General features: G+C 68.8%; 40 protein-coding genes. 24 read left to right on the forward strand and 16 right to left on the reverse strand.

Translation table 11 applies throughout. The features are described 5' to 3' along the window. The coding region (locus KBI44_03975) for a hypothetical protein (GenBank protein ID MBP9143620.1) at positions 1-713 on the reverse strand (713 nt) is incomplete at its 3' end. After that, positions 704-1,600 carry a thioredoxin family protein gene (locus KBI44_03980; GenBank protein ID MBP9143621.1) on the reverse strand — a complete coding sequence of 299 codons (897 nt, stop codon included), beginning with the start codon at positions 1,598-1,600 and terminating at the stop codon, positions 704-706. The genes KBI44_03975 and KBI44_03980, both read right to left, overlap by 10 nt. Before the next feature lie 51 nt (positions 1,601-1,651). On the opposite strand from KBI44_03980, the gene KBI44_03985 reads away from it, so the two are divergent. From KBI44_03985 to KBI44_04000, 4 genes are all read left to right on the forward strand, one after another. Then, positions 1,652-2,848, forward strand: a complete 1,197-nt coding sequence (locus KBI44_03985) for a pyridoxal phosphate-dependent aminotransferase (protein MBP9143622.1) — start codon at positions 1,652-1,654, stop codon at positions 2,846-2,848. Positions 2,849-2,902: 54 nt separating this feature from the next. Next, positions 2,903-4,756: a M2 family metallopeptidase gene (locus tag KBI44_03990; GenBank protein ID MBP9143623.1), complete on the forward strand. Its 1,854-nt coding sequence runs from the start codon at positions 2,903-2,905 to the stop codon at positions 4,754-4,756. Between the two features lie 48 nt (positions 4,757-4,804). Next, entirely contained in the window at positions 4,805-5,920 is a 1,116-nt protein-coding gene (locus tag KBI44_03995; GenBank protein ID MBP9143624.1) for a site-2 protease family protein, read from the forward strand. Positions 5,921-6,058: 138 nt separating this feature from the next. Beyond that, positions 6,059-6,733 carry a transposase gene (locus KBI44_04000; protein ID MBP9143625.1) on the forward strand — a complete coding sequence of 225 codons (675 nt, stop codon included), beginning with the start codon at positions 6,059-6,061 and terminating at the stop codon, positions 6,731-6,733. Positions 6,734-6,904: 171 nt separating this feature from the next. On the opposite strand, the gene KBI44_04005 is transcribed toward KBI44_04000, so the two are convergent. The 3 genes from KBI44_04005 to KBI44_04015 are packed head-to-tail and all read right to left on the reverse strand — an operon-like array spanning position 6,905 to position 10,660. Further along, positions 6,905-7,489 carry a sigma-70 family RNA polymerase sigma factor gene (locus KBI44_04005; GenBank protein ID MBP9143626.1) on the reverse strand — a complete coding sequence of 195 codons (585 nt, stop codon included), beginning with the start codon at positions 7,487-7,489 and terminating at the stop codon, positions 6,905-6,907. Then, the gene (locus KBI44_04010; GenBank protein ID MBP9143627.1) at positions 7,486-9,927 is read right to left on the reverse strand and encodes a serine/threonine protein kinase; all 2,442 of its coding nucleotides are present in this window, start codon (positions 9,925-9,927) and stop codon (positions 7,486-7,488) included. Before KBI44_04010 ends, KBI44_04005 begins: the two co-directional genes overlap by 4 nt. Positions 9,928-9,973: 46 nt before the next feature. Beyond that, on the reverse strand, positions 9,974-10,660 hold the full coding sequence (locus tag KBI44_04015) for an SOS response-associated peptidase (protein ID MBP9143628.1): 687 nt from the start codon (positions 10,658-10,660) through the stop codon (positions 9,974-9,976). A gap of 242 nt (positions 10,661-10,902) precedes the next feature. Between KBI44_04015 and KBI44_04020 the strand changes: the two genes are divergently transcribed. Then, positions 10,903-13,179: a PD40 domain-containing protein gene (locus KBI44_04020; GenBank protein ID MBP9143629.1), complete on the forward strand. Its 2,277-nt coding sequence runs from the start codon at positions 10,903-10,905 to the stop codon at positions 13,177-13,179. A 7-nt stretch (positions 13,180-13,186) separates the two neighbouring features. On the opposite strand, the gene KBI44_04025 is transcribed toward KBI44_04020, so the two are convergent. Continuing rightward, positions 13,187-13,930 carry a glycosyltransferase gene (locus tag KBI44_04025; protein ID MBP9143630.1) on the reverse strand — a complete coding sequence of 248 codons (744 nt, stop codon included), beginning with the start codon at positions 13,928-13,930 and terminating at the stop codon, positions 13,187-13,189. A 211-nt stretch (positions 13,931-14,141) separates the two neighbouring features. On the opposite strand from KBI44_04025, the gene KBI44_04030 reads away from it, so the two are divergent. From KBI44_04030 to KBI44_04040, 3 genes are all read left to right on the forward strand, one after another. Further along, a complete protein-coding gene (locus tag KBI44_04030; protein MBP9143631.1) occupies positions 14,142-16,145 on the forward strand; it encodes an aconitate hydratase in 2,004 nt (667 codons plus the stop codon). A 71-nt stretch (positions 16,146-16,216) separates the two neighbouring features. Next, a complete protein-coding gene (locus tag KBI44_04035; protein ID MBP9143632.1) occupies positions 16,217-17,653 on the forward strand; it encodes a PQQ-dependent sugar dehydrogenase in 1,437 nt (478 codons plus the stop codon). Further along, positions 17,653-18,939, forward strand: coding sequence for a right-handed parallel beta-helix repeat-containing protein (locus tag KBI44_04040; GenBank protein ID MBP9143633.1), 1,287 nt, complete (start codon positions 17,653-17,655; stop codon positions 18,937-18,939). Before KBI44_04035 ends, KBI44_04040 begins: the two co-directional genes overlap by 1 nt. A gap of 156 nt (positions 18,940-19,095) precedes the next feature. Here KBI44_04040 and KBI44_04045 read toward each other — a convergent pair whose 3' ends face one another. Further along, positions 19,096-20,376, reverse strand: coding sequence for an outer membrane protein transport protein (locus tag KBI44_04045; GenBank protein ID MBP9143634.1), 1,281 nt, complete (start codon positions 20,374-20,376; stop codon positions 19,096-19,098). Positions 20,377-20,422: 46 nt separating this feature from the next. Here KBI44_04045 and KBI44_04050 point away from each other — a divergent pair, with 46 nt between their 5' ends. From KBI44_04050 to KBI44_04080, 7 genes are all read left to right on the forward strand, one after another. Then, entirely contained in the window at positions 20,423-21,406 is a 984-nt protein-coding gene (locus KBI44_04050; GenBank protein MBP9143635.1) for a mechanosensitive ion channel, read from the forward strand. 58 nt (positions 21,407-21,464) lie between these two features. Further along, a complete protein-coding gene (locus tag KBI44_04055; protein ID MBP9143636.1) occupies positions 21,465-21,806 on the forward strand; it encodes an STAS domain-containing protein in 342 nt (113 codons plus the stop codon). Next, positions 21,790-22,890 carry an asparaginase gene (locus tag KBI44_04060; protein MBP9143637.1) on the forward strand — a complete coding sequence of 367 codons (1,101 nt, stop codon included), beginning with the start codon at positions 21,790-21,792 and terminating at the stop codon, positions 22,888-22,890. The genes KBI44_04055 and KBI44_04060 overlap by 17 nt, the downstream gene beginning before the upstream one ends. Positions 22,891-22,928: 38 nt before the next feature. Continuing rightward, positions 22,929-24,383, forward strand: coding sequence for an FAD-binding protein (locus KBI44_04065; protein ID MBP9143638.1), 1,455 nt, complete (start codon positions 22,929-22,931; stop codon positions 24,381-24,383). 69 nt (positions 24,384-24,452) lie between these two features. After that, positions 24,453-25,454: a D-alanine--D-alanine ligase gene (locus KBI44_04070; protein MBP9143639.1), complete on the forward strand. Its 1,002-nt coding sequence runs from the start codon at positions 24,453-24,455 to the stop codon at positions 25,452-25,454. A gap of 139 nt (positions 25,455-25,593) precedes the next feature. Next, positions 25,594-26,784 carry a DUF3142 domain-containing protein gene (locus tag KBI44_04075; protein MBP9143640.1) on the forward strand — a complete coding sequence of 397 codons (1,191 nt, stop codon included), beginning with the start codon at positions 25,594-25,596 and terminating at the stop codon, positions 26,782-26,784. Positions 26,785-27,146: 362 nt separating this feature from the next. Continuing rightward, complete coding sequence (locus KBI44_04080; GenBank protein MBP9143641.1) at positions 27,147-28,847, forward strand: hypothetical protein; 1,701 nt, start codon at positions 27,147-27,149, stop codon at positions 28,845-28,847. A gap of 77 nt (positions 28,848-28,924) precedes the next feature. Here KBI44_04080 and KBI44_04085 read toward each other — a convergent pair whose 3' ends face one another. Next, positions 28,925-30,310, reverse strand: a complete 1,386-nt coding sequence (locus tag KBI44_04085) for a hypothetical protein (protein ID MBP9143642.1) — start codon at positions 30,308-30,310, stop codon at positions 28,925-28,927. A 186-nt stretch (positions 30,311-30,496) separates the two neighbouring features. On the opposite strand from KBI44_04085, the gene KBI44_04090 reads away from it, so the two are divergent. Continuing rightward, complete coding sequence (locus KBI44_04090; GenBank protein ID MBP9143643.1) at positions 30,497-31,342, forward strand: ABC transporter substrate-binding protein; 846 nt, start codon at positions 30,497-30,499, stop codon at positions 31,340-31,342. A gap of 43 nt (positions 31,343-31,385) precedes the next feature. After that, on the forward strand, positions 31,386-32,045 hold the full coding sequence (locus tag KBI44_04095; protein MBP9143644.1) for an HAD hydrolase-like protein: 660 nt from the start codon (positions 31,386-31,388) through the stop codon (positions 32,043-32,045). Here KBI44_04095 and KBI44_04100 read toward each other — a convergent pair. Together KBI44_04100 and cdd are read right to left on the reverse strand one after the other, a co-directional pair. After that, positions 32,039-34,672 (reverse strand): M1 family metallopeptidase, encoded by a 2,634-nt coding sequence (locus KBI44_04100; protein MBP9143645.1) that lies wholly within the window; start codon positions 34,670-34,672, stop codon positions 32,039-32,041. The genes KBI44_04095 and KBI44_04100 overlap by 7 nt on opposite strands. A 57-nt stretch (positions 34,673-34,729) precedes the next feature. Further along, positions 34,730-35,137: a cytidine deaminase gene (gene cdd / locus KBI44_04105; protein MBP9143646.1), complete on the reverse strand. Its 408-nt coding sequence runs from the start codon at positions 35,135-35,137 to the stop codon at positions 34,730-34,732. Between the two features lie 144 nt (positions 35,138-35,281). Between cdd and KBI44_04110 the strand changes: the two genes are divergently transcribed. From KBI44_04110 to KBI44_04140, 7 genes are all read left to right on the forward strand, one after another. Next, positions 35,282-37,693 (forward strand): SpoIIE family protein phosphatase, encoded by a 2,412-nt coding sequence (locus KBI44_04110; GenBank protein MBP9143647.1) that lies wholly within the window; start codon positions 35,282-35,284, stop codon positions 37,691-37,693. Between the two features lie 80 nt (positions 37,694-37,773). Next, a complete protein-coding gene (gene sucC, locus KBI44_04115) occupies positions 37,774-38,943 on the forward strand; it encodes an ADP-forming succinate--CoA ligase subunit beta (protein MBP9143648.1) in 1,170 nt (389 codons plus the stop codon). After that, positions 38,943-39,821: a succinate--CoA ligase subunit alpha gene (gene sucD / locus KBI44_04120; GenBank protein MBP9143649.1), complete on the forward strand. Its 879-nt coding sequence runs from the start codon at positions 38,943-38,945 to the stop codon at positions 39,819-39,821. Before sucC ends, sucD begins: the two co-directional genes overlap by 1 nt. A gap of 34 nt (positions 39,822-39,855) precedes the next feature. After that, on the forward strand, positions 39,856-40,539 hold the full coding sequence (locus KBI44_04125; GenBank protein MBP9143650.1) for a Type 1 glutamine amidotransferase-like domain-containing protein: 684 nt from the start codon (positions 39,856-39,858) through the stop codon (positions 40,537-40,539). A gap of 79 nt (positions 40,540-40,618) precedes the next feature. After that, positions 40,619-41,161, forward strand: coding sequence for a peroxiredoxin (locus tag KBI44_04130; protein ID MBP9143651.1), 543 nt, complete (start codon positions 40,619-40,621; stop codon positions 41,159-41,161). Between the two features lie 67 nt (positions 41,162-41,228). After that, the gene (ndk, locus tag KBI44_04135; GenBank protein ID MBP9143652.1) at positions 41,229-41,660 is read left to right on the forward strand and encodes a nucleoside-diphosphate kinase; all 432 of its coding nucleotides are present in this window, start codon (positions 41,229-41,231) and stop codon (positions 41,658-41,660) included. A gap of 59 nt (positions 41,661-41,719) precedes the next feature. Further along, positions 41,720-42,001, forward strand: coding sequence for a hypothetical protein (locus KBI44_04140; GenBank protein ID MBP9143653.1), 282 nt, complete (start codon positions 41,720-41,722; stop codon positions 41,999-42,001). A 33-nt stretch (positions 42,002-42,034) separates the two neighbouring features. On the opposite strand, the gene KBI44_04145 is transcribed toward KBI44_04140, so the two are convergent. The 6 genes from KBI44_04145 to KBI44_04170 form a co-directional block, all read right to left on the reverse strand. Next, a complete protein-coding gene (locus tag KBI44_04145; protein ID MBP9143654.1) occupies positions 42,035-42,400 on the reverse strand; it encodes a hypothetical protein in 366 nt (121 codons plus the stop codon). After that, a complete protein-coding gene (locus KBI44_04150; GenBank protein ID MBP9143655.1) occupies positions 42,397-42,924 on the reverse strand; it encodes a hypothetical protein in 528 nt (175 codons plus the stop codon). The genes KBI44_04145 and KBI44_04150 overlap by 4 nt, the downstream gene beginning before the upstream one ends. A 213-nt stretch (positions 42,925-43,137) precedes the next feature. Beyond that, complete coding sequence (locus KBI44_04155; GenBank protein ID MBP9143656.1) at positions 43,138-44,475, reverse strand: NAD(P)-binding domain-containing protein; 1,338 nt, start codon at positions 44,473-44,475, stop codon at positions 43,138-43,140. Further along, on the reverse strand, positions 44,472-46,235 hold the full coding sequence (locus KBI44_04160) for a hypothetical protein (GenBank protein MBP9143657.1): 1,764 nt from the start codon (positions 46,233-46,235) through the stop codon (positions 44,472-44,474). The genes KBI44_04155 and KBI44_04160 overlap by 4 nt, the downstream gene beginning before the upstream one ends. Positions 46,236-46,288: 53 nt before the next feature. Further along, on the reverse strand, positions 46,289-47,158 hold the full coding sequence (locus KBI44_04165) for a hypothetical protein (GenBank protein ID MBP9143658.1): 870 nt from the start codon (positions 47,156-47,158) through the stop codon (positions 46,289-46,291). Further along, positions 47,155-47,510, reverse strand: a 356-nt coding sequence (locus KBI44_04170) for a hypothetical protein (protein ID MBP9143659.1), incomplete at its 5' end; no start/stop codon positions are given. The genes KBI44_04165 and KBI44_04170, both read right to left, overlap by 4 nt.

Here is a 47,510-nt window from a genome sequence, read left to right on the forward strand (position 1 = left end):
GCCGGGGCCGGGGTCGTGGGGTTCCTCGGGGGGGGCGGGGAGTCCCCTGCGCTCGCGGGGGGGGCGGCCGTCGCCGCATTCGCGGCGGTCCCGGGCGCTTTCGCCCCGGACGCCTCTGAAGAACGCGTGGCCGCCGGTTCAGCGAAGTACTCGGCAGCTGCCGCCACGCCGCCGGGCCCGATCTGCAGGTCGACCGGGACGGAGGTTTCCACCGGCGCCAGGCACTGGCGGTCGTCGCAGGCCTGGTAACGCAGGTGCAGGACGAGCCGCACCGGGCCAGCGGCGGCGGACTGCGGCACCGTCAGCCGCGCCAGGACGCGCTCGCGCCCCTCGAGCACGTCGAGCTCCTCCTCGGCGAAAGCGAACCTGTACTTGCGTGGTGCTGGATAGTCGATCTCGACCTCGACGGCCGGCCAGCCCGCGGGCGTCTCGACCGAGAGCGTCGTCGGAATCAGGTAGTCGTAAGTCGGCACGTGGGCCTGGAGGTGCCAGCCAGCGGCGATCTCCAGACGGGCCGCCACCCGGATCGGCTCTCCCGGCAGATAGGCCGTGCGGTCCGCGGCGCCCGACAGGACGACTTTTTCGAGCCGGGCCGGGCCGCCGTCGGCGGAGAACTGGGCGTGGCCTGTGCCGGCGCCCACCATCGCCGCCAGGGCGAAGAGAGCGAGCGGCGCGAACCCGCCGAGGTGCCTCGCCGTGCGCTTCAGGAGCACAGCGCCGTCGAGTCGGACTTCAGGGCCGAGTAGGCGCGCCGCGCGTCGGGCAGATAGGGGCTGCGCGGATGGCCGCGCTCGAAGGTGGCGAGGGCGAAGGCGGCGCCGGCGCAGTCGCGCTCGCCACCGGCGATGAAGACCAGCAGCAGGTCGACGCGCTCGACGATCCCCTGGGCACCTTGGGTCTGCTCCGACTTCGGCTGCGCGGCGAGTGCGTTGCGCAGCTCCGAGGCGGTCTTCTTCGCCTCGGCGAAGCGGCCGTCCATGCGGTAAGCGTCGGCGAGCTGCAGGCGTGTCCAGGCGAGCTCGTCGCCGGTGAGCTTGCCGTCCCGCACCAGGCGTTCGAAGAGGACGGCGGACCGGCCGCCGTCGCCCCGCGCATGGAGCTCGCGGGCGCGGCTCCGCCAGAGGAGCGGATCCGAGCTCGCGAGAGCGACATCGTAGGCCGCCAGGAAGGCGTCGTAGGTGGCGAGCTCGCCGTCGAGGCGGGCGATGAGTCGGTCGGTCTCGAGAAAGCCTTCGATCTTGCCGAGCAGGCTCTGCTTCGGATCGAGCAGCAGCAGGGTCGGCAGCGACCCGGCACGGAAGCGCCGCTGGAGCTCGCTTCCGGCGGCGCCGTCTTCGACGTCGACCCGCAGCAGCACGAAACGTTCGGCGTAGGTCTGGAACCGGGGCTGGGTGAAGACCTCACGTTCCATTGTCTTGCACCAGCCGCACCAGTCGGCGTAGAGATCGACGAGCACGGGCCTGCCGCTCTTCCTCGCCTCAGCGAACGCCTTCTCGGTGCTGTCGTGCCAGACGGAAGCGGCGCGGGCGGGGCCCGGCGAGACCATCGCCGCGAGGCCGCAGAGGACCAGGGCAGGGGCTGCGAAGAGCTGTCTTTTCATCGGGTTGGATGGCCTCTGTCGCGGTCAAAATGGCCCGCTGGCGATGATAACATGCAAGCCATGGACCTATCGGCCCGCGTGCGACGGATCGGCGAGTCGGCGACCCTCAGAGTCACCCGGCGTGCCATGCAGATGAAGGCACAGGGAATCGACGTCGTGGACTTCGGCGCTGGCGAGCCCGACTTCGCCTCGCCGGCGGTCGCGGTCGAAGCGGCACGCCAGGCGCTCGCCGACGGCTTCACCAAGTACACCCAGAACCAGGGGATTCCGGCCCTGCGGCAGGCACTCGCGAAGCGCTACGCGGCACGCTACGGCGCCCCCTGGACGGCCGACCAGACCCTCATCACGGTGGGCGGCAAGGGGGCGCTCTTCGAGGTCGCGCTGGCGCTCTTCGAAGCGGGGCAGGAGGTCGTCCTCCATACGCCGGCCTGGGTCAGCATCCCGGAGCAGATCCGCTTCGCCGGCGCCGCGGTCGTCGAGGTCCCGACCTCGGGCGACGACGGCTTCGCCGTCGATCCCGAGGCGATGCTCGCGGCGATCACCCCGCGCACCCGCGCCGTCATCGTCAACTCACCGTGCAATCCGACTGGTGGCCGGATCTCGCCCGAGGCGCTCACCGCGATCATCGAGGGCTGCGCCGCGCGCGGCGTGCTGGTGATCTCCGACGAGACCTACGAGCGCTTCGTCTACGACGGTGCGGTGCCGTTTTCGGCCGCCGCGCTCGCTGAGCGCTTTCCCGAGACCGTCGTGGTCGTCGGTTCGTTCTCGAAGACCTATGCCATGACCGGCTGGCGGCTCGGCTACCTGATGGGACCGCGGGAGCTCGTCGACGCGGCGGCGACGATCCAGAGCCACGCGACCTCGAACGCGACCTCGTTTGCCATGGTCGGTGCCCTCGCGGCGCTCGAGCACGCCGAGCCCGAGGTCGAGAAAATGATCGTCGAGTACGAGGCGCGCCGCGACCTGCTCATTCCGCACTTGAACGCCCTGCCCGGCTTCCACTGCCTCCCTCCGGCCGGCGCCTTCTACGCCTTCCCGGACGTCTCTGCCTGTTTCCGCACCGACGACGGCGGCGAGCCCGAGGGCTCGACCCGGTTCGCCGAGCGCCTGCTCGAAGAGGCCCACGTCGCGGTCGTGGCGGGGGCTGCCTTCGGCGGCGACAACTACATCCGGATCTCGTTCGCCTGTTCGCGCGAGACCCTCAAGAAGGGTTTCGCACGGATCCAGGAGTTCCTCGCCCGGGGCTAGAGGACCGGCCCGGGCGGCGCGGGTGCCGCAGAGGTCAGCGTCACCTTCACAGACATGGAGAAATCGATGCCCACATACAGACTGTCCTTTTTCCGCGCGGCCGCTCTCGGCCTTCTGCTGGCCCTCGTCGCCGTCGCCTCTCCCGTCACCGCTGGCGCCGAGGCGCCGGCCAAACCGACCGTGGCCGAGGCCGAGCAGTTCATGGCCGAGGCGGAGGCCCGTCTGCTGAAGCTCTACATCGCGCGCGACCGCGCCCAGTGGGTCGCCGCGACCTACATCACCGGCGACACCGAGACGCTCGCCGCCCAGGCCAACGAGCTGGTGATCGCTGCGGCGATGGAGCTGGCGCAGAAGGCGACGCGCTTCGCCGGCGTCAAGCTGCCGGCCGAGCTCGAGCGCAAGATGGGACTGCTCAAGTCGAGCCAGGTGCTGCCGGCGCCTTCCGACGCCGCGAAGCGCGAGGAGCTCACCCAGCTCGCCGCCGAGCTCGAAGGGATGTACGGCCGCGGCAAGTACTGCCCGCCGGCGAAGCCCGGCGAGTGCATGGACATCGGCCAGCTCTCGACCGTCCTCACCACCAGCCGCGACCCGAAAGAGCTCGAGACGGCCTGGGCTGGCTGGCATTCGATATCCCGGCCGATGCGCGGCAAATATCAGCGCTTCGTCGAGCTCGCGAACGAGGGCGCCAAAGAGCTCGGCTACGCCAACCTCGGCGAGCTCTGGCGCTCGAAGTACGACATGCAGCCCGACGCCTTCGCGGCCGAACTCGACCGGCTCTGGGGTCAGGTCAAGCCGCTCTACGATTCGCTGCATTGCTACGTGCGCGCGCGCCTCACCGCGACCTACGGCAAAGAGGTCGTGCCGCCGGGAGCGCCGATTCCGGCGCATCTGCTCGGCAACATGTGGGCCCAGCAGTGGGGGGGGATCTACGACCTCGTGAAGCCGGCGAACGCCGTGCTGCCGGGTTTCGACCTCACCACGCAGCTCAAGGCGAAGGGCGTCGACGAGCTCGGGATGGTGCGCTATGGCGAGGGCTTCTTCAGCTCGCTCGGCTTCGAGAAGCTGCCGGCGACCTTCTGGGAGCGCTCGATGTTCACCAAGCCGCGCGACCGCGACGTCGTCTGCCACGCCTCCGCCTGGGACATCGACCAGAAGGACGACCTGCGCATCAAGATGTGCATCGAGATCAACGAAGAGGACTTCTCGACCATCCATCACGAGCTCGGGCACAACTACTACCAGCGGGCTTACAACGGGAAGTCGACCCTCTTCCTCGACAGCGCCAACGACGGCTTCCACGAGGCCCTGGGCGACACCGTGGCGCTGTCGGTGACGCCGGCCTACTTGAAGTCCCTGGGTCTCATCGACAAGGAACCGCCGGCAGAGGCCGACATCGCTCTCCTGCTGCAGACGGCACTCGACAAAGTGGCTTTCCTGCCGTTCGGACTGACCATCGACAAGTGGCGCTGGGAGGTCTTCTCGGGCAAGATCCCGCCGGCGCAGTACAACCAGGCCTGGTGGGAGCTCAAGCGCAAGTATCAGGGCGTCGCCCCTCCAGCGGCGCGCAGCGAGGCCGACTTCGATCCCGGCGCGAAGTTCCATGTCCCCGGCAACACGCCCTACATGCGCTACTTCCTCGCCGACGTCCTGCAGTTCCAGTTCCACCGCGCGCTCTGCGAGACCGCCGGGCAGAAGGGACCGCTCCATCGCTGCTCGATCTACGACAGCAAGGCGGCGGGCGAGAAGCTGGGCGCGATGATGGAGATGGGCTCCTCCAGGCCCTGGCCCGAAGCGATGGCGGCCCTCACCGGCGAGCGCGCCATGGACGCCTCGGCGATCCTCGACTACTTCGCTCCGCTCCAGACCTGGCTCACCGAGCAGAACAAGGGCCAGGTCTGCGGTTGGTGACGGCCGAACGGTGGTTGAAGTGATGCCTCCGCCTGCGGAGACGAAGCGGTGAGCGAGAGTCGCGCCACCGGCGGGGCGTTCCGGGTCGGCACGGCGCTGGGCATTCCGATCCGGATCCATTTCACCTTCCTGTTGATCCTGGTCTGGTTCGGAATGGCCTCGGCCGCCTCCGGAGAGGGCTTCTTCTCCGGAGTGGTCTTCATTCTGCTGCTCTTCGGGTGCGTCGTGCTGCACGAGTTGGGACACGCCGCGATGGCGCGCCGTTTCGGTGTCGAGACCCGCGAGATCGTGCTCTATCCGATCGGCGGCGTGGCCCGGCTCGACCGGATTCCGTCGGGCAAGGCCGAACTGTTGATCGCCCTCGCCGGGCCGCTGGTGAATCTGGTCCTGGCGGGGATGCTCGTCGCCTGGCTGGTGGTGCAGCAGGTGCAGGTGTCGTTCTCCCCGGAGGACCTGCTGGCGGGTGGCGCGCCGGTCGTCTGGCAGCTCCTGACTGCGAACCTGACCCTCTTCTTCTTCAACCTGGTGCCGGCCTTCCCGATGGACGGCGGTCGGATCCTGCGGGCGATCCTGTCGATGTACGCCGGGCAGGAGAGAGCGACCCGCATCGCGGCCCGGGTGGGACAGGGCTTCGCTCTGCTGTTCGCGCTCTGGGCGATCGTGCCGCCGTTGAAGCCGGTCTTCCTGCTGATCGCCTTCTTCGTCTTCGTCGGCGCCGGGCAGGAGGCCGCCTACGAGCGCAGCCGGTCGGCGGTGGCGGGGCTCACCGCCCGCAACGCGATGATCACGCGCTACGAGACGATCGCGCCGCAGGAGTCTCTGGGTCGCGCAGCCGAGATGCTGCTTTCCTCCCACCAGCAGGACTTTCCGGTGGTCGATGCCTGGGGGAGAGTGGCGGGGCTCCTGCCGCGCGGCGCGTTGCTCGCGGCGCTCGCGACCCCCGGCGGCCGCGAACGCGCGGTGCTCGAAGTGATGGACCGCGAGCCCCAGACTGTTTCGGTCGACATGCCGCTCGAAGCGGTGCTGCGACATCTGCAGAGCCGCCCGCTGCAGCCGATCCTGGTCATCGGCCAGGAGGCCGGCGCCACGGGCCTCGTCGGCATGATCACCCTCGACAACCTCGGCGAGCTGATCCAGATCTCCCAGACCATGAAGCAGGCCTGACCCGACCCTCCCGAAAAACAGGGACAGGCACGGTTTTCGGAAAAGAGGGACAGGCACGGATTTCGAAACCCGTGCCTGTCCCTCTTTTTCTTCTTCTTTCTGCCAGATTGCGGCGGCCAGTTCCGTCCTTACCTGGTAATGCCACGAACAGCGCGAATCGTCGTCCCCGGCCTACCTCACCATGTTACCCATCGCGGCAACCGCAGGGGAGAGATCTTCTTCTCAGATGCGGATCGCGATGACTATCTCCGTCGTCTGGCCCGCGCCGGCCAGCGGCACGGGCTGGAGCTCTGGACCTACTGCCTCATGACCAATCACGTGCATCTCGTGGTGTGCCCGCACGGGCACGAATCCCTGGCGCGCACAATTAGGGAGGTCCATGGGAACTACGCCCGTGTCCTTCACCGCGCGAACGGCTGGGAGGGTCACCTCTGGGCCAACCGCTACTACTCTTCGCCGCTCGACTTGGCTCACCTCTGGGCCGCCGTGCGCTATGTCGAGCGCAATCCGGTCCGCGCTGGCCTGGTCGAGACTGCGGAGCGCTATCCCTGGTCAAGCGCCGCTGCGCACTGCGGTCTGGCCCCCGATGGTCCGCTCTCTCCCCAGCGGCCTTTTCCGGGAACCATCTCCAACTGGCAGTCTTGGCTCTCCGGCGATTGTGACGAGTCCGTAGACCGCTCGATCCGCTCGTGCACCGCCACGGGTCGGCCTACAGGGAGTCCCGAGTTCGTCGCTGAACTCGAGCAGATTCTCGGCCGCGATCTCAGTACTCGACCGCAAGGACGGCCGCGGAAGAGAGCCAGAAGCGATTGAAAGCAGCTGTTGACGGGGCTGGGGGCAACGCTTCGGAAGTCGTCCCCGTCCCCCTCCCGGAAACTCGTATGGAAACCCGTGCCTGTCCCTGTTTATCGAAACGCGTGCCTGTCCCTGTTTTTTGGTCCGGCGCTTCTGGATGGTGGACGCGGAAAGCCGACAGAGGCGGGGTCAGGCGTCGAGGGAAGGGCTCTCCTGAGGGCCGATCTCGGCGCGGAGCCAGGCGCGGGCGGCGAGCCAGTCGCGTTGCACGGTTTTGGTGGAGAGCGCGAGGGCTGCGGCGGTCTCTTCGAGCGACAGCCCGGCGAAGAAGCGGAGCTCGACGACCTGGTGGGCTCGCGGGCTCGCGGACCGGAGCGTTTCCAGCGCGGCGTCGAGCGCCACCAGTTCGGCGTCGGCCTCGGGCGCGGCAATACTCATGGAGAGCTCGTCCAGGGGCTCGACCGGCGCGCCGCCGCCGCGCTTCTCGGCGAGGCGCCGGCGCGCGGCGTCGACCAGCAGGCGCCGCATCGTCACTGCCGCGACTCCGAGAAAGGCTGCCCGGTCGCCGGGCGCGAGGCGGCGCGCTTCGAGCAGGCGCAGATAGGTCTCGTTGACGAGCGCAGTGGTCGAGAGGGTGTGGCCCGGGCGCTCGCCGCGCAGCAGGCGGCGCGCCACCCCGCGCAGCTCGTCGTAGAGCAGCGGCACCAGCTGGTCGAGCGCCGCTTCGTCCCCCTCGCCGAGGCGGCGCAGCCAGAGCGTGACCGCGCCGCTCATCGCGCCTCCGCGACTGCGGGCTTCGCTGGCGCTGACGCCCGCTTGCCGAGCCGGTCGAGACAGTCGTCGAGTGCCGTCTGCGCCTCGGCAGCCTCCTTCGCCCCTGCGGCTCCGGTGGCGCGGAACGCGGCGAGCGCCCAGCGCAGCTCGACTGCGGCGTCGGCCGGGCGTTCGGCGGCGAGCAGGAGCTTGCCGAGCTCGAGCCGGTCGGTCGCGAGGTAAGGGTGACCGGGGGGCAGCCGGCGCTCGTCGATCGCCAGGGAGGCGCGCAGGGCCTCCTCGGCGCCGCGCAGGTCGCCGCTGTCTTCGAGCGCCTTGGAGAGGCCATAGAGACCGGTGGCGACGCGCGGATGATCGGCGCCGAGGCTGGCCGTCCAGGCGCGGATCGCCTCCCGGAAGAGCGGGATCGCCTCGCTCTCGCGGCCGAGGTCGTCGAGCAGGTTGGCGAGATTGTTCTCGGAGTTGGCGACCGTCGGGTGGTCTTTCCCCAGCCGTCGCCGGCGCCCCTCGAGGACCTCCTGGAGATGGACCTCGGCCTCGGCGAGGTCTTCGGGTCGACCGCGCTTCATCAGAAACACTGCGAAGTTGTTGCGACTCTGGAGGGTTTCGAGATGGTCTTCGCCGAAGAGCTGACGTCGCAGTGCCAGGCCGCGGCGCTCCAGCTTTTCGGTCTCTCCGGCCTGGGCCGGATCGTCGCGCTCGACGAGCACGATCGCGAGGTTGTTGACGCTCTCGGCAACGTCGGCGTGAAGCTCCGGATAAAGCGCTTCGCGTAGCGCCAGCGCTTCGCGGAAGAGGGCTTCGGCTGCAGCGAGCTCTCCCTGATCCTGGAGTACCGTGGCGAGAGTGTTGGCGCTCTCGGCGACATCGGCGCGCCGGTCGCCGGGCAGCGCCCGCCGGAGATCCAGGGACTCCTCCGCCAGCGCGCGTGCGCGGTCGAGCCGGCCGAGGTTGCCGTGCAGTCGGGCGAGCCGCGAGAGCAGCGCTGCCTTGAGCTCCGTCCGGTCGACGAGCTCGCGGCGCACGGAGGCTTCGCTCCGATCGAGAAATTCTCCCAGGGTCGTGGTGTCGCGCAGAGCCCCGTCGTCGGCGTAGGGGTCGGCGCCGAAGAGGTCGATCAGGAAGGTCGAGAGCTCGCGCGCCTTGTCGCGCTCGGCGCGCGCCGTGTCGCGTTCGCGCGCGACCAGCGCCGATTGCCGCACGGCGAAGAGGGCAAAGACGGCGAGCAGGAGACCGATCGCCGCTCCGGCGCCGACGGCGACGCGATGCCGGCCGGCGAACTTGCGCAGCCGGTAGGCGGCGCTCTCGGGCCGGGCACGGATCGGCCGTCCAGCGCGAAAGAGCGCGACATCCTCGGCGAGGCGCTCCACGGAGGCGTAGCGGCGCTCGGGCTCCTTGCGCAGTGCTGTGGAGACGATGGTGTCGAGGTCGCCGCGCAACGCGCGGGCGAGGGCGCCGGGGCTCGAATGCCGGGCGGCAGCGGCCGACGCGTCGCCTTCAGCCGCGACCGTCTCGCTCGGCCGGCGGGGTTCGATGGTCCGGACGGCGCGCTCGAGCCCGGTCAGCGAACCTTCGTGCTCGTGGAATGGCCGACTGCCGGTCAGCAGCTCGAAGAGCAGCAGGCCGAGCGCGTAGACATCGGTCGCTGTCGTGACCGGCTCGCCGGCGAGCTGCTCGGGGCTGGCGTACTCGGGCGTCGCGAGGAGCTGTGCCGTGCGGGTCTCTCCGGCTCCGCCGAGGCCGGCCGCTTCGGGGTCGAGGAGCTTGGCGATTCCGAAGTCGAGCAGCCGTACCTCGCCGCTTTCGGTCAGCAGGATGTTGGACGGCTTCAGATCGCGATGGACGACGAGGTGGACATGGGCGTAGTGCACCGCCTCGCAGACCTGCTCGAACAGGCCCAGGCGCTGGTCGAGACCGAGTCGCCTCTCGTCGGCGGCGACGGTGAGCGGTCGGCCGTCGACATATTCGAGGGCAAGGTAGGGGATGCCGGCCTCGTCGATGCCGCCGTCGAAGAGCTGGGCGATGCCGCGGTGGGAGAGGCGGGCGAGAGCTTCGCGCTCGATCCCGAAGCGGCGCCGGAGCTCGCTGCCCTCGAGCCCCCGACGAATCCGTTTCAGCGCGACCTGGCGGCGAAAGCCGGGCTCGTCGCGCTCGGCGAGCCAGACCTCGCCCATGCCGCCCTCGCCGAGCAGACGCCCGAGGCGGTAGGGCCCGATCCACCGCGGCACGGGTGCGGGGTCGCCGGCGACCCGCTCCTCGAGCGCCAGCGGCCGGCCCGCGTGGTGCGCCTGAAGCATGCGTTCGAGCTCGCGCAGGAGATCTGCGCCGAGCTCGCGGGCGAGCACCGGGTCCGCAAGGCGCGCCCGCTGGTCGGCGTCGTTGGCCTCGACCAGGTCGCCGAAGAGCTCGGAGAGGCGCGCCCACTGCTCGGTGTTCATGAGCGGCGGAGTCTAGCAAGGCCACGCTGCGGCGGGCCTGCTCCGCTTACATCTGGACGGGTTCGATGAGGTCCGGTCCTTCGTTGGCCGGGCTGTTGACGCGCCTGCTGACCGGGAGAGCCTCCATCTGTGCCGCCGGGTAGGAAATCAAGAGCTCGGTAAAGGGAGTGCCCGGCGGGGCGTCGTCGAGCCAGCGCCTCCAGGTGGTCGCCGGGAGAATCACCGGCATACGGTCGTGGACGGTGGCGGTGAGCTCGTTCGGGGTCGTGGTGAGAATGGCGCAGGTTTCCAGGGTCGCGCCGCCCTCCGGATTCTTCCACTGCGACCAGAGTCCGGCGAAGGCAAACGTCTGCGCACCTTTCATGCGCAGCAACCAGGGCTGTTTCCCTTTGCCGAGCTTCTGCCATTCGTAGAAACCGTCGGCCGGGATGAGACATCGGCGGCGCTTCATGGCGTCGCGGAAGGAGGGCTTTTCGGCGGCGGTTTCGGCGCGGGCATTGATGAGCTGGTTGCCGATCTTGGGGTCTTTGGCCCAATGAGGGACAAGACCCCACTGCACGAGCGCGAGCTCCCGCGCCCCGCCGGCCGGCTGGCGGACGATCGGCACCGCCTGCGTCGGCGAGATGTTGTAGCGCGGCACGATGGCTTCGAGGAGTTCCTCCGGCGGTGGGGTGGTCTCGAAGACCTGCGCCAGCACCTCGCCGGGGGTGGTCAGGACGTAGCGGCCGCACATCCGCCAGACGATATGAGAAAAGAGGGACAGGCACGAGTTTTGGAAAAGAGGGACAGGCACGAGTTTTCGCGAAGGGCGCGAGAACCCGTGCCTGTCCCTCTTTTCGTGTCCCTCTTTTCGAGGGGGATGTGGCACAGGCGGGCGTGTTTCAGCGTTCTTCCTGGTGTGCAGGAGTCCATTGGCCGGCCTCCCTCCGGATCCGAGAATCCTGCTTCGATCTGTACCCTCTGGAGGACGCTTCAATGCGCAAGTCGATCTTCGCCCTGCTCTTCCTCTGCGGCAGCATCGTGGAGGCGCAGCGCCTCCATCCGATCCTCTTCGTCACCCAGACGCCGATTCCGTACGACTTCACGGCCATCGGCTCGGTCTTCGGCAACCATCGCGCCGACCTGCAGAGTACCGGGCGCGGCGGCGACCTCTATGTGCTCTACCCGAACGGCACGCTGAAGAACCTCACCCAGCTCGGCGGCTACGGCGTGGCGAGCGGATTCCAGGGGGCGACCTCGATCGCGGTGCGCGAACCGGCGGTGCACTGGAACGGCACCAAGGCGGTCTTTTCGATGGTCATCGGCGCGCCGATCCAGCAGTACGCCTGGGGGACCTATTACTGGCAGCTCTACGAGGTGACCGGGCTCGGGACCGGAGATCCGGTGACGATCACCAAAGTGCCGAACCAGCCGCTTCTCGCCAACAACGTCAGCCCGGTCTACGCGCCGGACGGGCGGATCCTGTTCACCTCGGACCGGCCGCGCGACGGCCGCGCCCACCTCTACCCGCAGCTCGACGAGTACGAGGAGGCGCCGGTCGTCACGGGACTCTGGAGCCTCGACGCGGCGACCGGCGACCTGAAGCTCCTCGATCACGCGCCTTCCGGGGACTTCAAGCCGACGGTCGACAGCTTCGGCCGCGTCGTCTTCACTCGCTGGGACCACCTGCAGCGCGACCAGCAGGCCGACAGCGACTACTACGATGTCGTCGCCGGCAATCCGCCGACCTACGGCACGTTCAACTGGTCGAGCGAACGTTCCGACGCGGTCGCGCTCGCCACCCGGGACGAGCAGTTCCCGGAGCCCCGCGCCGGCCGCGTCGACCTGCTGCAGCCGCATGAGGAAGGGCACAGCTTCAACCACTTCTTCCCCTGGATGGTGAATCCGGACGGGACCGGCCTCGAGACGCTGAACCACATCGGCCGCCACGAGCTGCATACCTACTTCAACCGGTCCTTCAACAACGACGGCAATCTCGACGAGTTCATCTGCGGCGACAACGCCTGCGATCGCTTCAACGACCGCGAGATCTTCAACATGCTAGAGATCCGCGAGAGCGCGATGGTTCCCGGGCTCTACTACGCGATCGATGCGCCCGAGTTCTACACCCACGCCGCCGGCATGCTCTTCTCCCTGAACGGCGCACCGACCGACCATGCGAGCGAGATGGGAGTGACCTGGATCTCCCACCCCGACACCGCGGGCTTCACCGCGAGCCCCGGACCCTGCCATTCGGGGTTCTACCGCAACCCGCTGCCGCTCACGACGACGACGGGCCCGGGGACGCTGATCGCCGTGCACGCCGGGGAACGAAGCGCCGGCGTGCCCGAGACCCGGCAGGCCGCGAACGACGGTTCGACTGCCGCTCCGGTGGCGCGCTACAAGTTCCGGCTGCGCAATCTGGTGGCGGCGACGGCGCCCTGCGCCGGCTACCAGAAGTACGGAGCAACCCTCACGCCGGGGATCACCAAGACGCTCTGGTACTGGGACCCCGATACGATGGTCACCTACACCAACGTCACCCTGTGGGAGCTCGACCCGGTCGAGGTGCGGCCGCGCACGCCGCCCATCCCGGCAGTGCCGCCGCTCGAGACGCCGGAAGCGTCGGTGTTCAGCGACGAGCAGGTCGATGTCGCCGACTTCCGCGAGTTCCTCGAGAGTCGCGACCTCGCCCTGATCGTGAGCCGCGACGTCACGACTCGCGACCGCGCCGATCGCCAGCAGCCGTTCAACCTCCGCGTGCCCGGTGGCACCGCCCAGACGACCGGCGCCGGTGGAGCGATCTATGACGTGACGCACATGCAGCTGTTCCAGGCCGACCTGATCCGGGGCACGGGTGGCACGGCGAGTCCGCGTCCCGGGCGCCGGGTCCTGGCGCAGCGCATGCACGACCCGCGGGCGTTGAATCCCCCCCTGCCGCAGGGAGCGCCGGCCGCGAGCGTCGAGCTCGGCGACGATGGCTCCATGGCGGCGCTCGTGCCGGCCGAGCGCGCCCTCACCTGGCATCTGACCAACGGCACGGGATCGCCCGTGGTGCGCGAGCGCTACTGGCTGACCTTCCAGCCGGGTGAAATCCGTGTCTGCACCTCCTGCCACGGCCTCAACACGCTCGATCAGAGCGACCCGGGGAGCGCCGCGCCGCAGAACCCGCCGGAGGCACTGCGGACCCTGCTGCAGTGGTGGAAGGGCCTGATCTTTGCCGCCCACTTCGAGGACGGCAACACCTCGGAGTGGTCGAGCGCCGCGCCGTAACTCGCGCTCAGCGCTCCGGGTGGTACCAGTACTCGCGCGCGAAATCGGCCACCGAGCCGGGATCGCGCAACAGCCTCCAGCCCACCGCCGGCATGCGGGTGAAGAAGTGCCAGTCGCCCCAGCGGTCGAACTTGCGCGTCGACACGATGGTGCGCGCACCCCAGGGGCGGGCGAGCCGCCGGCCGGTCGACTTGCCGTGGCGGCGCAGCGCGAGGAGAAAGGCGACGTCCTCAGCGTAGAGCAGGCTCTCGTCGTAGCCGCCGATGGCTTCGAAATCGGCGCGCCGGGTGTAGACGACCCCGACGTCGAAACCGGTCGCGAGGGCGAGCGGTGCAAACAGCACGAAGGTCGCGACCAGACCGGGCGACCAGCGCTCGAAGTGGCCGCCGGTCGCCCCGGCGACGATGCGGCCCGAGGCCACCGCGGCGTCGAGAGCGAGAAAGGTCCGCGGGTGGATCCGTCCATCGGCATCGGTGAAGGCGACGATCTCGCCGCGCGCCGCGGCGGCCCCGCCGTTCCGGGCGGCGGCGATCGACCGCTTCTCGACCCGGGCGACCCGGCAGCCGCGCTGCAGTGCGATCTCCGCCGTCTCGTCGGTCGACGCGTTGTCGGCGACGATGACCTCGACCGTTCCGCCGTACGCCGCCCGCGCGGTATCGACGCTGTCGAGCAGTCGGGGGAGGAGTTCCGCCTCGTTGTAGGCCGGAATGATCAGGCTGATGCGCGGTGTTTCCACCTCGAGGGGCTGCACGGCATCAGTGTAGCGCTGTGGCGAGCTCCCCCGGGACGCCGGTGGCGGGGCACTCCGGCACTCGGGAATCCAGGGCGGGCTCCTATTTGAAGCGTGGTCGCCCACCCTGGATTCCCGAGCGCCGGCGCGCCCTTGGCAACGTCAGAGTGGGCTAAATTGGGGACAGTCCCCAATTCTTTTCAGGTGGGAGGGGAGGGGTAGAATCCCCGCCATGAAACCGCCGTCGATCGTTCGCTTGACGCCCGGGAAACGGGTCCTCTTCCTGACCAAGGATGCCGAGCTCATCCGCCGCCAGTTGCGCGGCGAGCTCGACCTGCAGATGTCCGATGTCGACCCGGCCGACCTGCTCGATGACATCAATACCGACGTCATGACCCCCGCCTGGGTCTGTTTCAACTGGCAGCCGGAGGAGATCGCCCGCGAGGCCTACGCCGGCCTGATCGTCGACGGCCAGCGGCTCTTCGAGCGCGACGCCCTCGCCAACGGCAATTTCGAGGTCATCGTCTCCGGGCTGCGCAAGGGCACCGGGAGCTCGCGCGAGACCGCCGCCCAGTGCGAGAAGTACGCCGGGATCAAGATCGCGATCGCCGCCTCCTTTGCTCCGATCCACGCCCGCAACAACCTCAACCTCGGCACGCTCATGGGCGGCTACGACGTGCTCGCCCGCCTGCAGAGCGGCGAAGGTGTGCCGCTCGCCGAGTTCACCGAGGGCTACGATCCGATCACCCGGCAGATCATCGAGTGGGGAGGCCTGTTCCCCTACTCGAAGGCGCTCGCCGAGGGGGCCGTCGAGCCTCCGTCCGTCGCCACGCCGCGCCGGCCGATGACCATGGCCGAGAAGATCCTGGCGCGCCATGTCGTCGGCACGCAGAAGGGCGCCGAGGTCTACGTGCAACCGGGTGACGCCGTGGTGGTCTCGGTGGACGGCGGCTACACGCACGAGTTCACCACCGCGCAGGTGCACGCTTTCCTGGTCGAGGAGTACGGCGAGGACTACCGGATTCAGGACCCCGAGCGCTTCGCGGTCTTCGAGGATCATCTGATCTACGCCGACGAGGTCGCGCGCATGCGCCCCTTCCTGTCCAAGATCGAGATCCTGCGCGAGATGCAGCGCGAGTTCCAGCGCCATACCGGCGTGCGCGACTTCTCGTCCACCGACGGCGTCTCGCCCGGCATCTGTCACGAGCTCGCCCGCACGCACATGGTCGAGCCCGGGGACTTCATCCAGGCGACCGACTCGCACACCTGCATGGGCGGGGCGAACAACGCTCTCACCTGGGGCGTCGGCGCGACCGAGTACGCGGCTCTCATTCACTCTGGCTTCACCCAGGTTGAGGTGCCGGAGTCGATCCGCTTCGAGCTCATCGGGAAGCTCGCGCCGAACGTCACGGCCAAGGACCTCATGCTCCACATCCTGCTCGCCTATGCGCGGCCGCAGGCGACCCTCAACCGGGTCATGGAGTTCACCGGCCCGGGCGTCTCCACCCTGTCGATGGACGAGCGCGCGACGCTCGCCAACATGGCGACCGAATGCACCGCGAGGAGCGGCATCGTCTCGGCCGACGCCGAGACCTATCGCTGGCTCGCCCTCTGGCGCCCGGGAGTCGACAAAGACCGCTTGCGCGAGCGCACCGTCGAGCCCGACGCCGACGCGGTCTACGCCGGCGGCACTCACGTCATCGATCTCGCGGCGCTCGCGCCGATGGTGGCCGACCCGGGCGATCCCGACCGCGGCATCGCCTCGGACCCGACCAATGGGGCGAAGGTCGAAGAGATCGGCGAGGTCCGCATCGACATCGCCTACGGTGGCAGCTGCACCGCAGGCAAGATCGACGATCTCGTCTTCTACCACCGGGTGGTGAAGGAGGCGGTCGACGCCGGCCGCAGGGTCGCCCCCGGAGTCGACTTCATCATCCAGTGCGGCTCGCTCGAGGTCGAGAGCTACGCCCGCGAGCACGGCTTCCTCGACGACTTCGCGAAGGCCGGCGTGCGCCTCATCCGCCCCGGCTGCGGCGCCTGCATCGGCTGCGGCCCGGGCGTCTCGGAGACCACAGAGCAGGTCACCGTCTCGGCGATCAACCGCAACTACAAGGGCAGGAGCGGCCCCGGCAAGCTCTGGCTCGCGAGCCCCCTCACCGTCGCCGCCTCCGCCTTCACCGGCACCATCACCGCCTACACGCCCGGGATGTTCGCCCCCGTAACGGCCGCCCGTTAGCTCCCGTCCTGTGAACTGATTCGCGCCTGGACGCAGGCCGGTTCGCTAGGATGACTTCAGGAGATTCCCCAATGACTCGAGCTCCCTACGCCGCGCTGCGGTCGCTGTCGATCTGGACCTGTCTCGGCACCGTGTGCGCCTTCTCGGTGGCGCCTTCCGCACTGTTCGGCGCCACCGAGTGCTACACGGGGTCCTGCACGGCGACCTGCACTCCCGACGCGCCCGCCGCGGTGTCGACCCTCGTCTCCGGTTTCCCCGGGGTGAACGATACGCCGATCGCCTTCGTCGATCCGGCGGACAATCTGCGGCACCGCTTCGTCGCGACGCAGGAGGGCGTGATCTTCGTCTGGTCGGGCGAGACGCAGGCGCTGCTGCCTGTGCCCTTCCTCGACCTCACTTCCACGGGTCTCAACAAGGTCCTGTACGGCGGTGAGCGGGGGCTCCTCGCGATGGCCGTGGAGCCCGACTACCGGACGACCGGCCGCTTCTACGTCTATTACACGCGGGTCTCGGACGGCGACATCGTGGTCGAGCGCTATCAGCGATCGACCGGCAATCCGGATGTCGCCGATCCCGCTTCCGGGACCGTCATCTTCCGCATCGACCATCCGGCGACCAACCACAACGGCGGCCAACTGGCGTTCGGTCCGGAAGGCTACCTGTACATCTCGACGGGCGATGGCGGACCGCAGTGCGACAACGGCGCGGGAGTCTCGGGAGACGGCCAGAGCCCGGGCACCCTGCTGGGAAAGATCCTGCGCATCGACGTGCGCGGGGTGGATCCGACTCCCGCCGCCAATGAGTGCAGCCTCGACGCCTCCAACTACACTGTCCCCTCCGACAACCCTTACGTCGGCCAGGCGAGCGCGTGCAACGAGGTCTGGGCGCTGGGCATGCGCAACCCCTTCCGCTTCACCTTCGATCGGGACACCGGCGACCTCTACCTGGGCGACGTTGGACAGAACGAGTGGGAGGAGATCAACCTCATCCGCGCTTCGACCCCGGCACCGGCGAACCTGGGCTGGGTCTGCCGCGAGGGCTGCCAGTCCTCGTTCGCCTCGTCGGGCTGCTCGAACACGGGCTGTCCGGCGGATAGCGGCAGCACCTGCGAGTTCCCGCGCGCCAGCGGATTCTGGGATCCGATTCTCTGCCACCAGAACGCCCCTTGGGTCTCGATCATGGGCGGCTACCGCTATCGCGGCCAGCAGGTACCGGTCAATGCGGGCCGGTATTTCTACGGCGACGCCGCTTGCGGACAGGTCTGGGCGACCAACGACTTCGACGAAACGAATCCGGCAGCCATCTCCTCCTCTTGTTGGTTGAGCGGGTCGTCGAACTTCGGCTTTGGCGAAGACCATCTGGGCGAGCTCTACATCGTGCGCGGCGCCGCCCACGTCGTCAGCTGCATTCACAACGGGCAGGGCTGCTACTGGGCGCGGTGGGGCGGTCTCTTCGAGGACGGTTTCGAGACCGAAGCCACCTCCCGCTGGAGCTCGAGCGTCCCCTGATGTCGGCGCGCCGGATCGGCGGCGGGTGGCTGGCGGCGGCGCTGCTCGCCCCGGCCGTGGGGGTCGCTGGCGTCGTTCCTGTCGCGACGCCGGTGCAGCTCATCGCCGCGATCGACAGTGCGGCGCCCGGCGACGTCATCACGCTCGCGGCTGGCAAGTACGACATCTCCCAGAACCTCCTCTGCGATGTCCCCGGAACGGCGAGCGCGCCGATCGTCGTGCGCTCCGCGGTGCCGCTCGGGGCGCTGATCCGTTTCGACGCTGTGGAGGGCTTCAAGGTTTCGGCGCGCCATTGGGTTTTCGAGGATCTGGACATTCAGGGCGTCTGCGCCGATCACTCCGACTGCGAGCATGCCTTTCACGTCTTCGGCGACGCCGACTTCCTGCGGATCCGCCGGTCGCGCCTGCGCGATTTCAATGCCCAGATCAAGAGCAACCGGGATCCGGATGTCCTCGTGTTTCCCGACGACGTGGTGATCGAAGGCAACGAATTCTCCGACAGCGCGCCACGCCAGACCGGGAATCCGGTCACCAAGATCGACGTCGTCGGCGGGCGACGCTGGATCGTGCGGGCCAACGTCATCCACGACTTCGAGAAGGCCCTGGGCGACCACATCTCGTACGCCGCGTTCCTGAAGGGAAACTCGCGCGACGGGCTCTTCGAGCGCAACCTCGTGATCTGCGAGCACGACCACGCCGGCGGCGTCCGCCTGGGTCTTTCGCTCGGCGGCGGCGGGAGCGGCCCGGACTCGATCTGCGAGGACAGCACCTGCACGCCGGAGCATCAGGACGGCACGCTGCGCAATAACCTGATCGTCAACTGCCCGGCCGATGTCGGGATCTACCTCAACGAGGCGCTCGATACCCGGATCTACGACAACACGCTGATCGCGACGACGGGCATCGACGTGCGCTTCACGGCTTCGACCGCGGATATCCGCAACAACCTCGTCTCGGGGCAGATCCGCAACCGCGACGGCGGCACCTCGACGCAGAGCGCCAACCTCACCGGTATCACGACGCCGCAATATGAGCAGTGGTTCGCCGACCCTCTCGCCGCCGACCTCACCCTGCTCGACGGCACCGCCTTCGTCGACCTCGCCGAGCCGCTCATCGCAGTGCCCGACGACTACTGCGGAAGATCCCGAGGAGCTACGCCTGACCGAGGCGCCGTCGAATACGGTGGGACGATCTGCGACACGACCCAAGCCGGCGGGGGAAGCGACCTGTTCCGCGACGGCTTCGCCACGGGCGGCACCGGCCAATGGTCCGGAGTCGCCCCGTAGTGCACGCCCGCCGATGCCGTAAGTAGGATGCGGTAAGCGAAGCGCACCGCATCGGTCGCGTGACGGAGGAGTCCATCCGGAACGCGACCGATGCGTTTCGCTGCGCTCAACGCATCCTACATTTTGATCTCTTGGCGACGGCGGTGCTTCGGGCGCTTACCGCCGCCAGCGGGCCGAGATGGAAAAGACCTGGGCACGGGCGCTGTACGTGCCAGGGTCGGGAACGGGGTAGTTGTAGATGTTGGCATCGCGGTCGTCAGACTGATGGAACGAGTAGCCGACGTCGAACGAGAGTCCGGGGAGATTGCAGGAAGCGCCGAAGGCCACGACGGTCGTGTCGCCCTGGGAGTAGCCGGGCTCGAGTGTTTCCTCGGGCACCGGGCTCGGCTCGAAGGCGAGGCCGCCACCCAGCGCCCACATCGGCGAGAGCTTCCATTCGGCGCCGAGCCGCAGGCTGAGCACGTCCTTCCAGTCGCGGTCGCGTTGGATCGCTGCTGGGCAGCAGGGGGAGAACGGAAGATCGCCTGCCGTATCGATCGAGGTGCGGTCGAGCGCCGACCAACCGCTCCAGACGACGTCTCCCTCGAGCTTCAGGCTCTCCGTGATTCCCCACCAGACGCCGATCGATGCCGTGGGCGGGAGCTCGAAGTTCATGTTTACCGCGGAGGAGGCGAACCGGCGGTTGAAAGCGGCCTCGACCGCGGGGTCGCTGATCGGTTCGCGCGGGAAGGTGTCCATGTCGCCGCCGCCGTCGAGCGAGACTCCGGTGCCGAACACCGCTCCCCAACCCCAATTCGAGGCGCTGTACTGGACGCCGAGGTCGAAGCCGATTCCGTCGACCTGAGATGCCGCCTGCGTTTCCGCTTCCACGAAGTGCAGGTCCTCGAATCCGAAGATCTCGAGCGTGGCGAAGGAGGTCTCATAGCCGCCGCGCACGTAGCGCAGCGAGCCGCCGAGGCTCCAGCGTTCGTCGATCGCCCAGGCGAGCGTCGGGCGGAGCTCGAAGAGGGTGGTCTCCTGCCGGATCGTCTGGAAGCGCCCGGGGAAGAGCGCCGTGTCCCAGTTGGTGATCGTCCAGAACGGCGCGTCGAGGCTGAATCCGAAGGTGAGCGGAACGCCGAGCGCTTCGGGTTTCCAGGTGGCGTAGAGAGCCGGAGGAAACTGGATGACGTGGTGGGCCAGGTCGCTCTGGCCCGCGGTGTCGAGCTGGTCCTTCGGCGCCTGAAAGTCGAGGCCGGCCTGAAACTGCAGGCCCTCGAGTCGTGCGACGCCGGCGGGGTTGTAGCGCACCGCCGAGGGGTCGTCGGCGCGCGCGACGAAGGCGCCGACCTGGGCGGCGCCGCGACCGCCGTGCTGGAAGAGACCGAAACCGGCGGCGGCGAGCGGAGCCGAGAGCGGCACGAGAACGAAGAGGAGAAGGAGGGCGCGTCGTTTCATGGTCTTCGCAGTCTATCTCCTCGCACCTGCGCGCTAAGATACAGGGATGTTCGCGAACCTCACGCCGCTCCAGTCGGCCGCCGAGAACGCCGAGCGCCTGAAGGACGGCCTGCGCGAGACTCCACACAACCTGAAGGAGGTCCTCGAGTCGCTGGTCGACCGGTTCTTCGTGCATCTTCCCGGCCTCCTGACCGGGCTCGTGATCCTCGTCCTGTTCTGGGGGTTGGCGCGCCTCGCCTCCCGCCTCGTCCGGAAGCTGGCGGAACGGGCGCGCTCGGACGAGGCGCTGCGCGACATTCTGGTGTCACTGACCCGGTTCGCAGTGCTGGCAGTCGGCGTCCTCATGGCGCTCGACCAGATGGGGCTCGAGGTGAGCTCGCTCCTCGCGGGCGTCGGTATCGCGGGCTTGGCCGTCGGTCTCGCCGCGCAGGAGACGATGGCGAACATCTTCGCCGGCTTCTCCATCCTCTGGGACCATCCCTACCGCGTCGGCGACATCGTGACCATGGCGGGGAACCAGGGCCAGGTGAGTGAGATCGGCCTGCGTTCGACCCGCATCCGGACCTTCGACCAGCGCGAGGTCATCCTGCCCAACAAGGAGATCATCCACCAGCCGATCGTCAACCATTCGCGCTCGCCGGCGATGCGCATCGACGCGCCGGTCCTGGTCGCCTATGGCATCCCGGTCGACCGGGTGCGCGAGGTTCTCCTCGCGGCGGCGCGCCGGGATCTACCGGTCCTCGACAGTCCGGAGCCGCAGGTGGTCGTGACGGCGCTCGGCGAGTCCGGGGTCGCGGTCGAGCTGCGGGTCTGGGTCGCCGACCCGCTCTCTCCGGGAAGCTCACGCTTCCTGCTGCTCGAGGTCGCCAAGCGCGCTTTGGATGAGGCCGGCATCGAGATCCCGTTCCCGCAGCGCGTGATGCGCATCCTCGGTGGCGACGACACCGCGCGCCTGCGCAGCGGTTCGGCCGCATCTCCGGATGCCCTCTCTCCCGCCGCTCCCGCCCCTCCCGAATCCTCCAGTTCCTGAGGGCCGAGCGTTGATCGGTCGCCGCGGTCGCTGCTAAGCTGCACTCTCTTCGAAATCCATGATCGTCGAAAAGCGCCGCATCGGACCCGACACCCTCCTCGTCGTCGAGGGCGTCATCAAGCTCGGCGAGAGCGCCGTCTTCTTCTCGAAAGCGCTCGAGCGCGTCCTCGAAGAGGAGGGGCGGCACGTGCTCGTCGACATGGCGCAGATCAACCAGATGGACTCGACCGGCATCGGCGAGCTGGTGGGGTATCTCGGCCGGTTCTCCGAGGCTCGCCGCCGCCTGATCCTGGTCGCTCCGTCCGAACGCGTGCGGCGGCTCCTGCGGGTCGTCCAGCTCGACACCCTCTTCCCGATCTACGAGACGCTGGAGGCCGCCCTCGCTGCCGAGCAGGCCTGAGCCGACGCTCTGCCGGCTCGCCACGGTCCGCCGCGGCACGGCGGACGAGTCCTGGCACTCGGGGGCGATCGCCGTCGTCTCGCCCGGCGGAGCCCTCCTGCACTCTGCCGGCGACGCCGCCCTCCCGGTTGTCGTCCGTTCGACGGTCAAGCCGTTTCAGGCGCTGCCCCTGCTGCTCTCGGGCGGCGAGGCCGCCTACTCCCTCGCCGGCGAAGACCTGGCCCTGCTCTGTTCCTCCCACAGCGGCACCCCGGCGCACCGGGCGCGGGCGCTTTCGCTCCTCGCGCGAGGTGGCTTCACTGCGGCCGACCTGCTCTGCGGCGCCCATCGCCCGCTGGGGGAGGTGACGGCGCAGGCAGAAGAGCGAGGGGACTCGGGACAGGGCGCCCCCTGGACGGCGCTCCACAACAACTGCTCCGGCAAGCATGCCGGGATGCTCCTCGCCTGCCGCAAACTCGGCTTCGACCCCGCCGGCTACATCGACCCGCAGCACCCGCTGCAGCAGCGCATCGCGGCCGAGCTGGGAGAGGTCCTGGGCGCAGGGGCGCCGGTCCCGCCCTGCGGCATCGACGGCTGCAGCGCGCCGACCTTCGCGGTGCCGCTCGCGGCGCTCGCGAGGGGCTTCGCGGCGCTCGCCGATCCGGCAGCGTCCGGCCTCGACGCGAAGCGCGCCGATGCTCTCGGCCGGCTCGGCTCGAGCATGGCGGCCCACCCGGAGATGGTCGCCGGACCGGGGCGATTCACCACGGCGCTCATCGCCGCGACCGCCGGCCGCGTCGTCGGCAAGGAGGGCGCAGAGGGCGTCTACGCTCTGGCGGTGCGCGGCCCGCGTCCGCTGGGGATCGCAATCAAATTCGCTGACGGCGCGGAACGTTGCCGCGACATCGTCGTCCTCGAACTGCTGCAGCGCCTCGGAGCTCTGCGCCCGGCCGAGCGGGCGGCCCTCGCCGGTTTCGACCCGCCCGTCGAGCGCAATCATCGCGGCCTCGCGGTCGGCCGCATCGAAGCCGAGTTCGAGCTCGATGGCACGGCGGCATCCGTCAGCGACCCGGCGGGTCAGGCCGTTCGCGCCCGCCCAGCGTAAGACTTTAGAATGTACCTGTACTTCTGCACGGAGACCCGATGAAATCCGAATCGATGAACGACACCCAATTGAGAGCTGCGCTGGAGGAGTTGCAGGCCCAGCTTCCCGACTGCATCACCTTCGAGCTTGCCGACCGGCAGCCGTTCGAAAGCGACTTCGGGCGCTGGAAGCATCGCCTGCCGGCCGCTGTGGCGCGCTGCCGCAACGCCCAGGAGCTCGCCCGGACGATCCGCTTCTGCAGCGAGCGCGGCATCCCGGTGGCGCCGCGCAGCCAGGGGCATACCCAGAGCGGACAGTCGACTACCCGCGGACTGCTCCTCGATTCGTCGGCGATGAACCGGATTCTCGAGATCAACGAGGAGGAGCTCTGGGCCGACGTCGAGTGTGGCGTCATCTGGCGCGAGCTGGTGATCGCCGCCACGGACCGCGGCCTCCTGCCGCCGGTGCTGACCAACAACCTCGGGGTCACGGTCGCCGGCACGACCTCGATGGCCGGTCTCGGTGTCGCGAGCTTCCGCTTCGGCACCCAGGCCGACAACGCCATCGAGCTCGAAGTCGTGACCGGTGCCGGCGACATCGTCGTCTGCTCACGCGACCGGGAGCCCGAGCTCTTCGACATGGTGCGCTGCAGTCTCGGGCAGATCGGCATGATCACCCGCGTGCGCACGCGGCTGCGCCGTTGCGCGCCGATGGTCCGCATGTACACCCTGGTCTACGACGAGCTCGGGCAGTTCATGGACGACGCCCTGAAGGTGATGCACGCGCCACCAGACGGTGCCTTCGCCGGTTTTTCTTCATTGGGAGGCATCTGCTCGCCGGCGCCGCTCGGCTTCCGCAAGGTGGGCGAGGGGCTGGAGCTCGGCAAGGGGATGATCGGCTTCGCGCAGTGGCTCTTCCCGATGTTCCTGACCATCGAGTTCACGCCCGGCGAGGAGCCGGACGACGAGAAGGTGCTGGCCCCGCTTTCGCCCTGGCGCCGCTCCCTGATTCAGGACGTGACGCAGCTCGAGTTCTGCCGCCGCATGGAGCCGATGTTCGAAGCCTGGAAGCTCTCGGGCTACTGGGAGAAGCCGCACCCGTGGATGGAGACGACATTGCCGTGGGATTCTGCGAAGGAGTACATCGAGACGATCCTCGCGAACCTGCCGCCGGGAGCGCTCGGCGCCGGCGGCCACGTCCTCCTCTGGCCGGCGAAGACCTCGACCTCGAGCGTGCCGCTCTTCATGCATCCGGGCGGCGAGCAGGTTCTCGGCTGGGGCGTCCTCGGCGCCGTGCCGGAGTCGAAGCTCGACGAGATGCTGACCCAGCTCGACATGGCCTCGGAGCTGTCGATCGCCTACGGCGGCAAGCGCTACCTCTCGGGCTTCATCACTTTCGACACCCCGGAGCGCTGGGCTGCTCACTACGGCGACCAGTGGCCGCGCCTGTGCGCCGCGAAGCGCCGGTGGGATCCCTCAGGAATCCTCGCCCCCGGATTCATCCAGTACGAATGAGCCCGAAGAGCTGGACCGCGGCCGGATTCGGAGTCGGTTTCGCGGTGGGTAGGGGAAACTGAGGCCCAAATGCATCGAATCGCTCTGCTGACCGGCGGCTCCACCCCTGAACGCGATGTCGCGCTCGCCGGCGCCGCCCAGGTGGTGAAGGCGCTGCGCACCCTCGGGCATGAGGTCACGGTCGTCGACACGGTCAGCGGCCCGCTGACGCTGGCGGCCGAAGAGGCGCTGCTCGCGCAGGACGTCCGGCGCGAGCCGCCGACCCCGGAGCGGCTCGCCGAGCTCGCGGCGCAGGAGAACCTCCCGGCGCTGGTGTCGAGCGGCGAGATGCGCGCTGCCGATCTCGTCTTCCTGGTCCTCCACGGCCTGCAGGGGGAGGGCGGCACGGTGCAGGCTCTCCTCGAGCTCGGTCGGCTGCGCTATACCGGGAGCGGCCCCCTGGGCAGCGGCATGGCGATGGACAAGGAGGTCACCAAACGCCAGCTCCAGGCGGCGGGGATCCCGACCGCCGACTGGGGGATGTGGCCGATGCTGCCCGGGGCGATTGCCGATCTCGGTCTGCCGCTCATCGTGAAGCCGTCGAACGGCGGCTCGACGGTCGGCCTGACGCTGGTGAAGGCGCCGGAGGAGGTCGACGACGCGGTCGGCCTGGCTCTCGAAACCGACCGCGACGTGATGCTCGAGCGTTTCCTGCCCGGCCGCGAGTTCACGGTCGGGATCCTCGGCCAGCAGGCGCTCTCGGTAGGCGAGATCATCCCGCAGCACGAGATCTTCGACTACGAGTGCAAGTACACCCCCGGCCTGACGCGCGAGGTCTTCCCGGCCGAGATCCCCGACGAGTTGGCGCGCGAGATGAGGGATCTGGCGCTCGCCACCCACCGGGTCCTGAAGCTGCGCGACTTCTCGCGCGTCGATTTCCGCCTGGATGCGGCGGGCGCCCCCTACGTCCTCGAAGCCAACACCCTCCCCGGCATGACCGGCACCAGCCTCCTGCCGCAGAGCGCCGCCGCCGTCGGCATCCCCTTCCTCGACCTCTGCGCCGAAATCTGCCGCCTCGCCCTGGCCCGCTGAGCCGCGGGTGACCACCGATCCAGCGCACGCCGAGTCCGCGAGCTCGAAGCGAAGAGCGTCCTGCCGCTCTGGCCTGGGCTGGCTGTTCGGAGCCGCCCTGTCCCTCGCGAGCTGCCACGCTCCGGTCGAGCGCGGGCCGATGGACCACCGGGCCTACGTCTGGCAGCGGCAGGGAACGCCGGCGCTGCTCGAGGCGGTGCGCAACTCAGGCCGGTTCTCCCGGCTGCTCTTCCTGGCAGCCGAAATCGACCCGAACTCCAAGGGGCGCCCGCGCTTCCTGCTCGAGAGCTTCGAGTCCGTTCGCCAGAGCCCGCGGGAGATCGGTCTCTGCATCCGCATTCGGGAGCTGCAGGGACGGTTCGCCGGACAACCCGACGCCCTGAACGCCGTCCTCGAGACGCTGCGCGAGCTTCAGGAGCGCGCCCGCAGCAGCGGCATCGTGGTCAGCGAATGGCAGCTCGACTACGACGCGCCGGAGAGCGGCCTCGAGGACTACGCCGCGCTCGTACGGGCGGCGCGCGCTGTGGTGTCGCCCCTGACCCTTACCGCCCTCCCGACCTGGCTCAAGAGGGGTGAGGCCTTCTCCGACCTGGTCGGAGCCGCGGACGGCTTCGTGCTGCAGCTCCACGGCTGGGATTCCGAGGCGAGCGGTCCCGACGCGATGCGGGTGCTCGACCTCCGTCGCCTGGAGCGCTGGGTCGACCAGGCTGCGAAACACGGATCGCCGTTTCATGTCGCGCTGCCGACCTATTCCTATCTGGCGGCGCTGGACTCGACGGGGAAAGCGATCGGACTCGCGGCGGAGGCGGGCCCTTCGGCCCGCTTTGCCGCAGCGCCGCAGCGCCTCGTCGGGAGCGAGGCCTCCGGCCTCGCCGGCCAGGTGGGAGCCTGGACCGAGCGCAGGTCGCCGCTTCTCGCTGGAGTCGTCTGGTTTCGCCTGCCGGTTCGCGGCGACCGGTTGAACTGGGCCCCCGAGACCCTGCTGGCGGTTGTCGAAGGCAGGGTGCCACGAGCCGAGCTGCGCGCCGCAGCCGAGGCGCGTGAACCCGGGCTCTTCGACCTGCAGATCACCAACGTCGGCGAATCGACGGAGCCCCTCCCGAGACGACTCCTGGTCGAGCTCGCCCCCGGCCAGATTCTCGCCGCGGACGCGATTCACGGATATGTTCTGCAACAGATGCAAGACGGATCGATCACGCTCGACAGGACGACGGCCGCGCCGGAGCTCCTCTGGCCGGGCGAAGCGATCGTGGTGGGCTGGGTGCGCACGAGCTCCGCGGCCCACGCTGGCCTCCGGGTCGAGCTTGGGCCCGCTGGAGGAGGTATCTGAGATTTCCTGAGCGAAGTGGGCACAATACCGGCCGGCCCCCAGACGGGACCAGGCTGGTTGTCACCGTGCTGATGGCTGCGATCTGCCTACCCTGTACGGCGGGTTTCGCCTGCTTCCCGAACTTTCCGCAACCGCTCCTCTTCGATGAGGAGGAGTTTCTTTCTCTGCCGGCCGCGAGCTTCGAGCAGGCTCTGCAAGAGATCGACCTGCCGAAGTCGGCCTTCGCTCGCAGCCTGCAACTGCCGCAGGGCGTCGACGAGTCGGAATGCGGCGCGGCTATGGCGGAACTTGGGTTTGCGCCGAGAGAGCGGTCGGGGCCGCTCGAATGGATAGCGAACTTCCGCCGCGAGTTCCCGGGGAACATGAACGCAGCGAAACTGGGTTCGTCTCCAGAGACGCTGGCGCTCGCAATTCGGGCGATTCCGATGGAGTTCCCGGCCGAGTTCCGGCTCTACTTTGCCGGCGCGCTGGCTTACTACTCCCAGGACCTCGCAGGCGCGAGACAGAGCTGGCAGGAGCTACTCGCGCTGCCGGAGAATTCCCGGCGTCAACGATCGGTCTGGGCGGAGTTCATGCTGGCGAAGACGGCGGAGGATCCGCAGGAGGCCCTCCTGCGATTTCGTTCCGTTCGCGCCCTGGCCGAGTCGGGATTCCAGGACAGGCTCGGGCTGGCCTTCGCGAGCCTGGGCGAGGAAGCGCGGATCGAGCTATTCCGGAACGAGAACATCTCGCAGGCGATGCGGCTCTATGCTGAGCGGCACGCCAACAGTCCGGGCATCGAAACAACGAGCTCATTACGCTGGGCAGCAGCCGCAGCGCTTGGTGCGGATGAAGGTGCGCGAGCCACGTGGATCAGTGACCGCTTGGTCCGGAAAGTCGTGACGGCCTACGTGCTTTCGCGGGCGAACCATCCCTCTGGTCAGCGAGGGCTCATCGAACAGGGGAGGTTCTGGCAGGAAACGGTGGAGAAGAGCGGGCTGGACGTCCTGGAGGACGCCGATCGACTCGCCTTTGCGGCCTATCGTGGCGGCGACTTCGAGGGGGCTGCGCGATGGCTCGAGAAGGTGGGTCAGGACTCACCCTACTCATTGTGGGTGGGATCCAAGTTGGCCGCTCGCGCTGGGAACCTGGATCGCGCCAAAGAGCTCCTGGCCAGGATCGACGCAACGCGCCTGACAGGATTGATGATCTCGGGCGAAGGGCGCATCTGCGAGGAGATCGGTGCCATCGAGGTTTCGCAGGGCTACTATTCCGCTGCGCTAGAGTCCCTCGAGAGGGGTAGTTCCTGGCACACAGCGGCATATGTGGCAGAGAGCCTGATGACGGTGAGCGAGCTCCAGGCGCAGGTCGAACGACTCGAAGTCCCCACACCGCGTGAAGCGAGCTACGACGACTCGCTCGCGCGCTACTTCGACAACCGGAGCGAAGCGGAGCACGCGGTGCACTGGCTGAGGTTGCTGCGAGATCTCCTCGCTCGACGCCTCGCCCGGGCCTCGGACTTTCAGGCGGCGGCTTCCTATTCTGAATTCCCGGACCGCTTCCGTCAGCTCCTCGATGCACTGGCGGCTTCGAAGGACCAGAAGTCGCCGCGTTCCAAGCGCGCCGAAGCGCTCTTCTCCGGGGCATGCACTCTCCGCCGCCACGGCCTGGAGCTCCTCGGCACCGAGCTCGCGCCGGACATGGCAATCTGGGGCGGGGGCTTTCCCGGCGCGCCGGCAGAGGCATTGATGGCTCGTCGCGCCGGCTTCGAGATCCTGCGTCCCGGACCGGACGAACTGGCGCGCGAGGCGAAGCACCGCGCTGTGCCTGACAAGCGGTTTCACTATCGATATGTCGCCGCGGAGATGGCGTGGAAGGCGGTCGATGTGCTCGGAAAGACCGATCCAGAGACCCGGGCGGAGTATCTCTACGCCGCTGGCAGCTGGCTCAAGCATCGCGACCCCGAGGCCGCCGACCGCTTCTACAAGCGACTCGTGCGCACCTGCCGCGGCACCGAGCTCGCGAAAGAAGCCGAGCTGCGAGGCTGGTTTCCCATCGAGCATGCTGGGCGCTGTCAGGAGTAACCAGAGAAGCTTTTCACCCAACAAAAAGGGCGACCTCGTGAGGTCGCCCTTTTTGTTGCTTCAGGCTGCGAAACGCCTCAGGGGATGAAGACCGCCCGGAGGTTGGAGAAGGTCCAGCCCGGGGTGTAGGCCTCGGGGCCTTCGGAGGCGTGCTGGTAGCCGAACTCGATGAAGAAGCGCGCGGTGGAGAAGGTCGTGCCGCGGATGTTGTAGGCGCGGGTGACGACGGTGTTGCCGCCGCCGCCGGTGATCCGGTAGAAGACGGTGTCCTCGTCGAGGTCGTACTCGTAGCGCATGTGGTAGTTGCCGCCCGGCTGCGGCGAGCCGCCGGAGGCCTGCTCCATCCAGCCGGCGCCGGTCGCGTTGACCTGGAAGACCGTCATGTTGCGCGAGCCGCGGGTGTTCACGTAGCCGAACATGTTGTTCCAGCTCGAGCCGTTGTTGAGCCAGAAGATGCAGTGGAAGCCGGTGGTGTTGGTCCGGTCCCAGGTGCCGATGTGGAAGTCGAAGTCGACCGTGACCTTGCGGAACTCGCGGTTGCCGCTGAACGGCATGTTGACCCGGAAGTTGGAGAGGCCGTTGTTGTTCGTCGGATAGCGCACGATCTCGCCGTTGCGGGTGAAGACGACGGAGTCGCCCGGCGGCGGATTCGGATCGGGGCCCGGATCGGGGCCCGGATCCGGAGTCGTGCCGACCGGCTCGACGAGGGTCGAGCCGCCGATCCTCGTCGAGGCCTCGATGAACTCGACCTCGCCGGTCTGGTTGTTGCGGGTGGTGAGATAACTCCAGAAGCTCTGGTTGCAGCTGACTTCGGAGCGCGCGCCTTCCGCCACGTTGGTCAGGCCGAGCACCGCGAGGGCGTCGTCGAACTGGACCTGGGTGAGCGGCTGCAGGTTGATCGGCACGTTCTGCACGGCGAGCAGGCCGTCCTTCAGGCGGATCGTGATGGTGCACTGCGCCGCGGTGTGCGCGAGGTTGACGACGCCGAGGCTCGAGGTCAGCGTGCTGCCGGCGCGCTCCCAGCCCTGGAGGAGGATCGTGCTTCCGGCAGGAGCGATCTCGACCTGGTCGAGCACCGGAACCTCCGACTCGGCGACCTTCGTGCCGTTGAGGTTCCGCGTCGTGAGGGCGCCGCTGAACCGCAGCATGGTCGCGCCGTCGAGCTCGAGCAGGCCGCGGAATCCGGCAGGAACGAGGTTCGTGAAGCGCTTCGATTCGCCCGGGGCCAGATAGTACGGCCCGGTCTCGTCACCGGCCACGCGAATCGTGCCGTTGCTGGTTCCGGAGATGTAGCGGACGACGAAGCCCTGAATTGCGGTGTCCGGGTTCGTCGCCCAGAGCTCGGTCACCTGGGTATAGGCGCCCTCGGTCTCGTTGATGGCCGCCGGCAGGTAGACCGGGCCGGCGAGGACGGGGGCGGCGGCGAGCGCCAGAGTGCAGAGGGCGAGGAGAGTACGCTTCATCGGTTGGTGTCCTCCGGTTGTGTTCTTCATTCGATAGCGCTCGAATGAGGCTCAGAAGTGGAAATTGTAAGGGAAATTGGCACAATAGTTCAAGTAAAGCTTGAACTATTGAAAGGTGCAGCATGCCATTGTGCCGCCGGGGAAAGAGGCAGGGACGGCATCGATTTGATACCCTCCGCCCTCGCCATGAGCCAACTCGTCCGCATCGCCCACAGCCCCGACTCCGACGACGCCTTCATGTTCTACGCCCTGACCCAAGGGCGGCTGGACATCTCCGGCCTCGAGATCAGCCACGTCCTGCGCGACATCGAAACGCTGAACCGCGCTGCATTCGAAGGCACTTACGAGATCTCGGCGATCTCGTTCCACGCCTACGCCCACCTCGCCGACCGCTATGCACTCATGCCGTCGGGTGCGAGCTTCGGAGACGGCTACGGCCCCGTCGTCGTGACGAGAACCGCCCGGCGGCGCGAGGAATTCCCCGACCTCGTGACGGCCATCCCCGGTGAGCTGACCACCGCAGCGCTCGCCCTCAAGCTCTGGCAGCCCGGTGTGCGGACGATCGTCGTGCCGTTCGACCAGATCCTGGAGGAGGTCCGCTCAGGGAAGGTCGATGCCGGCGTCGTCATCCACGAGGGGCAGCTGACTTACGAAGAGGAGGGTCTGGTGGCGGTCACCGACCTCGGCGCATGGTGGAAGGAGGAGACCGGGGATCCGCTGCCGCTGGGGGGCAACGGCATCCGCAAGGACCTCGATCCCGCGCACTCGCGCCGGCTCTGCCGGCTGCTCACCGAGAGCATCGCCTACGGTCTCGACCACCGCCAGGAGGCGCTGGACTATGCCATGCGCTATGCGCGCGGCCTCGAGGACGACCCGGTCCGGTCCGACCGCTTCGTCGGCATGTACGTGAACGACTGGACGCGTGACTACGGTGCGATCGGCCGCCGCGCCGTGCAGCGCCTGCTCGATCGCGGACACGACGCCGGCATCCTGCCGCAGCGCGTGATCGCGGAGTGGGTCGAGGCGGAGTGAGCGCTCGCCGGCCTTGCGGGTTCCCCGGGCGGCGCAGCGGGCGATGAGGCCGGCCGCCGTCGTCTTCGACCTCGACGGCACGCTCATCGATTCGCGCCCCGATCTCGCGCTGGCGGTCAACCGGATGCGGGGCGAGCTCGCGCTGCCGGCGCTTCCGGAGTCGGCGATCGGGGCGATGATCGGGGACGGGGCGCGGGTGCTGGTCGACCGCGCTCTGGCCGACGCCCCCAGCGAGGTCCCCCGGCCCCAGGCGCTGGAGAGCTTTCTGGCGCACTACGCGACGGTCTGCACGGTGGCCACTAGGGCCTACGACGGCGTCGAGGAGCTTCTCACCCTCTGCCACCGGCGGTGGCCGCTCGCGCTGCTGACCAACAAACCGATCGCGATGACCGTCGAGATCGTCGAACACCTGAGCTGGGCGAGGTACTTTCGTTTCCTGGTCGGCGGCGACAGCCTGCCCTTCCGCAAGCCCGATGGACGCGGTCTCGCGCATCTCGCGCAGGCGCTCGAAGTGGCCGTGGACCGGGTCGTGCTCGTCGGCGACAGCCGGATCGATGCCGAAACGGCGAACGCCGCCGGAGCGGCGTTCGTCTGGGTGGAGTGGGGCTACGCAGCGGCGGGCGACCGCCACGGGCTGGCGGGCGGTCTCTCCGCCCGCACCCCCGCGGCGCTCGCCAGCTGGTTCGACGCGCTCCCTCAGTAGGCCTTGAGGAAGGCGCTGACGCCGGCCTCCTGCTTGTCTCGCCGCCCTATGCAGATGTTGACGACGTCCAACACCCGATCCAGGTTGTTCTGGCCGCCGGAGAGCTTCTGGACCCGCGGTCCGAAGAACGCCGCGATCTCGTCGCGATGGGCCGTGTCGCAGTAGCCGATCGCCATATAGACCAGTGCGGCCGTGTACTGCTCGGGCATGGCCGCCGCGAGCGGGTCGAACGACCGCTTCACCCAGTCGTAGGCCATCGCGCGGCTGACCCGGTCACCCGACAGCCCCCAGGCGACGCCACCGGCTTCGCGAACGTCGAACTTCCCGGAGAGCACCAGTTGCAGGCCCTTTTCGACCGCCGCCGGATCCCGGAACTGGCCGAGCGCGGCGAGAATCTGGCCGCGAGTCCGCCGATCCTGCTCCTTCCTCGCGGCGGCTTCGAAGCGATCGAAGAGCGCGGCGTCGCCGGTGGTCGCCGCGATGGCGAGCACCGAACCGAGCATCTCCGGCCCGATCGCCTTCGGGTCCTCGAACCAGGCTTCGGTCAGCCGGCGGGCCTCGGCGCGAGTCGCCGGATCGGCGGCGGTGATACCGAGTGCACGCTGGACGGCCGGCCGCAGAAGGGTGTCGTCGAGGCTCTCGCCGTCGCGCTTCGCGAAGCCCAGCTTCTGGCCGCGGGCGCCGAAGAGATGGACCAGATAGCGCTCGTAGTTCGGTCGCGCGGCGTCGGCGACCAGGTTGTCGTCCACCGAGGTGGCAAGGTCGAGCACCGAGTCGAGCACCAGCCGGCTCGTGCTGTCGGTGAAGCGCGGCAGGATGCCGAGCGCCGACTCCGGTGAGAGATCGCCGGCGGAGAACAGGAACCGGGTGTCGTCGAGCAAAGCCATCTGCTCGGCGATCGGCAGCGTCGTCGCGAGGGCCGAAAGCTGCTCGAGGAGCCGACCGCTGTACTGCGCGACGTAGTAGCCGAAACCGCCGTGGTTGGCCTGCACCCAGTCGGGGCAGAACGCGAGATCGGTCGACTTCGCCGCCGTGTCCAGCAGGACCTTCGCCGTCTCGCTCCTCGCCCCAGCGCCATAGCGCAGCGTCACCGGCACCTGCCAGAGCTGGCTCTTCGAGACCGGCGAGCCGAGCGGAACGTAGCGCCGTTGGGCGAGCGCGAGCTTGCCTTTGCCGCCTTCGCAGGTGACCGCAACCGAGACCACCGGCACGCCCGGCTGGTCGAGAAAGGTCGCGAAAGACCGGGCGACTTCGGGCGCGCCCTCGGCGGCCAGGGCCGCCAGGAAGTCGTCGGAGGTGGCGTTCCCCCAGGCGTGGGTCTTCATGTAGCGCTGCACCCCCTTGCGAAAGCGCTCCGGACCCATCCAGGTCTCGAACATCGAGAGCAGCGCGCCGCCCTTGGCGTAGGAGATGCCGTCGAAGGCGCTCTGGATGTCGCCCTGGTTGCGGATCGGGCGGCGCACCGGCTGCGAGGAGGCCAGGCTATCGGCGCCCATGGCGCTGCTGCGCCGGCCGGCGTTCTCGTCCTCACCGCCCCATTCGGGCTTCCACTGGGCGACGATCTTGCCGGCCATCCAGGTGGCGAAGCCCTCGTTCAGCCAGATGTCGTCCCACCACTTCATGGTGACGTAGTCGCCGAACCACATATGGGCGTTCTCGTGCGCCGCGGTTCCGGCGTAGGCGCGTTGGCGCTCGAGCGTCTGCCGGGCCGGGTCGGCGAGGATCAACCGGTCGACGTACGTGACGAGACCGGGGTTCTCCATCGCGCCGAATCCGACCGTCTGAGGCACCGCCAGGTTGTCGAGCTTGCCGAACGGGTAGGGGATCTCGAAGTACTCCTCGAGAGCCGCGAGCAGCGGTCCGGTGACCTCGGCCGCATAGCCGGTCAGCCCCTCCTTGCCCTTCGCGACGACCATGCGGACCGGCGTCTTCGAGCGTCCCCAGGTGCCGGCGTCGACGATCTTGAAGGGACCGACGCCGAGCGCGACGAGATAGGACGAGATCGGCTTCGTCGGCGCGAACTCGACCGCCTTCATCCCGTTCGCCTCCGGCCGGGAGGCGACTTGAGGGGCGTTCGAAACCGCCACGTTGCCCTCCTTGACGTGCAGCGTGAGCTGCCAGGGGGTGCGGTAGGACGGCTCGTCGAAGCAGGGGAAGGCGCGGCGCGCGAAGGTCGACTCGAACTGGCTGAAGGCGTACCAGTCTTCGCCGTCCTTCTGCCGAAAAAGGCCCTCGGTTTCGACCGCGTCGAGCTTGCCGCGATAGCGAACCGCGAGGTGGGCCTTGCCGGCGGGCAGCTCGCGGCCGAAGTCGAAGCCGGCGAAGTCGTCGCCGCCGGCGACGACGCGGACCGCGCTCTCCTTGCCACCCGCCCGCAGGGTCGCCGACTGGATCTCGAGGTGCCGTGCGTTCAGCCAGAGAAAGGAGGCAGGGCCTGCCAACTCGAGGTCGATCCCGACCTTGCCGTCGAAGGTCTCCTGCTCGGGCAGGATCGTCAGGTCGACGGTCATCAGGACGGGGCGGGCGACCTCGGGCAGGCGAAGCTCCGGCGGCTGAGGGTCTGCCGCGGCGACCAGAGTGGGCAAGGCGAGGGCGAGCAACAGGACGGCAATCAGGCGTGTCTTCACGGGAAATTCCTCCAAGGGGGGAGACCTGCAGGGCAACAGTCGCCCTGAGATACGGAATCAGGCGCCGGAAGTTTCCCCGGCCGGGAACTGGAACGGCTCGGGGAAGAGCTCGCCCAGGGAGAAGATCCGGCGGTCGCCCGCGAGGTTGAAGAGCCCGACCGGCGTCGCTGCGGCGCAGAACTCGGTCATCGTCTCGCGGCAGACTCCGCAGGGGGCCGAGGGGGGCGAAGTGGCGGTGACGACAGCGACGGCCCGGAAACGGCGATGGCCGGCGGAGACAGCGGCGGCGAAGGCGGAGCGCTCGGCGCAGAGCGTGACGCCGAAGCTCCGGTTCTCGACGTTGGCGCCGCTGAAGATCTCTCCGCTCTCGGTCTCGACGGCGGCCCCCACGGCGAAGCGGCTGTAGGGGCTGTGCGAATGGCTCCGGGCCGCGAGCGCGGCGGCGAGCAGGGGCTCCCAGTTCACTTTTCGAGCCTAGCATCGATCGGAGATCGGGCTGTGCTAACTTGCGCGCGCCTCCGTCGGAAAGAAGCCGCCGCACCGTGCTCCCCCGGACCTCTAAACCTCCCTGCGGGGCGTGCGTACCTTGATGGTGAGGAGTCGTCCTACATGCGAGAGTCTTACCGCAAGACGCTGACCTGGCTGGCGGTGCTCTTGTCCGGAGCGCTGGTCTGCGCCTGGGCCTTCCCGCGCGCCTTTCCGCTCTTTCCCGCCAACTGGCAGGTATCGCGGGTCGAGGCCGAAAGAATCGCGCTCGAAGAGCTGCGGCTCCTCGGCACCCTGCCGGACGACCCCTATGTCGTCGCCCAGATGGACAACGACGCCGGGCTCGAAGTCCGCCTGCTCCAGGCCTCGCGCGACGGCCAGGCGGCGCTGGTGCGCGACTCCGGAATGGAAAAGCGCGTCCTCCTCTGGGAGGTCACGGTCTACGCCGCCGGAGCGCAGCCCCGGGATTGGGCTTACCAGGCCGAGATCGCCTGCGACGGCACGGTGCTCTCGTTGCTCAAGGGGTTCAAGGCGACCGACGCGGGCGGCACCCTCTCCGACGAGGAGGCGATCGCCCGCGCCCGCGCTCTGCTCGGCGAGCGCGGCGTCGATCTCACCCGGCTCGCGCCGCCCGAAGTGAGGAACAAGGACCTCGACAAGCGGACCGACCGCGTCGTGCGCTTCGCAGACCTCGCTTCGCCGCTCGCCAGCCGGCTGCGCTCCGGCATGGAGGTGACCTTCGCCGGCGACCAGCTCGCCGGGCTCGGCACCTTCGCCGAGGACGTGCAACCGGAAGAGATCACCCAGCTCCTGCAGCCGATCGGACTGTTCAGCAACATCGCCTTCTTCTCGACCTTTCTCGTTCTGCCCCTGGTGGCGCCGATCTTCCTCAAGCGCTACCACGAGGGGGAGCTGGGCGTTCGCCGGGGACTGCAGATCCTGCTTCTCATCCTGGGCCTGGCGGTGGTCTTCATGGTCCAGGTCTCTGCGGGCGCGACCCAGGGCACCAACTTCGGCGTCCTCTCCCGCCAGCAGACGACCTGGGTCTGGGGCGGACAGATGATCGTGCTCTTCTTCCTGCCCATGGCGGTCGCGGCGCTGCTCTCCTGGTCGGTGGGCGAGTCGCTGTGCCGCGAAGGCTGGGGCTCGAAACTTGCCGCCTTCGACGCCCTCTTTCAGCGTCAGTGGAAGAACCGCACGGTGGCGCTCGCCTCGCTGCGCGGTTACGCCGCGGGCTTCGCGATCGCCGGCGGCATCTTCGCCTGCCTGGTGCCGCTCGCCCGGTTCGACGCCGTCGCGCCGATCTCCTACCAGTTCGGCCCGTTCTGGAACCACGCGCGCTGGCCGAGCCTGGCGCTCATCCTCTTCCTGGTCATCTTCAGTCTCTACACGACGCTGTTCGGCCGGCTCTTCCTGCTCCCCTGGCTGGTGCGCAAGCTGGGCGAGGTGGCGGGTGCGACGATCGCAGCGCTCGCCACCAGCTTCGTCTTCTTCTCGCCGGTGATCGTCCTGCCGATCTCCATTGGCGCGCCGATCTGGATTCTGAACAGCCTGGCGACGGTGCTCCTCTTCCTGTACGCCGACCTGTTGACCACCATCCTGGCCTCGTTCACCTCGGCGGCAGTGCTGTCGATCTTCCCGTTCGTCTTCGCCGCCGACCCGCAGCTTCAGCTGCACGGCTGGATCGGGGTCCTGGCGGGGGCGGTGCCGCTGCTGCTGACCGCCCGCTACCTGGTCTCGGACCAGGTCTTCGTCTACCGCTACGAAGATGTGCCGCCGCACGTCCGGCGGATCGCCCAGCGTGAGCGCCAGCGAGTCGAGCTCGAGACCGCGAGGAACATCCAGAGCTCGATCCTTCCTCAGCTGCCGCCGCAGCTCTGCGGAGTCGAGCTCGCGCACGTCTACCTCCCGGCGACGGAGGTCGGCGGCGACTTCTACGACGTCCTGGCGCTCGAAGACGGACGCCTGGCGGTGGCGGTGGGGGATGTCGCCGGCCACGGCGTCTCCTCCGGCCTCGTCATGTCGATGGCGAAGTCGGCGCTCGCGGTCCAGGTCACTTTCGACCCGGAGGTCGCGGCGGTCTTCGCGACGCTCAATCGCATGGTCTTCCAGAGCGCCAGGAAACGCCTGCTCGCCACCCTCTGCTACGCCCTCATCGACCCGGTGCGGCGCGAGATGCGGTTCGCCAGCGCCGGCCACCTCTTTCCCTACCGGATCTCCCGGCTGGGCAAGGTGGAGAGCCTCGAGTCGGTGGCCTACCCGCTAGGTGTCCGCGAGGCGCTCGCCATCGACTCGCACACCGCGCAGCTCGAGCCCGGCGACATCATCTTTCTGTGCAGCGATGGCGTCGTCGAAGCCCGCAAGGAGGGCTCCGACGAGCACTTCGGTTTCGACCGCCTGGAAGCGGTCCTGGCGAAGTTCGGCGGCCACGGCGCGAGTGTCGTGCGCGACAAGGTGCTCACCGCCCTGGAGACCTTCACTCAGGGCGCCGAGCGCGAAGACGACCTGACCGTCCTCGTCCTGCGCATGCCCTGACCTTTGGGGTGGCCGTTGGGGGGGCAGGCGGTGAGATAGAATCCACAGGCTGTTCGGTAGTTTCCCAAGAGGAGCCCAACTTGAAGATCCACGAGTATCAGGCGAAGGAGATCCTGCGCCGCTACGGTGTCGCCACGCCGCGCGGGAAGGTGATCGAGGATCCGGGCGAGGCCCGGGCGATCTGCGAGGAGATGGGCGGGAAGTGTGTCGTCAAGGCGCAGATCCACGCCGGCGGGCGGGGCAAGGGCGGCGGCGTCAAGGTCGCCAAGAGTCCGGCCGAGGCGACGGAGGCGGCGAACCGGATCCTCGGCATGCAGCTCGTCACCCACCAGACCGGCCCCGAAGGCCAGCAGGTGCGCAAGGTCCTCCTCGAAGAGGCGGCCGATATCGCCCAGGAGTTCTACGTCGCGGTCACCCTCGACCGGCAGTCGGGTCGGCCGGTCGTCATCTCGTCGCCGTTCGGCGGCATGGACATCGAAGCGGTCGCCGCCAAGAACCCGGAAGCGATCCACCGCGAAGAGGTCGATCCGCAGATCGGGCTGGTGCCGTTCCAGGCGCGGCGTGTCGCGCGCGGGCTCGGTTTGAAGGGCGAGGTCGCGGCGCGAGCCGCGAAGCTGGTCTCGGCGCTGGTTGCCGCCTACCTCGACACCGACGCCTCGCTCGCCGAAGTGAACCCGCTGATGATCACCGCTCAGGGCGAGGTGATGGCGCTCGACGCCAAGATGAACTTCGACGACAACGCCCTCTTCCGGCACAAGGACATCGTCGCCATGCGCGACCTCGCCGAAGAGAACGCGCTCGAGGTCGAAGCTTCGAAGTTCAATCTCAACTACATCAAGCTCGACGGTGAGATCGGCTGCATGGTGAACGGCGCCGGCCTGGCGATGGCGACGATGGACATCATCCAGCTCGAAGGCTCGTCGCCGGCCAACTTCCTCGACGTCGGCGGCTCGGCCTCGCAGGAGGCGGTGGCCAATGCGTTCCGCATCCTGATCGCGGATCCCGATACCAAGGCGGTGCTGATCAACATCTTCGGTGGCATCGCGCGCACCGACCGGATCGCGAGCGGCGTCGTCGAGGCGCTGCGCGGTCTGGGAGGAGTCAAGATTCCGGTGGTGGTGCGGCTCGAGGGCACCAACGTCGAACAGGGACGGGCGATTCTGCGCGAGAGCGAGTTCGACTTCCTGGTCGCCGATACGATGGCCGACGCGGCGAAGAAGGTCGTGGCGTCGATTCAGGGGGGTGCGTAATGGCGATCTGGCTCAACAAGGAGACGCGCCTCGTCGTGCAGGGGATCACCGGCAAGGAGGGCAAGTTCCACGCCCTCGGCTGCCGCGACTACGGCACGCAGGTGGTGGCCGGCGTCACTCCCGGCAAGGGCGGTGAAACGGTCGAGGGGATCCCGGTCTTCGACTCGGTCGAAGAGGCGCGCCAGGCGACCGGCGCCAACGCCGCGATGGTCTTCGTGCCGCCGCCGTTCGCGGCCGACGCCATCATGGAGGCGGCGGACGCCGGCATCGAGCTGGTGGTGGCGATCACCGAGGGCATTCCGGTCAACGACATGATCCGCGCCAAGGCGTTCCTGCGGGGGAAACCGAAGACCCGCCTCATCGGCCCGAACTGTCCCGGCATCATCAGCCCCGGGCAGGCGAAGATCGGCATCATGCCGGGCCACATTCACCGGCCCGGCAGGGTCGGCGTGGTGTCACGCTCCGGAACGCTCACCTACGAGGCGGTCTGGCAGTTGACCGGCCTGGGTCTCGGGCAGTCGACCTGCGTCGGCATCGGCGGCGATCCGATCAACGGCACGAACTTCCTCGACGTCATGCAGGCGTTCCGCGACGACAAGGAGACCGACGCCGTCATCCTGATCGGCGAGATCGGCGGCAGCGCCGAGGAGGAGGCCGCGGCCTGGATCCAGGCGAACTTCGACCGTCCGGTGATCGGCTTCATCGCCGGCCGCACGGCGCCGCCCGGCAGGCGGATGGGCCACGCCGGCGCGATCGTGGCCGGCGGCAAAGGCACGGCCGCCGCCAAGATGGAGGCGATGACAGCCGCCGGGATCCACGTCTGCGAATCGCCGGCCGACCTCGGCAGCGCGGTCGCCCGGGCGCTCGGGAAGTCCTGACGGGCGATGGGAGAGCGCCGCGGGTGATCGGAAGGTGAAGGGCTGGCTGGCGCTTCTCGGCGGCGGGGAGTTCACCTTCGGCGAGACCGAAGAGGCCGATCGTGCCTGGATCGAGAGATGTCCGGACGGTCCGGTCGGCTTTCTGCCGGCGGCCTCCGGGTCGATCGACTACGGCAGGCACTTCACGGCCTACCTGAAAGAGGCCTTCGGCCGCGAGGTCGAGATCCTCCCGGTCTATCGCGATCGCGACGCCCGCCGCGGCAAGAACTGCGAGAGGATCCGCGACTGCGCCGCGGTCTACCTGGGCGGCGGTGTCGCGGATCACCTCATCGAGGCGCTCTCCGGCTCGCCTGCCCTCGAGGCGCTCGCCGCGAAACTCGAGGCCGGGGGGGTGGTGGTGGCGATCGCCGCCGCCGCGCAAGCCTGCGGCGTCGAAGTGCGCAGCGTCTTCGGCGGGCGACTCATCCCCGGGCTCGGCCTGCTGCCGAGGGCGGTCGTCGAGACCAACTTCGACCCGGGTCACGATCGGCGGCTGCGTCAGCTCCTCGAAGGCAGCCCGGGCAAGTTCGGCCTCGGCATCCCGGCAGAGGGTGCCCTTCTGCTGGGGCCCGAAGGGACGTTCGAGGCGGTCGGCACGGTCTTCCGGCTGAGCGGACCCGAGGCCGACATCGAGCCCCTGGTCGACGAGCCCGCCGCCGACACCTCCGCTCCCGGCTGAGCCCGTCGGGATCGCGGCCGAACCGGCAGTCATCCTGCGCCCGGCCGTCTGGCGTAGAAGGAAGCAGAGGAGAAATGTCATGAAGAAGTCCGTACTGGCAGGAGCGGCAACACTAGCGATCGGAGGTCTCATGTTCTTCAGCTTGGGCGCCAAGGCCGACGAGCTCACCCTCGGGGCGAAGATCCCGGCCGTCACCGTCAACGATCAGGACGGCCGCGCGGTCGACGTCGCGGCCGAGGGCAGCCAGGGCTGGACCCTGGTCTACTTCTACCCCAAGGCCGATACCCCCGGCTGCACCAAGCAGGCCTGCAGCCTGAGAGATTCCTACGCCTCGCTCACCGGCAAGGGGATCCGCGTCTACGGCGTCTCGACCGACACCGAGAAGGCGCAGAAGGCGTTCCAGGACAAGTACAAGCTGCCGTTCACGCTGCTCGCCGACAACGACAAGAAGGTCGTTACGGCGTTCGGCGTGCCTTCGACGATGGGCTACGCCAAGCGCCAGGCCTTCCTGTTCCGCGACGGCGCCCTCGTCTGGAAGGATCTCGAAGCGGCGACCTCCGAGCAGGCCGCCGAGGTCCTGGCAGCGATCCAGGAGATCGAGGGCAAGGCCGGCAAGAGTTAGAGCCCGCGCGCGGGTCGAGGGTATTCCATCTCAACGAAGTCCCCTTTTCCTTTTGGAGGCAGTACGCATGAACATGACGCTCGCCATTCTCAAGCCCGACACCGTTGCCGCCGGAAATGCCGGCAAGGTCCTCGCTCATCTCGAAGCCAAGGGCTTCACCATCCGCGGACTGCGGGTGCTGCATCTCACGCAGGCGCAGGCCGAGGCGTTCTATGCCGTGCACCGCGAGCGCCCGTTCTTCTCGAGCCTGGTCGCCTTCATGACCGAAGGTCCGGTCATCCCGGTGGCGCTCGAGCGCGCCGACGGTGCCGACCCGGTTCCGGCGCTGCGCGAAGTCATGGGTGCGACCGACGTCGCCAAGGCCGCGGAAGGCACCGTCCGCAAGCTCTTCGGCACCTCGATCGAGCGCAACGCCATTCACGGTTCGGACTCTCCCGAGAACGCCCGCATCGAGCTCGGCTTTTTCTTCCCGCAGGCGGATCTGGTCGCGGCCCTCTAGTGCTGCCGGGAGCGGCGTCCCGCTTGGCAGGCGGGCGCCGTTCCGATAGCCTCTCTGCGATGAGCCGAGTCAATCCAGCCTGGGCCCCTGCATCGACGCTCCCCGAAGAACGCCGCGGCGAGGCCGTAGGTCGCTTCTGCCGAGGATGTGCGAGCTTCTACCCCCTGCACGCCGGCCGGCACAAGGGCAAGCCTTCGTTCGGCCGGGACCTCGTGAGCGCCCCCTGCACCTACGAGGGCCAACCGTTCGCCGAGGGGGCGATCTGGTGGGAATCCGCCGTCGCGCTCCTTCCGGCAGCCTCGGCAGGCCCGGCCTCCGAGCCGCTCGCCGTGCCTGCCTGACCTGCGGCGTTTCGCAGCGCCCGCGGCGAGCCTCTACTCGCGCAGCGCCTTCTCGAGCTCCTGCTGCACCGCTTCGATCTCGCTCTTCGAAGTTACATACCAGCCACTCCGGAAGCGTTCGCGGAGCAGGCGGTTGAGCGCCTCGAGGTCGAGATCCCGGGTGCCTTCGACCAGCATCGCCCAGTCCGCCGCGAGCTCCTCGACGTCGTCGAGGTCGGCTTCGCCGATGAAGGAATAGGCCGCCTCGGCGGCAGAACCGAATCCGAGCCGCCAGTCTTCCTGCATGTAGCCGCCGAGAAAGCCGGCGAGGCTCGGCAGGTCCTCGGGGTTCATCCGGTCGAGGAGCTCGGCCCGGGATACGGGATCGGACGGATCGAAGCCGTCCAGTCGCCGGGTCACGGTTCCACCGGGTACGAGGTGAGGACGAAGTAGCGACCATCGCGTTGGCGCAGGACGACGCGGGCATCGCTCGCCGCACGCGGCGTCGATTCGCCGCGCAGCAGGACCCAGCCGATCGTCTGCCCCACCGTGCCGCGATAGTCGAGGGTGAGGTTCGTTTTGGCGCGCCGCAGCCAGCTCGAAACCCGGTCCTGGTTGCGCGAAAGGGTGAGGCCGACGACCCGTTCGGCAGTCCTCCGGTCGAGGAAGGTCGAGGCGGCGGCGATGCCTCCTTCGCGCTCCAGACGCTCGGCAAGGTCGTTCGCGCTCCGGCCGACGTGTCGCGCCAGGGTGTGGCCCCCCTGCTGTGCATCCCAGGAGAGGTCGCGGTCCGTTGCGCCGCGACCCTCGACGATCGGAGCCGGCTCCGGACCGGAGCGGGCTGACGACCGCGGACTGCTGCGGACCTGGAGACGCCAGGCGACCAGGAGCAACAGCGCGCCGCAGGCGAGGATCGACAGCCGACTCCGGGTGCCTCTGGCCATGGCGGGAGATTCTAGCCCGCATTTCTCACCAGCCCTCTGCTGCGGCGACGCATATGCCCGCGTCTGCTGCGTTGCGCTCACGACCCGTCCGCTGGACGGGTGCCCCGAGTGCTCGACGGGCCGTGAGGCCCGCCTGCGCGCTCCTCGGTCGCGACGCCTTGCAGCCGCAGGCATCTGCGACGCCTCGCGACGAAAACTGGTGAGAGATGCGGGCTAGCCTGCGGCTGCGGACTCGTTGCCGAACACCACACCGATGCTGCGCAGGAACGGGAACGGCGGCTCGCCGCCGATGAGCACGAAGACGTAGTCGTTGGCGATCGCGATCTCGCCCTGGGCGGTGCGCAGGCGGACCTCCCCGTCTCCGATCTCGAGGACTTCCGAGCCGAGGAGAGGGCGGATCTTGCCGCGCCGGACCAGCTTGTCGAGGGTCTCGAGGTTCTTCGCCTTGACTCGGTCGAACGCCTGGCCGCGATAGGAGAGGGTGAGCTCGTTGCCGGCCTGCCGGGCGAGGCCCATCGCAGCCTCGATCGCGCTGTCGCCGCCACCGACGCAGAGGATCTTCTTGCCGCGGTATTCCTCGGCGTCGCGCACCTGATACATCACTTTCGAAAGCGCCTCGCCGCGGACTCCCAGCTTTCGCGGCGTTCCCCGGCGTCCGAGGGCCAGCAGCACGCGGCGGGCGCGCCAGGCGTTGGAGGCGGTGAGGATGTGAAAGAGACCTCCCTCCGGAATGACCTGCAGCACCTTCTGGCCGAACCGAACTTCGAGCCGGTGCTTCTCCAGCAGACCGCGGAAGAGCTCGAGCAGCTCCTCCTTGCTGTACTCCGACTTGCGCAACGGGCCGTAGATCGGCAGCTCGACCTCTTCCGTATGGGTGAGCTTGCGGCGCGGAAAGTTGTAGATCGTCCCGCCGAGGTCGCTCTGCTGCTCGAAGACGGCGTAGCGCAGGCGGCTCTCGACCGCAGTGAGGGCGGCGGCCAGTCCCGCCGGGCCGGCGCCGATGATCGCGACGTCGAGAAGCTCCGGGTCCCTGGAATCGACCACGGCGAGCTCCGCGGCGATGGCCCGCACCGTCTCCCTGCCCTGACGAACCGCGTTGCGGATCAGAGCGAGGCCCGCGAGCTCGCCGGCGACGTAGACCCCAGGGACGTTGGTCTCGCGGCGATCGGTCATCCACGGGACGTCGGCCCGGCCGCGCAGGTCGCCGAGTGAGATCTCGATCGCCTGCACCGGGCAGGCCTTGGCGCAGGCGGCGATGCCGATGCAGCGATTGCCCTGCACAGCGACCGCCAGCCCGCCCACGATACCCAGGACCTTCTCCGGACAGGCCGCGACGCAGCCGCCGCAACCGATGCAGACCGCAGGGTCGATATAGGGGAAGGCGCCCATCGGCTGCACCGGCCCGCGGCCCTCTGTGGCTCGGGCGCGCTCGTGGTCGCGCCGGTTGCGACGGCGGAAGGAGATCAGGTAGCCGAGCACGATCGCCAACACGACGGCGAGGGCAAGGCTCCAGATCAGGGTCTCGGTGAGCGGGGCGGCCGGGGGGGTCACAACGGTTGGATGGTCGACTTGTGGCAGTCGGTGCAGGCGCTTCCGAGCGGCTTCAGGCGCAGGACCTCCTTGCCGGCGGCGCGCTCCCGGAAGTGGCAGCCGATGCAGGCCACCGCGCGGTGCGCACCCTCGAGGCGATAGGTCGAGTCCCGATTGTGGTCGAATCGTGACGGTCCCCAGCTCGTGTCGCTGTGGCACTTTTCGCAGCTGGTGCCGACCTGTGCGAGATGAGGATCGGCGTGGCAACCCGTGCACTGGAGCGGCGCCCCGGCGAGGCGGACGGCGCGGGGCGTCGCCCAGGCGCGCGCCGAAGGCGGCGCCAGGCCGCCATCGGCCTGCGTCTTGTGGCAGCCGAGGCAGGCGACCTTGAGATGCAACCCGGCGACCGGGAACCTCGTCACGCTGTGGTCGAAGCGGATCGCGCGCCAGTCGGTGAGGGCATGACAGGCGAGGCAGCCCTCCGTCCCCAGGTACCTACCCGTATCCCCGGCGTGCGGATCGCGATGGCAGTCCGCGCAGTCCGATTTCGGGAAACGGAACTGGGTGATGGCCGGGGGTCCGGCGGCCTTGGGCGCGGGCGCGACCCGGACGAGAGCGATGCCGGCGCGTTCGAGCTCCGTGGGGGGCAGGGTGCGATGGCAGGTGGCGCACTTCGTCGTGCGATGGCTCCCCAGCAGCGGGTAGGAGGTGGCCTCGTGCAGGGCGACGGTGTAGGTCGAGGGGCGGAAACCGGAGGTCGTGTGGCACTCGCCGCACTCTCCGCCGCTCTTGCGCAGGGCGAGCTGGCCGGCGTGCGCGTCCGCGTGGCAGGAGGCACAGCGCTCGAAGCCGGCAATCTGCCTCGGCTTGCCGGGCAGGTGGCAGTCCAGGCAGTCGGTCGCCTGGTGCTTGCCGGTGAGCGGATAGCGGGTGCGGGCGTGGTCGAAGTTGGCGCGCTGGATCCGCTTCCAGTCGTCCGCCGTATGGCAGGTCTCGCACTTGCCGCCGAAGCGTCCCTGGTGCGGGTCCTTGTGGCAGCCGGCGCAGGTCGTCGGGACACCGCGAAAGTGCACATTCGGCGGCTCACTGCCGGGGCTCGCCGGGGTCGCCAGGAGCGGCGCGGACCCCGCGGCCCCTGCGCCACCTTCGGCCCCTCCTGTCGCCCCGGGGTGGCAGCGCGCGCAGGCGACCTTCTCGTGGGCGAGGGTGAGCGGGAACTTCGACGTGTCGTGGTCGAAGAGCTCGGCGGGCCGGAACTTTTTCAGCCCGTGACAGCTCGCGCAGTCGGCCGTGCCGAACTGGCCGCGATGGGCGTCCTGGTGGCAGCCCGCGCAGCGCGTCCCGAGCCCGAGATAGGTGCGGCCGAGATCGACTCCTTTCGCGAGCAGCGGCGCCGGGTCGGCGATCGACTCTTTGCGATGGCAGGCGCGGCACTCGAGGGGCGCGTGGGCGCCCTGCAGGGTGTAGCCGGCGAGCGCATGGTCGAACGCCTTCTGGCCGGCCTTGCCCCAGTAGACGAGCTCGAAGTCGCGTCCCTGATGCTCGATGTGACAGTGCTCGCAATCGCCGTAGTCCGGCCGTGAGTGGAGCCCCAAGCCGGCGGCGATGCGCTCTCGGATCGGTGTGTGGCAGGTGAGGCAGAGCTCACGGTCGACGCCGCGATTGGCGCTGTGGCAGTTGAGGCAGCCGTCGCTGCCGTCGAACTTCGCATGCGCACGGCTCAGCTCGCCGGGCGAGATCTGACCGCGCGCCGCCTCCGGCGAGAGGAGGGCGCACCACATGCCGGCGAGGACCCCGGCGCTGGCCAGGATGCGCCGCGATGCCCGGCCGCGCTTCAGCGCCCGATCCCCGCGTAGCCGGTCATCCAGGCGACACCGATGTGCACCACCATGAAGAGGTACATGACGACGGCGAACGGCTTGTGGAAGACATGCCAGTAGTGGAAGAGCTCGCGCACGCGCTGCCAGAGCAGGATCCGGCGGTGCAGGCGCACCTTGTGGCTCGCGAGGAGCTCGAACCGGCGGCGCAGACGGCGATCGACCGCCGGAAAGTCGCGCCGGAAACGGCGCAGCCTGAAGCGCAGCGCCAACGAATCGTAGGGAAACCGCACGACCATGCCCAGGAGCGACTCTTTGTCGCCGGTACCGATCGCCGCCACGGCATCGAGCTGGCGAATCGCATCGGCGTCGAGCCCGACTTCGTCCATCAACTGGCGGGCGAGCTCCTGATCGAGCTTTTCTACGTCGGCCAGCGACAGCTCGTCACCGGCGAGGGAGTGCGGAATCTGGCGGTAGAGGTAGCGCCCGGCGACGCCGCTCGTGGCGACCGCCACCATCGACCAGAAGGAGAGCGCGACGAGGCCCTGCACTTTGAAGGAGCTGTGGAGGAGGATGAAAAGGGGACCGCAGAGGCCGAGCAGAATGTGAAAGTCGAGCCAGTCGCTGACCGGTCCCAGACGGCGCAGGAGGGCGAAGCGTTTGCGCACCGAATAGAGCAGCATCACGACCATCATCGTCGCGCCGATGATGCCGAAGGCGAGGCCCCATGAGCCCCCCGGCTTGAGTTGCCAGTAGAGCGGGTGACGCGCCCGCTCGGCGAGCGGCGTCAGGTAGTAGGGCAGTCCGCGCGCCGCGAACCAGGCGAGGCTGCCCAGGAACAGCACGTAGAGGCTCGCGAGCACGAGCCTCTGCGGTGCCCGCTTCACTTCGCTCCGGACTCCAGAGTGATGTGGACCGGCGTGCCGGAGTGCGCCTCGACCGCAGCCACGAGATCGCCGGGCTCCTTGGTCGAGGCGTTGCCGTCGCCGTCGAGGCTGACCGAGAGTTTGCCCTCGAGCGGCAGGGGCTGTCCCATCATGCTGTCGGAAGCGGAGAGCGTCAGATCGAGCGGGAAGGCCGGATTCACGAGGCGCTTCACGGCCGAAGGCGGCCCCGGAGCTGCGCCGCGCAGAGCGAGGAAGAGCGTCGCCGGACTGCCGTCCGCACCGCGCGGCGCGACCGTCCCCGGCGCGAGCTCGATGTGGACGCGATAGGAACCGCCGCTCTCGGCGCCGGCGG

The sequence above is a fragment of the Thermoanaerobaculia bacterium genome, from assembly GCA_018057705.1.
Lineage (GTDB): Bacteria > Acidobacteriota > Thermoanaerobaculia > Multivoradales > JAGPDF01 > JAGPDF01.

Excerpts from the sequence above, each read along its gene's own strand:
- KBI44_04000 (MBP9143625.1), top strand. The coding sequence starts at position 6,059 with ATGCCACGAACAGCGCGAATCGTCGTCCCCGGCCTACCTCACCATGTT.
- KBI44_04075 (MBP9143640.1), top strand. The coding sequence starts at position 25,594 with ATGGACCACCGGGCCTACGTCTGGCAGCGGCAGGGAACGCCGGCGCTG.
- KBI44_04045 (MBP9143634.1), bottom strand. The coding sequence starts at position 20,376 with ATGAAACGACGCGCCCTCCTTCTCCTCTTCGTTCTCGTGCCGCTCTCG.
- ndk (MBP9143652.1), top strand. The coding sequence starts at position 41,229 with ATGAACATGACGCTCGCCATTCTCAAGCCCGACACCGTTGCCGCCGGA.
- KBI44_04005 (MBP9143626.1), bottom strand. The coding sequence starts at position 7,489 with ATGAGCGGCGCGGTCACGCTCTGGCTGCGCCGCCTCGGCGAGGGGGAC.
- KBI44_03980 (MBP9143621.1), bottom strand. The coding sequence starts at position 1,600 with ATGAAAAGACAGCTCTTCGCAGCCCCTGCCCTGGTCCTCTGCGGCCTC.
- KBI44_04055 (MBP9143636.1), top strand. The coding sequence starts at position 21,465 with ATGATCGTCGAAAAGCGCCGCATCGGACCCGACACCCTCCTCGTCGTC.
- KBI44_04015 (MBP9143628.1), bottom strand. The coding sequence starts at position 10,660 with ATGTGCGGCCGCTACGTCCTGACCACCCCCGGCGAGGTGCTGGCGCAG.
- KBI44_04070 (MBP9143639.1), top strand. The coding sequence starts at position 24,453 with ATGCATCGAATCGCTCTGCTGACCGGCGGCTCCACCCCTGAACGCGAT.
- KBI44_04040 (MBP9143633.1), top strand. The coding sequence starts at position 17,653 with ATGTCGGCGCGCCGGATCGGCGGCGGGTGGCTGGCGGCGGCGCTGCTC.
- KBI44_04090 (MBP9143643.1), top strand. The coding sequence starts at position 30,497 with ATGAGCCAACTCGTCCGCATCGCCCACAGCCCCGACTCCGACGACGCC.
- KBI44_04140 (MBP9143653.1), top strand. The coding sequence starts at position 41,720 with ATGAGCCGAGTCAATCCAGCCTGGGCCCCTGCATCGACGCTCCCCGAA.
- KBI44_04095 (MBP9143644.1), top strand. The coding sequence starts at position 31,386 with ATGAGGCCGGCCGCCGTCGTCTTCGACCTCGACGGCACGCTCATCGAT.
- KBI44_04050 (MBP9143635.1), top strand. The coding sequence starts at position 20,423 with ATGTTCGCGAACCTCACGCCGCTCCAGTCGGCCGCCGAGAACGCCGAG.
- KBI44_04020 (MBP9143629.1), top strand. The coding sequence starts at position 10,903 with ATGCGCAAGTCGATCTTCGCCCTGCTCTTCCTCTGCGGCAGCATCGTG.
- KBI44_04010 (MBP9143627.1), bottom strand. The coding sequence starts at position 9,927 with ATGAACACCGAGCAGTGGGCGCGCCTCTCCGAGCTCTTCGGCGACCTG.
- KBI44_04080 (MBP9143641.1), top strand. The coding sequence starts at position 27,147 with ATGAACGCAGCGAAACTGGGTTCGTCTCCAGAGACGCTGGCGCTCGCA.
- KBI44_04150 (MBP9143655.1), bottom strand. The coding sequence starts at position 42,924 with ATGGCCAGAGGCACCCGGAGTCGGCTGTCGATCCTCGCCTGCGGCGCG.
- KBI44_04110 (MBP9143647.1), top strand. The coding sequence starts at position 35,282 with ATGCGAGAGTCTTACCGCAAGACGCTGACCTGGCTGGCGGTGCTCTTG.
- KBI44_04035 (MBP9143632.1), top strand. The coding sequence starts at position 16,217 with ATGACTCGAGCTCCCTACGCCGCGCTGCGGTCGCTGTCGATCTGGACC.
- KBI44_04160 (MBP9143657.1), bottom strand. The coding sequence starts at position 46,235 with ATGTGGTGCGCCCTCCTCTCGCCGGAGGCGGCGCGCGGTCAGATCTCG.
- sucD (MBP9143649.1), top strand. The coding sequence starts at position 38,943 with ATGGCGATCTGGCTCAACAAGGAGACGCGCCTCGTCGTGCAGGGGATC.
- KBI44_03990 (MBP9143623.1), top strand. The coding sequence starts at position 2,903 with ATGGAGAAATCGATGCCCACATACAGACTGTCCTTTTTCCGCGCGGCC.
- KBI44_04085 (MBP9143642.1), bottom strand. The coding sequence starts at position 30,310 with ATGAAGCGTACTCTCCTCGCCCTCTGCACTCTGGCGCTCGCCGCCGCC.
- KBI44_04065 (MBP9143638.1), top strand. The coding sequence starts at position 22,929 with ATGAAATCCGAATCGATGAACGACACCCAATTGAGAGCTGCGCTGGAG.
- KBI44_04130 (MBP9143651.1), top strand. The coding sequence starts at position 40,619 with ATGAAGAAGTCCGTACTGGCAGGAGCGGCAACACTAGCGATCGGAGGT.
- KBI44_03985 (MBP9143622.1), top strand. The coding sequence starts at position 1,652 with ATGCAAGCCATGGACCTATCGGCCCGCGTGCGACGGATCGGCGAGTCG.
- KBI44_04030 (MBP9143631.1), top strand. The coding sequence starts at position 14,142 with ATGAAACCGCCGTCGATCGTTCGCTTGACGCCCGGGAAACGGGTCCTC.